Annotated in this window: 54 protein-coding genes (2 of these 54 running past the window's edge); 28 read left to right on the top strand and 26 right to left on the bottom strand. The window is 58.3% G+C overall.

The genetic code is table 11. The annotated features are described in order from the left end of the window. Positions 1–1,039 carry the 5' portion of a GMC family oxidoreductase gene (locus tag AC07U5_RS16025; RefSeq protein ID WP_494723614.1) on the bottom strand. The gene continues 650 nt to the left of window position 1, outside the view, so 1,039 of the gene's 1,689 nt are visible here — the first part of the coding sequence; the start codon lies at positions 1,037–1,039; its stop codon lies beyond the left edge, outside the window. 159 nt (positions 1,040–1,198) lie between these two features. Between AC07U5_RS16025 and AC07U5_RS16030 the strand changes: the two genes are divergently transcribed. Continuing rightward, on the top strand, positions 1,199–2,125 hold the full coding sequence (locus AC07U5_RS16030; RefSeq protein ID WP_443276693.1) for a LysR family transcriptional regulator: 927 nt from the start codon (positions 1,199–1,201) through the stop codon (positions 2,123–2,125). 578 nt (positions 2,126–2,703) lie between these two features. Continuing rightward, complete coding sequence (locus AC07U5_RS16035; protein WP_494723615.1) at positions 2,704–3,045, top strand: hypothetical protein; 342 nt, start codon at positions 2,704–2,706, stop codon at positions 3,043–3,045. Between the two features lie 75 nt (positions 3,046–3,120). Here the strand turns inward: AC07U5_RS16035 and AC07U5_RS16040 are convergent, their stop codons facing one another. Then, positions 3,121–4,032: a glycosyltransferase family 2 protein gene (locus AC07U5_RS16040; RefSeq protein ID WP_494723616.1), complete on the bottom strand. Its 912-nt coding sequence runs from the start codon at positions 4,030–4,032 to the stop codon at positions 3,121–3,123. A gap of 172 nt (positions 4,033–4,204) precedes the next feature. Further along, positions 4,205–4,924 (bottom strand): transglutaminase-like cysteine peptidase, encoded by a 720-nt coding sequence (locus AC07U5_RS16045; RefSeq protein WP_494723617.1) that lies wholly within the window; start codon positions 4,922–4,924, stop codon positions 4,205–4,207. 498 nt (positions 4,925–5,422) lie between these two features. Here AC07U5_RS16045 and AC07U5_RS16050 point away from each other — a divergent pair, with 498 nt between their 5' ends. Continuing rightward, entirely contained in the window at positions 5,423–6,202 is a 780-nt protein-coding gene (locus AC07U5_RS16050; protein WP_494723618.1) for a metallophosphoesterase, read from the top strand. Between the two features lie 1,221 nt (positions 6,203–7,423). Here the strand turns inward: AC07U5_RS16050 and AC07U5_RS16055 are convergent. The 3 genes from AC07U5_RS16055 to AC07U5_RS16065 form a co-directional block, all read right to left on the bottom strand. Beyond that, complete coding sequence (locus AC07U5_RS16055) at positions 7,424–8,377, bottom strand: acetyl-CoA carboxylase carboxyltransferase subunit alpha (RefSeq protein WP_112360675.1); 954 nt, start codon at positions 8,375–8,377, stop codon at positions 7,424–7,426. A gap of 63 nt (positions 8,378–8,440) precedes the next feature. Continuing rightward, positions 8,441–9,394: a site-specific tyrosine recombinase XerD gene (gene xerD, locus AC07U5_RS16060; protein ID WP_494723619.1), complete on the bottom strand. Its 954-nt coding sequence runs from the start codon at positions 9,392–9,394 to the stop codon at positions 8,441–8,443. 14 nt (positions 9,395–9,408) lie between these two features. Continuing rightward, positions 9,409–9,561 (bottom strand): hypothetical protein, encoded by a 153-nt coding sequence (locus AC07U5_RS16065; protein WP_111847411.1) that lies wholly within the window; start codon positions 9,559–9,561, stop codon positions 9,409–9,411. A 287-nt stretch (positions 9,562–9,848) separates the two neighbouring features. On the opposite strand from AC07U5_RS16065, the gene AC07U5_RS16070 reads away from it, so the two are divergent. After that, positions 9,849–10,430, top strand: coding sequence for a shikimate kinase (locus AC07U5_RS16070; RefSeq protein WP_113261501.1), 582 nt, complete (start codon positions 9,849–9,851; stop codon positions 10,428–10,430). A gap of 4 nt (positions 10,431–10,434) precedes the next feature. Continuing rightward, complete coding sequence (aroB, locus tag AC07U5_RS16075; RefSeq protein WP_494723620.1) at positions 10,435–11,565, top strand: 3-dehydroquinate synthase; 1,131 nt, start codon at positions 10,435–10,437, stop codon at positions 11,563–11,565. 31 nt (positions 11,566–11,596) lie between these two features. Here the strand turns inward: aroB and AC07U5_RS16080 are convergent, their stop codons facing one another. Beyond that, a complete protein-coding gene (locus tag AC07U5_RS16080; RefSeq protein ID WP_113180105.1) occupies positions 11,597–11,878 on the bottom strand; it encodes a BolA family protein in 282 nt (93 codons plus the stop codon). Positions 11,879–12,044: 166 nt separating this feature from the next. On the opposite strand from AC07U5_RS16080, the gene AC07U5_RS16085 reads away from it, so the two are divergent. The 4 genes from AC07U5_RS16085 to AC07U5_RS16100 all read left to right on the top strand — a co-directional run bounded on the left by AC07U5_RS16085 (position 12,045) and on the right by AC07U5_RS16100 (position 16,830). Then, a complete protein-coding gene (locus AC07U5_RS16085) occupies positions 12,045–12,671 on the top strand; it encodes a J domain-containing protein (RefSeq protein ID WP_062427625.1) in 627 nt (208 codons plus the stop codon). 63 nt (positions 12,672–12,734) lie between these two features. Next, positions 12,735–13,724 carry a cobaltochelatase subunit CobS gene (gene cobS, locus AC07U5_RS16090; RefSeq protein ID WP_494723621.1) on the top strand — a complete coding sequence of 330 codons (990 nt, stop codon included), beginning with the start codon at positions 12,735–12,737 and terminating at the stop codon, positions 13,722–13,724. 156 nt (positions 13,725–13,880) lie between these two features. Next, entirely contained in the window at positions 13,881–15,788 is a 1,908-nt protein-coding gene (gene cobT, locus AC07U5_RS16095; protein ID WP_062427623.1) for a cobaltochelatase subunit CobT, read from the top strand. Between the two features lie 58 nt (positions 15,789–15,846). After that, on the top strand, positions 15,847–16,830 hold the full coding sequence (locus AC07U5_RS16100) for an esterase-like activity of phytase family protein (RefSeq protein ID WP_494724262.1): 984 nt from the start codon (positions 15,847–15,849) through the stop codon (positions 16,828–16,830). Here AC07U5_RS16100 and AC07U5_RS16105 read toward each other — a convergent pair. From AC07U5_RS16105 to ftsE, 4 genes are all read right to left on the bottom strand, one after another. Further along, entirely contained in the window at positions 16,819–17,607 is a 789-nt protein-coding gene (locus AC07U5_RS16105; RefSeq protein WP_113225166.1) for a lysophospholipid acyltransferase family protein, read from the bottom strand. The two genes, AC07U5_RS16100 and AC07U5_RS16105, sit on opposite strands and share 12 nt — an antisense overlap. Positions 17,608–17,761: 154 nt before the next feature. Next, complete coding sequence (locus AC07U5_RS16110) at positions 17,762–18,448, bottom strand: YdcF family protein (protein ID WP_494723622.1); 687 nt, start codon at positions 18,446–18,448, stop codon at positions 17,762–17,764. Positions 18,449–18,516: 68 nt separating this feature from the next. Then, positions 18,517–19,518 (bottom strand): cell division protein FtsX, encoded by a 1,002-nt coding sequence (locus AC07U5_RS16115; protein WP_062427620.1) that lies wholly within the window; start codon positions 19,516–19,518, stop codon positions 18,517–18,519. Next, complete coding sequence (gene ftsE / locus AC07U5_RS16120) at positions 19,511–20,170, bottom strand: cell division ATP-binding protein FtsE (protein WP_062427619.1); 660 nt, start codon at positions 20,168–20,170, stop codon at positions 19,511–19,513. Before ftsE ends, AC07U5_RS16115 begins: the two co-directional genes overlap by 8 nt. 208 nt (positions 20,171–20,378) lie before the next feature. Between ftsE and AC07U5_RS16125 the strand changes: the two genes are divergently transcribed. Together AC07U5_RS16125 and hpt are read left to right on the top strand one after the other, a co-directional pair. Then, entirely contained in the window at positions 20,379–21,050 is a 672-nt protein-coding gene (locus tag AC07U5_RS16125) for an FxLYD domain-containing protein (RefSeq protein ID WP_494724263.1), read from the top strand. A gap of 73 nt (positions 21,051–21,123) precedes the next feature. Beyond that, entirely contained in the window at positions 21,124–21,669 is a 546-nt protein-coding gene (hpt, locus tag AC07U5_RS16130; RefSeq protein ID WP_062427617.1) for a hypoxanthine phosphoribosyltransferase, read from the top strand. A 64-nt stretch (positions 21,670–21,733) separates the two neighbouring features. On the opposite strand, the gene clpB is transcribed toward hpt, so the two are convergent. Both clpB and AC07U5_RS16140 read right to left on the bottom strand, forming a co-directional pair. Then, the gene (clpB, locus tag AC07U5_RS16135) at positions 21,734–24,352 is read right to left on the bottom strand and encodes an ATP-dependent chaperone ClpB (RefSeq protein ID WP_448746259.1); all 2,619 of its coding nucleotides are present in this window, start codon (positions 24,350–24,352) and stop codon (positions 21,734–21,736) included. Between the two features lie 301 nt (positions 24,353–24,653). Beyond that, entirely contained in the window at positions 24,654–25,013 is a 360-nt protein-coding gene (locus AC07U5_RS16140) for a response regulator (protein ID WP_062427616.1), read from the bottom strand. 148 nt (positions 25,014–25,161) lie between these two features. Here AC07U5_RS16140 and AC07U5_RS16145 point away from each other — a divergent pair, with 148 nt between their 5' ends. Together AC07U5_RS16145 and AC07U5_RS16150 are read left to right on the top strand one after the other, a co-directional pair. Next, positions 25,162–25,626, top strand: a complete 465-nt coding sequence (locus AC07U5_RS16145; protein ID WP_494723623.1) for a group III truncated hemoglobin — start codon at positions 25,162–25,164, stop codon at positions 25,624–25,626. A 146-nt stretch (positions 25,627–25,772) separates the two neighbouring features. Beyond that, complete coding sequence (locus tag AC07U5_RS16150) at positions 25,773–26,876, top strand: TRAP transporter substrate-binding protein (RefSeq protein ID WP_062427614.1); 1,104 nt, start codon at positions 25,773–25,775, stop codon at positions 26,874–26,876. A 120-nt stretch (positions 26,877–26,996) separates the two neighbouring features. Here the strand turns inward: AC07U5_RS16150 and katG are convergent, their stop codons facing one another. After that, positions 26,997–29,180, bottom strand: a complete 2,184-nt coding sequence (gene katG / locus AC07U5_RS16155) for a catalase/peroxidase HPI (protein WP_494723624.1) — start codon at positions 29,178–29,180, stop codon at positions 26,997–26,999. 389 nt (positions 29,181–29,569) lie between these two features. On the opposite strand from katG, the gene AC07U5_RS16160 reads away from it, so the two are divergent. From AC07U5_RS16160 to AC07U5_RS16185, 6 genes are all read left to right on the top strand, one after another. Beyond that, positions 29,570–30,355: an amino acid ABC transporter substrate-binding protein gene (locus AC07U5_RS16160; RefSeq protein WP_062427612.1), complete on the top strand. Its 786-nt coding sequence runs from the start codon at positions 29,570–29,572 to the stop codon at positions 30,353–30,355. A gap of 110 nt (positions 30,356–30,465) precedes the next feature. Beyond that, positions 30,466–31,146 (top strand): amino acid ABC transporter permease, encoded by a 681-nt coding sequence (locus tag AC07U5_RS16165; protein ID WP_062427611.1) that lies wholly within the window; start codon positions 30,466–30,468, stop codon positions 31,144–31,146. Beyond that, on the top strand, positions 31,143–31,901 hold the full coding sequence (locus AC07U5_RS16170) for an amino acid ABC transporter ATP-binding protein (RefSeq protein ID WP_494723625.1): 759 nt from the start codon (positions 31,143–31,145) through the stop codon (positions 31,899–31,901). The genes AC07U5_RS16165 and AC07U5_RS16170 overlap by 4 nt, the downstream gene beginning before the upstream one ends. Positions 31,902–32,195: 294 nt before the next feature. Further along, positions 32,196–32,753 carry a TetR/AcrR family transcriptional regulator gene (locus AC07U5_RS16175; RefSeq protein WP_494723626.1) on the top strand — a complete coding sequence of 186 codons (558 nt, stop codon included), beginning with the start codon at positions 32,196–32,198 and terminating at the stop codon, positions 32,751–32,753. 88 nt (positions 32,754–32,841) lie between these two features. Then, positions 32,842–33,975 (top strand): efflux RND transporter periplasmic adaptor subunit, encoded by a 1,134-nt coding sequence (locus tag AC07U5_RS16180; RefSeq protein WP_494724264.1) that lies wholly within the window; start codon positions 32,842–32,844, stop codon positions 33,973–33,975. A 9-nt stretch (positions 33,976–33,984) separates the two neighbouring features. Further along, entirely contained in the window at positions 33,985–37,140 is a 3,156-nt protein-coding gene (locus tag AC07U5_RS16185) for a multidrug efflux RND transporter permease subunit (RefSeq protein ID WP_494723627.1), read from the top strand. Between the two features lie 84 nt (positions 37,141–37,224). On the opposite strand, the gene AC07U5_RS16190 is transcribed toward AC07U5_RS16185, so the two are convergent. After that, positions 37,225–37,758 (bottom strand): gamma-glutamylcyclotransferase, encoded by a 534-nt coding sequence (locus AC07U5_RS16190; RefSeq protein WP_494723628.1) that lies wholly within the window; start codon positions 37,756–37,758, stop codon positions 37,225–37,227. A 48-nt stretch (positions 37,759–37,806) separates the two neighbouring features. On the opposite strand from AC07U5_RS16190, the gene AC07U5_RS16195 reads away from it, so the two are divergent. Further along, positions 37,807–38,808 (top strand): DUF2125 domain-containing protein, encoded by a 1,002-nt coding sequence (locus tag AC07U5_RS16195; RefSeq protein ID WP_062445331.1) that lies wholly within the window; start codon positions 37,807–37,809, stop codon positions 38,806–38,808. 89 nt (positions 38,809–38,897) lie between these two features. Beyond that, positions 38,898–40,202: a hypothetical protein gene (locus AC07U5_RS16200; protein WP_494723629.1), complete on the top strand. Its 1,305-nt coding sequence runs from the start codon at positions 38,898–38,900 to the stop codon at positions 40,200–40,202. Positions 40,203–40,224: 22 nt separating this feature from the next. On the opposite strand, the gene AC07U5_RS16205 is transcribed toward AC07U5_RS16200, so the two are convergent. The 6 genes from AC07U5_RS16205 to AC07U5_RS16230 all read right to left on the bottom strand — a co-directional run bounded on the left by AC07U5_RS16205 (position 40,225) and on the right by AC07U5_RS16230 (position 44,955). Next, the gene (locus tag AC07U5_RS16205; RefSeq protein WP_133178010.1) at positions 40,225–40,806 is read right to left on the bottom strand and encodes a hypothetical protein; all 582 of its coding nucleotides are present in this window, start codon (positions 40,804–40,806) and stop codon (positions 40,225–40,227) included. Continuing rightward, the gene (locus AC07U5_RS16210) at positions 40,793–41,356 is read right to left on the bottom strand and encodes a hypothetical protein (protein WP_494723630.1); all 564 of its coding nucleotides are present in this window, start codon (positions 41,354–41,356) and stop codon (positions 40,793–40,795) included. Before AC07U5_RS16210 ends, AC07U5_RS16205 begins: the two co-directional genes overlap by 14 nt. Beyond that, complete coding sequence (locus AC07U5_RS16215; protein WP_494723631.1) at positions 41,353–41,949, bottom strand: hypothetical protein; 597 nt, start codon at positions 41,947–41,949, stop codon at positions 41,353–41,355. Before AC07U5_RS16215 ends, AC07U5_RS16210 begins: the two co-directional genes overlap by 4 nt. Before the next feature lie 113 nt (positions 41,950–42,062). After that, positions 42,063–42,992, bottom strand: coding sequence for a prephenate/arogenate dehydrogenase family protein (locus AC07U5_RS16220; RefSeq protein ID WP_062445337.1), 930 nt, complete (start codon positions 42,990–42,992; stop codon positions 42,063–42,065). Continuing rightward, a complete protein-coding gene (gene hisC / locus AC07U5_RS16225) occupies positions 42,992–44,098 on the bottom strand; it encodes a histidinol-phosphate transaminase (RefSeq protein WP_494723632.1) in 1,107 nt (368 codons plus the stop codon). The genes AC07U5_RS16220 and hisC overlap by 1 nt, the downstream gene beginning before the upstream one ends. An 83-nt stretch (positions 44,099–44,181) precedes the next feature. Beyond that, positions 44,182–44,955 (bottom strand): class I SAM-dependent methyltransferase, encoded by a 774-nt coding sequence (locus AC07U5_RS16230; RefSeq protein WP_494723633.1) that lies wholly within the window; start codon positions 44,953–44,955, stop codon positions 44,182–44,184. Between the two features lie 105 nt (positions 44,956–45,060). On the opposite strand from AC07U5_RS16230, the gene gloB reads away from it, so the two are divergent. Continuing rightward, positions 45,061–45,831, top strand: a complete 771-nt coding sequence (gene gloB, locus AC07U5_RS16235) for a hydroxyacylglutathione hydrolase (protein ID WP_112360691.1) — start codon at positions 45,061–45,063, stop codon at positions 45,829–45,831. Further along, positions 45,831–46,262, top strand: a complete 432-nt coding sequence (locus tag AC07U5_RS16240) for a cupin domain-containing protein (RefSeq protein ID WP_153310775.1) — start codon at positions 45,831–45,833, stop codon at positions 46,260–46,262. Before gloB ends, AC07U5_RS16240 begins: the two co-directional genes overlap by 1 nt. Positions 46,263–46,273: 11 nt before the next feature. Here the strand turns inward: AC07U5_RS16240 and AC07U5_RS16245 are convergent, their stop codons facing one another. Beyond that, a complete protein-coding gene (locus AC07U5_RS16245) occupies positions 46,274–47,047 on the bottom strand; it encodes a DUF3108 domain-containing protein (protein WP_062427749.1) in 774 nt (257 codons plus the stop codon). Between the two features lie 250 nt (positions 47,048–47,297). On the opposite strand from AC07U5_RS16245, the gene rpmB reads away from it, so the two are divergent. Next, on the top strand, positions 47,298–47,588 hold the full coding sequence (gene rpmB, locus AC07U5_RS16250) for a 50S ribosomal protein L28 (RefSeq protein ID WP_062427600.1): 291 nt from the start codon (positions 47,298–47,300) through the stop codon (positions 47,586–47,588). Between the two features lie 191 nt (positions 47,589–47,779). Then, positions 47,780–48,415: a queuosine precursor transporter gene (locus AC07U5_RS16255; protein ID WP_113273975.1), complete on the top strand. Its 636-nt coding sequence runs from the start codon at positions 47,780–47,782 to the stop codon at positions 48,413–48,415. A gap of 103 nt (positions 48,416–48,518) precedes the next feature. Here the strand turns inward: AC07U5_RS16255 and AC07U5_RS16260 are convergent, their stop codons facing one another. Both AC07U5_RS16260 and aspS read right to left on the bottom strand, forming a co-directional pair. Beyond that, positions 48,519–48,962: an FUSC family protein gene (locus tag AC07U5_RS16260; RefSeq protein ID WP_494724265.1), complete on the bottom strand. Its 444-nt coding sequence runs from the start codon at positions 48,960–48,962 to the stop codon at positions 48,519–48,521. 135 nt (positions 48,963–49,097) lie between these two features. Then, positions 49,098–50,885 carry an aspartate--tRNA ligase gene (gene aspS / locus AC07U5_RS16265; protein ID WP_494723634.1) on the bottom strand — a complete coding sequence of 596 codons (1,788 nt, stop codon included), beginning with the start codon at positions 50,883–50,885 and terminating at the stop codon, positions 49,098–49,100. Between the two features lie 287 nt (positions 50,886–51,172). On the opposite strand from aspS, the gene rnd reads away from it, so the two are divergent. From rnd to AC07U5_RS16280, 3 genes are all read left to right on the top strand, one after another. Further along, a complete protein-coding gene (rnd, locus tag AC07U5_RS16270; protein ID WP_062600243.1) occupies positions 51,173–52,342 on the top strand; it encodes a ribonuclease D in 1,170 nt (389 codons plus the stop codon). A 176-nt stretch (positions 52,343–52,518) separates the two neighbouring features. Next, a complete protein-coding gene (locus AC07U5_RS16275; protein ID WP_062427594.1) occupies positions 52,519–53,541 on the top strand; it encodes an adenylate/guanylate cyclase domain-containing protein in 1,023 nt (340 codons plus the stop codon). Positions 53,542–53,743: 202 nt separating this feature from the next. Next, positions 53,744–55,105 carry an esterase-like activity of phytase family protein gene (locus AC07U5_RS16280; protein WP_494723635.1) on the top strand — a complete coding sequence of 454 codons (1,362 nt, stop codon included), beginning with the start codon at positions 53,744–53,746 and terminating at the stop codon, positions 55,103–55,105. Between the two features lie 95 nt (positions 55,106–55,200). Here AC07U5_RS16280 and ppx read toward each other — a convergent pair whose 3' ends face one another. Together ppx and AC07U5_RS16290 are read right to left on the bottom strand one after the other, a co-directional pair. Continuing rightward, the gene (ppx, locus tag AC07U5_RS16285) at positions 55,201–56,724 is read right to left on the bottom strand and encodes an exopolyphosphatase (protein WP_113179973.1); all 1,524 of its coding nucleotides are present in this window, start codon (positions 56,722–56,724) and stop codon (positions 55,201–55,203) included. Further along, positions 56,721–56,968, bottom strand: the final stretch of a protein-coding gene (locus AC07U5_RS16290; RefSeq protein WP_062445358.1) for an RNA degradosome polyphosphate kinase. 1,957 nt of this gene lie beyond the right edge of the window; 248 of the gene's 2,205 nt are visible here — the last part of the coding sequence; the start codon falls outside the window, past its right edge; the stop codon is at positions 56,721–56,723. The genes ppx and AC07U5_RS16290 overlap by 4 nt, the downstream gene beginning before the upstream one ends.

The raw sequence follows: 56,968 nt of genomic DNA on the forward strand, positions 1-56,968 counted from the left end.
CTTTCCCGACGGTGCTATTGGCAAGCGTATTTAACGTCCTTGCCTTCCCGACCTTGAACACCGCGCGGATTTGCAGATGATCCTGAAGGTTCTCTCCCACCCCTGGAAGGTCATGCGCCACCTCGATACCATGCTGTTTCAAAAAGCCTGCCGGGCCGATGCCGGACAATTGCAAGATTTGCGGTGAACCGATCGCACCGGCAGAGAGGATGACTTCCCGGCTGGCCCGCGCTTCGACGCGTTGACCCTGACGTTGCAGAAGGACACCAGTGCAACGCTTGGCACCTGAGGCATCGGTCTCAAGGACCAGCCGTTCGACATGGGACTCCGTCCAGATGGTCAGGTTTGGGCGATTTTTCACTGGTCGCAGGAAAGCCTTCGATGTGTTCCAACGCCAGCCAGACCTCTGATTGACCTCGAAATATCCGACCCCTTCATTGTCACCACTGTTGAAATCATTCGACCGCGGAACGCCAGCCTCGACAGCAGCCTCGGCAAAGGATTCAAGAATGTCCCATTTCAGCCGCTGTTTTTCGATGCGCCACTCCCCCCCATGGCCATGCATATCGGAAAACCGGCTATTGTCTCCGGTCTTTGGATCGGCCCCATTGTCGAGACGATAATGATCTTCATGCGCCATGAAGTCCGGCAAGCAATTTTCCCAGGACCAGGCATCATTGCCCGTCATCTTCGCCCAACCATCGAAATCCCGCGCCTGACCGCGCATATAGATCATGCCATTGATGGACGAGCAGCCGCCCAGAGTTTTTCCGCGTGGGTAGCGTAGCGACCGCCCGTTCAGGCCGGCATCCGGCTCGGTCTTATAAAGCCAGTCGGTCCGCGGGTTACCAATGCAATAGAGGTAGCCAACCGGGATATGGATCCAGGGATAGTCGTCCTTGCGCCCCGCCTCCAGCAGGAGGACGCGCATGGCGGGATTGCGGCTGAGACGGTTTGCAAGCAGGCAGCCCGCCGAACCGCCCCCGACGATGATGTAGTCGAACATGTTGCTGGAAGGGCGAGAAATAGAGCGCGTCATCGTGCGACCTCAAAGGTTCGGCCGCTCGCCTCATTGGCGCAAGACTTGATGATGGACACAACCATTTCGCTCCTCCCATATTTCTGCTTCTTGGAATAGCGGAGGCGGAGTGTGAAAATCCAATGACAAATTACATGGGGCATTATAAGTAAAATTAATATGCTTCACGCCACTGACCTCAAAACCTTAAGGGCATTCGTCGCTGTTGCGCGCGCTGGAAACGTCACGCGCGCCGCCGAGGAACTTTACGTGACACAGCCTGCGGTGACGCTGCAGTTGAAGCGGCTCGCCAACGACACCGGGCTCACCCTGTTCCGCCGCACGTCGACCGGACTTGAATTGACTCAAGAAGGGGCTCTGCTTGCGGCGAAGGCTGAGCAGGTCCTGGCAGCTCTCACAGACTTTGGGCAGACCGCTGGCCATTTGGCGTCGCGGGTACGCGGAAAGCTTCGGATCGGCACGATCATCGATCCAGAATTCACCCGTTTGGGGGCGTTCCTCAACGCGCTGATCGAAAGCGGCCCGGGCATCGAGACCACGTTGCGGCATGGCATGAGCGGAGACGTGGCAGAGGGCCTGCGGCGAAACGAGCTGGACGTCGGTTTCTATCTCGGGGATCCGAAAGACCATGATCCGTCCCAGGAGATTTCCTCAAGCGGCACACCATCGCTGTTTTACGCCTACGAACTTGCGCAACTGACCTATCGGGTCGTGGCTCCGCCCTCACTCGCGGCTCTCGTGCGGGAGGGCGACTGGTCTCTGGTCGCATCTCTCCCCTGGATTGGGACACCGCACGCTTCCGTCCACAACCGGTTGCTCACGCGCCTTTTCACCAACCTTGGCCTTCGGCAAAACATCGTTGCCGAAGTCGATCAGGAGGCGTCCATGGTGGCGATGGTGCGAACAGGAATAGGTTTGAGCCTCTGCCGCGAAACGATCGCTCTCCACGAACAACAATCTCACGGCCTCGTCATCGCCGATAAGCTCCAGATCTCCACAAAACTCAGCTTCATGTGCCTGGACGCGCGCGTGAGAGACCCAGCCATATCGATAGCCCTCGACGCCATCCGACGCGTCTGGGGCTGATAGGCGCTCGGCGAGTCACCGCCACGGGATGTTCTGATAACCGGACCAGAAGACACCTCATGCGGCACCTGCCGACCCAGCCCGCGGCGCCCCCAGTGCGGCAGTTAACTTGCCTCAATTTCTCTTTTGATTTCGCTCCGGCGGCTTGGGTTATGGGTCATCAATGAAAATTGTTTCGCATCGCCTGACGTGATTGCACTATCAATCTACTGGGGTGCCGCGGAACGATACTATCACGCGCGTTACCTCTGGCCGGATCGACATTCAGGGTTCCCAAATCACTCGATCGTTGATTCATAGGTTAAGCACTGAGGCTTTGATAGCGGTGAAGCAATATGAGTTGAACGAGGCGCAATGGTCTAGAATTGCGCCCTTGTTCCGGCGGATGATCTCAACCGGACCACAACTGACGAGCGGGACAATCAATATCTGATGACCGAAAGCACCATCGTGCGTGCGCATCAACAGGAGGTAAACGGAAAGGGGGACAAGGATCGGGCGCTGGGGTGTTCCGGAGGTGGACTGACCGCCAAAATCCATATGCTGTCTGATGCACTCGTCGACCTTCGCGCTTTATCGTGACCGCAGACCAGCGCGATAACATCACACAGGTTCCTGCGCTTCTGGATGGCCAGAAGGACAATGCTAGCCTGGCCGATAAAGCCTATGACAGCAACGCCTTGAGGGCAACGATCAAGGCCACGTGTACCGAAGCGGTCATCCCTTCGGACCGCATCCGCAAGATCGTCATCACGCACGATCGGATCGCCGCAGCGCAACCGTATCTAGCGGTGCTTCAATCGCCTCAAAAATTTCCGCCGCTTCGCAGCCCGCTACGAACCCAGAACCATTCACTTCACCGGATTAATCCGTCTCGCCACCACGATGACTTGGATCCGGTGAATGTCGATCGGCCCTAAAACATCCCACTCTAGAAGCGCAAATGCAGCCGCGCCCATATTCAGCAGGTGTTGGAGGGAAGCGTTTGGTATTTCTCAGCGTCTGCCGGAAAAGCTTGCGATGATGTTCTGTGTGCCCGGTGGTCGGATCAGGGGCAGACTGAATCGTCTAGCGAACTTCAATAGGCTTTTTAGATGCGTCTTCCCGGCAAAGCTGAGCGGGCTAGCGGCGCTTGAGCGCTGATGGTCATGTACAAGTTGCGCCTGGGGCAAGCACTGAACACGGTATCCCTCGCACCAAACTCTCGCGCAGAGATCAACATCTTCCATATAGAGAAAGTAGTCCACGTCCATGCCGCCAACCGCATCAAGGACGTCGCGTTGAATGATAAAGCCCGTGCCCATCACCCACTCTGCGTCGAATGGAAGATTCCTAGCGTAAGCATCCTGCATCAAGTGGCGTTCTATGCGCTTTGGCATGAGTGGCGAAAGGGCTTTACTGCGCCGCGCAAAAATATCAAGCGCAGAGTAAAAACGACGTGCGGAGTACTGACGAGTTCCGTCTGGATTGATAAGATCCAGTCCAACTATTCCGACGTCCTCGTTTTCTTCCATATGTGCGATAACGGTAGAGACGCTGTCGTACTCGAAATAGGTGTCTGGATTCAAAATGAGAAAATACTTCTCACTTAAACCACGGCAACCGAAATTGACACCTGCCCCAAATCCTCCGTTAGACGGGGACTGGATAATAGAAACCTCTGGAAGGGCAGCCGACAATTCCTCAAAAGAGGCGTCCCCAGAGCAGTTTTCGACAATAGTAATTCTAGATGGGGAGACAATGCCGTGCCGTAAAATCGATCTAACGCAACGGATTGTAAGAGCCGATGTTCTATAGTTAACAATAACAACGTGAAGTTGGTGTTTTAAGCACATTTGTTGCCCCATCAAATATGCATTCATCTTTGAGATGCGCACTTTATCGCACTGCGAAATATAATAATCCATATGACATGAGCGATGCGCTAAAGCAAGACATTACAATTATGACTTCCTACGGAAGCAACATTGCTTTAGCGTTTTATAATTTATTGACCTCGACTCGCGCAGCATATTTTCAATTTCAGGCTGCTAACAATCTTAATTTTGGGCATTTCTTTTCACGTCGCAACGCAAGAGGTTATTTTTTCGTATTGTAGATTCCGATGTCGCTGAAGACCTGCACAACAGGCACCGGCGGTTTGCGCGTCACTCTTGCTGGGCGCCGATCTCTTGCTCTGTCGGACACCAGAACAGGTCGAATCGGCCGAGATTGCATTGATACCCAGATTTCTGGATTTGACGACTGCATCTTCAACCAGAAGAGATCAGTCTTCGTCCAATCTTTGACCTGAGAAGTCCGATTGTCGAGAACGAGGTCGCCTTTGGAAGTCCGGACGACCAGAACAGCGTGCCCCTCGCCCGACGGCGTCGTAGCGACTGCCATACGCAACGCTCGCGATGGCCACCCGAGCTCTAGGAGGCGTTTGCGTTTTGTAAGAGCATAATCTTCGCAATCCCCAGTGGAGACATCGACGCTCCACACATCAGCGGTGGGAGAGTCATTCTTCGGTCTGATGCTGCCGTTAACCCTTGAATTTACTCCGAAGAGTTCTGCTTGGCGAGCATCCGTCAATTCGACGACGCCGCCTCCGGTATCTTTGCATTGATCCGCATTCTTCATGCAGAAGGCAACGCTTGCGAGGGGAGCAAGCGTGAACTCCCCATCAACGATTCTTTTGACGTCGGCTCCGAGATCACGGGCGTATCCACCCACGCCTGCGGCAAGCAAAGTGGAAGGTGCTAAAGTCAGAAGTCCGATGAATGCAGCGATATGAAGGGTTACGTTTCTTGTAGTCATTGGGTTATCCTCTTCAGATATCCCGACTATGAACGAGGTCATTCTACATCCCGTTCAAAGAATCGCTAAAATGCAATCGATGCTGCGTGTTCTTGCTTAGAATGACGATGCATTGGATTTTTCGCCAACCGCGACGGTTCGAAAGTGATCGCGGCGCATAGCGTGAGCCTTGGCAATTTGCCGCATCAGCACGCGCAGAGGCCAGCTCATTTTACCCATTCTCAATTTCGAGACATATTGGCTGAATCTCCAAATTATTGACCAGTTCACCAAGCCTTTCTCGATGTCGAATACAATCCCAATGATATTTGATCTGATCTCGGACCTCCAGTTTAATGACTTAGCAGAGTCTGATAAATATACTCCGCGCCAGTCTCGTGGGCGGTACATGCAGCGATGCCCGTTTCTTCGGGACTTCGAGGCCAAATGCGATAGCGGACGTGGGAGTTTTATGGAAAAGCAAAAACGCTTGCGCCACTGGCTAGGGGCGGTTGCCTTATGAAATGGATACACAGCACTTTCTTCAAGAAAAAGAAGGAAGTCGCAACGTTACGCAGACGGATAAATATCGGCGATCAAGAACCAAGCTACCCGATTTACGCGATTGGCGACGTACATGGCTGCATCGATCTTCTGCGTGATGCGGAAAACAGGATCGCCGATGATATGAGCAAATCGAAACGAACCGGGCTCGTTATTCTACTAGGAGATTATGTCGCTAAGGGGCCTGCTTCTCAGATGGTGCTCGACCATTTAATCCGGCCAAGCGCCCACGGTCTAAGACGAGTGGCTCTATGTGGCAACCATGATGATCTTTTCTACAAAGTTCTTCAGGATCCAGACGCTCACCCAAATTGGCTCAGTCAAGCAGGGAAGCAGACCTTGCTTTCTTACGGGATAGATCTCGATTATCTAAGATCCCAAAAAGGACTTGCTGCCAACGCGCTAGCTCAGGTTATGAAAGACAGTATCCCTGCTGAGCACATCGATTTTCTGGCGGGTCTGCCGGTCACCCTGAAGGTTGGAAGCCATCTCTTTGTCCATGCGGGTGTTAGACCTGGTGTGCCTCTTGATGCGCAGCGCGAGAGCGATCTCCTATGGATACGCGAGCCATTTATTTCTCAAGGCCCAAATCTCCCTCTGCTTGTCGTTCACGGTCACACGCCGCGAATCGAGGTCTCTTTCGGACCAGGTCGGATAGGGATTGACACCGGAGCCTTTCAAACCGGAAATCTGACCGTATTGAAACTAGACCGGGGCGATGTTGCGATTTTGTAGTTTCTGTTAAGTCTCGACGCCCGAAGTCGCAACCTCGTTGCGCTTTGCCTCGCGGAACATCCGCCCTCAACCTTCGTGCCCGGTCAAACATTTGCGGTTCTACAGAGATGCTGCGATAATAGACGCGACGTTCTAGGAGTTCTGCTTTTAGCAAGCTCGTAAAAGGAGTTTCCTATGCAGACGCTTCTCATCATTCTGACTTTGTTAACGATAGCCCCGTGCGCTTATGCCCAACAGGTTCGTAATTTGGAGGTCCAGCCCGATGGAACCGGTGGTTACATCGGAACTTATGGAAACCAGAATTTTCAAGTTCCTCCAAACAACGGCCCTTCTGTTAAGCCTAATGCCAGCCGCAGGCACGTTGGCCCGCCTCCGGTTGTTATTGTCCCCAACGGAAGTGTGAACGGTGACACCCACAAACGTTGTTACTTGGACGGCAATGGGCAAGCATCGTGTCACTAATTTTGGCGGCTGCTTGAACGAGATGCCTCCAATGAAGTTCCGCATTATGTACTGTTGAAGAAAGAGGAACGCGATTCGAATTTTCTGGCAACTAATGATCGGCGCAATCAAATTTCGGACTTCAGACTTATATTCGCTAGCAGTCGTTGCGTTAAATCGAAATACAAATTCTGAGAAATTGTGTTGGTCGCTGTAACGCGACATCCCCGCGTACCATCTGATTGCCTCAACTTCAAATTAATGCCTATAAAACAGCCAAAAGGCGACGAATTTACGATACTGCATCCGTGAAATAGAAGGATCTCAAGTATCTTCATCGCGGCTTCGATAGAAAGAAGCGCCGAAATTTACACTAGCTGCAACTTTTCTCCAACGAACGCGTTCATCTACTGATTATGGGGAGACAATTATGTTTAAAGCTAAAGCAACATTTACTATCAGCTTCGCAGTGTGTGGAGCACTTTTCGTTTTTGTTACCACCACTGCGCAAGCGGCCGATATGATTTCAGACTCGTATTATAAAGAACAAACTGTTCCTACACCCGGGGCTCAGCGCATCAATAGGACGGCTTACCGCGTTGGTGTTCAGCCCGTAAGAGACTGTAATTTACTACGCGTTTCCTACCGTCCTCCATACGTTCCAAGAACTGAAATCTTACAATTCTGCCACGAGCCCCTCGATCTACGGCCCGGACGCACCTAGCAGCGGTCGTCATGCCTCCCATCGGGAGGCCATGCGGCCTAACTTGAGCTAGCGAATTACAGGCTGCGGCCGATATCCAGGAACTTCTGACGACGTTCGGCGCGGAGTTGGCTGCCGGTTTGAGCCGTCAGTTCTTTCAACGCAGTCTCAATCGTTCTGCCGGTTGCGGCGATCACGCCTGAGGGGTCGCGGTGGGCGCCGCCGATGGGCTCCGGGATGATACCGTCGATGACGCCGAGCGCTTTCAGGTCGTCCGAAGTGATCTTCATGTTGGTCGCGGCTTCCTTGGCGCGGGTCGAATCGCGCCAGAGGATGGAGGCTGCGCCCTCGGGAGAGATCACCGAGTAGATTGCGTGTTCGAGCATGTAGACACGGTTGCCGGTGGCGATCGCGATGGCGCCGCCGGAGCCGCCTTCGCCGATGACGACGGACACGATCGGTACCTTGACGTTGAGGCACATTTCCGTCGAACGGGCGATGGCTTCCGCCTGGCCGCGTTCTTCGGCACCGACACCCGGGTAGGCGCCGGCGGTATCGATGAGCGTCACGACGGGTAGAGAGAAGCGGTCGGCCAGTTCCAGAACGCGGATCGCCTTGCGGTACCCTTCCGGACGCGGGCTACCAAAATTGTGCTTGAGCCGTGACTTCGTGTCGTTGCCCTTTTCCTGGCCGATGATGGCGACTGGCTGGCCGTTGAAACGGCCAAGGCCTGCCTGTATTGCGGCATCTTCGGCAAATTTGCGGTCACCCGCCAGCGGCGTGAAGTCGGTGAAGAGCGCGCTCGCATAGTCGATGAAGTGCGGGCGCTGCGGGTGGCGGGCAACCTGCGTCTTCTGCCAGGCATTCAGCTTGGAATAGATGTCCTGCATCGCGTCGTTGACGCGCGATTCCAGACGCGAAATTTCCTCGGACGTATCTATGCTCTCGTCTTCTGCGGCCAGTTTCTTCAGTTCAAGAATCTTGCCTTCCAGGTCCGAAATGGGTTTTTCGAAGTCGAGATAGCTGAGCATGAGATCCGTTTCCGATCGTTTTGCGCAAGGTTTGACCGGGCTCTCCCGGCGGTTCCGGTCGCTCTAATCAAGGTTTTTGCCCTGTTTGGCAAGAGGGTGGTGCGTTTGTACCAACTCTTGGAGGCGTTCTTCCAACACATGTGTGTATATTTGTGTCGTTGAAATGTCCGAATGGCCGAGCAGTTCCTGCACTGCGCGCAGATCCGCGCCGTTCTGCAGAAGATGGCTGGCAAAGGCGTGCCTCAGCACATGCGGCGAGACAGCCGACGGGGTGAGCCCGGCGCGGATGGCGATATCCTTCAAGTCGCGGGCAAACACCTGACGGGGCAGATGCCCCTCCTTGCCGGCGGAGGGAAAGAGCCAGGGGCTTTCTTCGTCTGACTTGCCCTTCGGCGCAAGCGCCTTGCGGGCTTCATCATATCTCTCCATCGCCTCTATCGCCGTTCGTGACAGCAAGACGACGCGATCCTTATTGCCCTTGCCGCGGATCATCAGGAAACGGCCTTCGTGACGCAGGACCTTGGCGGGCAAGGAGACGAGTTCGCTAACGCGCATGCCCGTTGCATAGAGCAGTTCCAGCAGAAGATGCATGCGGATGCGCCCAAGTTGCCCCGGCCCTTCCAGGCTCGCTTCTTCTGCGGCTCTGGCGAGAAGTGCTGTGACGCTGGCAACGCTCATGGTTTTCGGAAGAGATCGACCTTTGCGTGGCGCGTCCAGTATTCCGGTCGGATCGTCGGTGCGAACACCCTCCGAATAGAGAAACTTGTAAAACTGCCGGAGCGCAGAAAGGCGCCGTGCCTGCGAGGACGCGGCAAAGCCTTGGGTAGAGAGATGAGCGAGATAGGCCGAAAGGTCGGCTGTGGTTGCCTCGGTCAATGACGCCTGACGGGATGAGAGAAACGCCATCAGGTCGGTGAGATCGCGCTCATAGGAGGCAAGCGTGTTCATCGCCGCACCGCGCTCGGCGCTCATCATTTCCAGAAAGCCTTCCAGCCGTGCATGATCCTGGCGAGACATGGCTTGCCTGCTCCTCAAGGTGTCGGCGGGTTGAGGCGCTCGGACGGAATACGCACCGTGACTTCCCGCTCGCGCGGTTTGACCAGCGAAACAAGCGATACCATGCTCCCATAGATGATGCCGGCGATGGCCGCGAGGATGAAGATAAAACGGAAAAGGGTGGGCATGATCACTCCGCAGCACTTGGTCGCCTTGCCTGTGAGAACATCTTGGCAAGGGCATGGCGTGGCTGGCCTTCCCGCATAACAATCGGTGTCATCCGGCCAGGCTATTTCTATGGCCTAAAGCGCGCCGCGATCTTTCGGATTCGCGCTTTAGGCTTTAGGTTCTTGTTTCATCGCATGTCGTCATCGCAAAACCGCTGCACACTTCCGCGCGACATGCTTATAAGGCGCGATTTGGCTTGACGCTTGGTAAACATTTGAAGATACCGAAGCCAAATGGGCCATCATTCATGAGCGAAACCAACTTATCTCTTCCCCAGAGCCTGGGAGAAAAAGCGCGTGCCGCCCTAGGCAGGCGCAACATCGTTTTTGTTGGGCTCATGGGTGCGGGAAAATCCGCAATCGGCAGGTCGGTCGCGCAGCAGTTGAGGATCCCCTTCGTCGATACGGATGACGAGATCGAGCGCGTCTCGCGCATGACGATCTCGGAGCTCTTCGCTAGCTATGGCGAAGACGAATTTCGGGCACTGGAAACGCGCGTGATTAAGCGGCTTTTGCGTGGTGGACCCAAGGTCGTCTCCACCGGTGGTGGGGCCTTCATCAATGAGAATACCCGTAGACACATCAAGCGTGGCGGCGTTTCGCTCTGGCTGAAAGCCGATCTTGAAGTGCTGTGGGAACGCGTCAACAAACGGGATCATCGCCCCTTGCTGAAGACCGAGAACCCCAAGGCAACGCTGGCGGCACTGATGGAAAAGCGTTACCCCATCTATTGCGAAGCCGACATCACCATCGAATCCCGCGATGTTCGCAAGGACATCATCGCCACGGAAGTTCTAGAAGCCATCGCCAGCCTCACCAAGAAAGCCTGATGCCATGCCCTCTGCCATCCAGACCGACGAGCGCCTTGTTCATGTTCCGCTGGGTGAACGTGCCTATGATATCCTCATCGGACCTGGCCTGATCGGCCGCGCCGGTGGAGAAATTTCCTCACGGCTGAAAGGCAAGCGCGCCGCCATCATCACTGATGAGCATGTCGCGCCGCTTTATCTCGAAACCCTGATGGATGGTCTGCAGACCGACGGCATCGAGGCCGTATCGCTGACGCTACCGGCAGGCGAAAAGACCAAGAGCTTCGATCACCTCGTCACCGTCTGCGATGCCATCCTTGCTGCGCGGATTGAGCGGAACGATGCGGTCATCGCGCTCGGCGGCGGCGTCATCGGTGATTTGGCGGGCTTCGCAGCCGGCATCGTTCGCCGTGGTGTACGCTTCGTGCAAATTCCAACATCGCTTCTGGCGCAGGTGGATTCTTCCGTCGGCGGCAAGACCGGCATCAACAGCCGCCACGGCAAAAACCTCGTCGGCGTTTTCCATCAGCCGGATCTGGTGCTGGCCGACACCGCCGTTCTCGATACGCTGAGCCCGCGCGAGTTTCGTGCAGGCTATGCCGAAGTGGTTAAATACGGCCTGATCGACAAGCCGGATTTCTTCTCCTGGCTTGAGAAGAACTGGGTGGAAATCGAGAGAGGAGGCCCGGCTCGCATCGAGGCGATCGCCACGAGTTGCCAGGCGAAGTCGGACGTCGTTGTCGCGGATGAGAAGGAAAACGGTGTCCGCGCGCTGCTGAACCTCGGCCATACCTTCGGCCACGCTCTGGAAGCGGCAACCGAATACAACAGCGAACGGCTGGTTCACGGAGAAGGCGTTGCCATTGGCATGGTACTGGCGCACCAGTTCTCCGCCCGCATGAACCTTGCAAGCCCGGATGATGCAACCCGCGTCGAAGCGCATCTGAAAGCGGTGGGCCTGCCCACTTCGATGAAGGATATCCCCGGCACACTTCCGCCGGTCGAAACGTTGATGGCGGCGATCGCCCAGGACAAGAAGGTCAAGGGCGGCAAGCTGACCTTCATCCTGACCCACGGCATCGGCCAGTCTTTCGTGGCGGATGATGTTGCGGCATCGGAGGTGCAGAGCTTCCTGTCGGAAAAGCATCCGGGCTAAAGCTGCAACGGCTTACGGTCGCTGTAGACAATCAAAACCGCGTCGGTTCGCCCGGCGCCGCTGCTTCGATGGCCAGCGCATGCAGGCCGGCATCCAGTTCGGGCTTCAGCAGCCCATTAATGGCACGGTGGCGGTCCACGCGAGACTTGCCTGAGAACTGCTCAGACACTATCTGAACACGCATATGCGTCTCGCCTGTGCCGGTCATATCCGGCTGGTGTCCGGCATGCATGTGGCTTTCATCAATGACATTCAGGCGATCCGGCAAAAATGCTTCCCGAAGCTTGTTTTCCATGCGTTGGCGCAGGGACATGGCATCCATCTCCTGATGATCACGTTGGTTAGAGCCTGTCTGGCAATTCGGCGACGGAGAGCCGATCGGTTACCAAACAGGCCTAAAGGGGCTACCTAAAAGCCTGCAACATTCCGCTTTGTCAATTCTTGTTGTGCACCCTTTTGCGCACCATAATTGGGATATCATGAAACTGGATTCGAAATACTTCGACCGCATCCGCACGCGTCGCAAGAGAGACCAACCGCCGGAGGCTCAAGCCCCCGTGTGTCAGTGGGATGGATGCGACAAGCCTGGTAATCACCGCGCACCCGTCGGCCGCAATGCCGAGGGGCAGTTCTTCATGTTCTGTTTCGAGCATGTGAAGGAATACAACAAGGGCTACAATTATTTTTCGGGCCTCTCCGACAGCGAGATTGCCCGCTACCAGAAGGAAGCGATCACCGGCCACCGACCCACATGGACGGTGGGGGTGAACAAGACAGCGCGCGACAGCCCGCTTCATTCGACCTTGCGTTCGGGTGCTGCAAATGCGCGCATCCGGGATCCTTTTGGCTTCACCAATGGTTTTGGCGACGGAAGGGCGGGCGGCCAGCGCATCCAGCCGGACCGCAAACTGAAAACACTGGAAGCGAAAGCCTTCGACACGCTCGGTCTGGAGGCTGGCGCCAAGCAGGAAGACATTAAACGACGCTATAAGGAGCTTGTCAAAAAGCACCATCCTGATGCTAATGGTGGCGATCGCGGTTCGGAAGAGCGTTTTCGGGCTGTCATTCAAGCCTACCAATTGTTAAAGCAATCGGGTTTCTGCTAAGCCCCTTTGGTAATTGCCTTATGAAGATGTGGCCGGGTGGTTGCTACCCGCCTTGGAGACGTGATGAGCAAAATTGACCTTGATATTACCAACCTGCCGGATACGACTGTTTCTGTCCGTGAGGTCTTCGGTATCGATACGGATCTGCGTGTTCCGGCTTACAGCCAGGGCGACGCCTATGTGCCTGATCTGGATCCGGATTATCTTTTCGACCGCGATACGACACTGGCGATCCTTGCAGGCTTTGCTCACAACCGACGTGTCATGGTGTCCGGCTTCCATGGCACCGGTAAGTCCACCCATATCGAACAGGTCGCAGCACGCCTCAACTGGCCGTGCGTGCGCGTCAACCTCGACAGCCATGTCTCTCGTATCGACCTCGTCGGCAAGGACGCCATCGTTCTGAAGGATGGCAAGCAGGTCACCGAGTTCAAGGACGGCATCCTGCCCTGGGCTTACCAGCACAATGTCGCACTCGTCTTCGACGAGTATGATGCGGGCCGCCCGGACGTCATGTTCGTTATCCAGCGCGTTCTGGAATCGTCCGGTCGCCTGACGCTGCTCGACCAGAGCCGCGTGATCCGCCCTCACCCGGCCTTCCGCATTTTCGCAACCGCCAACACCGTTGGCCTTGGCGATACGACCGGTCTTTACCACGGCACGCAGCAGATCAATCAGGCGCAGATGGACCGCTGGTCGGTCGTTACGACGCTGAACTATCTGCCGCATGAGCAGGAAGTGAACATCATCGTTGCCAAGGTGAAGAGCCTCGACACCGAGAAGGGTCGCGAAATCGCATCGAAGATGGTTCGCGTTGCCGATCTTACCCGCTCAGCCTTCATCAATGGCGACCTCTCAACCGTGATGAGCCCGCGTACCGTCATCACCTGGGCAGAGAACGCAGAAATCTTTGGCGACCTCGCCTTTGCCTTCCGCGTTACCTTCCTTAACAAGTGCGATGAGCTGGAGCGGACGCTGGTGGCAGAGCAGTACCAGCGCGCTTTCGGCGTCGAGCTGAAGGAAAGCGCGGCAAACATCGTTCTCAGCGCCTGATACTTCCGGCGAAAGCCGGGAGATCACTAGAGCATTTCCAGCAAAAGTGGCATCGGTTTTGCGTGCGGAAATGCGCAGATTAAAGCGTGAAGACGAAGACGCTCCCGCGTAACTTTCAAAGTCTGCGCGGAGCGTTCAGAATCGACAGGAAAGACCATGGCAGCGCGCGGCGACAATGTGAGACCCAAATCCGGCACGGTGATCGATACCGAACCGCTGCGTCAGGCGATCACCGGCTGCGTGCGGTCTGTCGCGGGTAGTTCGGAAGTCGAAGTGGTTTTCGCCAATGAGCGTCCGGGCCTTGCCGGCGAGCGCATGCGGCTACCGGAAATCTCCAAGAAGCCGACGGCACAGGAAGTGGCGATCACCCGTGGACTTGGCGATTCCATGGCGCTTCGCCTTGCCTGCCACGATAGCGATGTTCATGCCACGATGTCGCCGCAAGGTGCCGATGCACGGCAAATCTTCGATGCTGTCGAACAGGCGCGTGTCGAATCCATCGGCGCGCTTCGCATGCCGGGCATGGCGAACAACATTCGTGCGATGAACACGGAGAAATACGCCAAGGCGAACTTTGGCGCGATCAACACCCAGGAAGATGCACCCATTGCTGAGGCTGTCGCGCTGCTGGTCCGCGAGAAGCTGACCGGGGAAAAGCCGCCGGAAAGTGCGGGCAAGATTCTCGACGTCTGGCGCCCGTTCATCGAAGACAAGGCGTCTGGTGATCTCAAGGATCTCTCCTCCGTCATCGAAGACCAGAAGGCGTTTTCCAAGCTCGTTCGCAAAATGCTGACCTCCATGCAGATGGCGGAAGATTTCGGCGACGAGAATGACGAGCCGGAATCGCAGGAAGCCGAATCCGACGAAGACCAGCCGCGCAGCAACGAGCAGCAGGAAGAACAGGTCGAGGAAGACGCGGGCTCCGATGCCGCCCCTGCGGAGGAGAGCGAAGCCTCTCAGGAGCAGATGGAAGATGGCGAGATGGATGGCGCCGAGATGTCGGAGGACGAAATGTCCGACGATCTCGATGAGGATTCCGAAACGCCCGGCGAAACCCGCCGCCCGAACAGCCCCTTCGACGATTTCAACGAGAAGGTCGACTACCGCATCTTCACCCAGGAATTCGACGAGGAAATTCATGCTGAGGAACTCTGCGACGAAGCGGAGCTCGATCGCCTGCGCGCCTTCCTCGACAAGCAGTTGGCGCATCTTCAAGGCGCCGTTGGACGCTTGGCAAACCGTCTGCAGCGCCGTCTGATGGCGCAGCAGAACCGCTCCTGGGATTTCGATCTGGAAGAGGGCTACCTCGATCCGGCACGTCTCGTGCGACTCATCATCGATCCAATGCAGCCGCTTTCCTTCAAGAAGGAACGCGATACGAAATTCCGCGACACGGTCGTTTCGCTGGTCATCGACAATTCGGGCTCCATGCGCGGTCGACCGATCACGGTTGCCGCCACATGCGCCGATATTCTGGCCCGCACGCTGGAACGCTCCGGCGTGAAGGTGGAAATCCTCGGCTTCACCACCAAGGCGTGGAAGGGTGGACAATCACGCGAGCAATGGCTTGCCAGCGGCAAGCCGCCGTCGCCCGGCCGTCTGAACGATCTGCGCCACATCATCTACAAGAGCGCGGACGCGCCATGGCGCCGCGCGCGGCGCAATCTCGGCCTGATGATGCGCGAGGGCCTGCTTAAGGAAAACATCGACGGCGAAGCACTGATGTGGGCGCATAACCGCCTGATCAATCGGCCGGAGCAGCGCAAGATCATGATGATGATCTCCGACGGCGCACCGGTGGACGACTCGACGCTGTCGGTCAATCCGGGCAACTATCTCGAACGGCATCTGCGTGCCGTCATCGAGCAGATCGAGACGCGTTCGCCTGTCGAACTTTTGGCGATTGGCATCGGCCACGACGTGACGCGCTACTATCGCCGTGCTGTGACCATTGTGGACGCGGACGAACTGGCGGGCGCCATGACCGAGCAACTTGCCGCTCTCTTCGAGGATACCAGCACAAGCTCCGGCAAGCCGTCCCGCAGGATGCGCCGTGCGGGATAAGACACGTCGCAGCGGGGGCGTTTTCCCCCGCCGATCGTTCGCAAGCCCCGTCGCTACGCTGGCTTTTGTTCTTGCCATTCTCAGCCCGGCCGCAATCGGCGCCTCCTCTCCTGAAGTTGCTGTGACCTCTTCACCAATCCGGGATTTTCTGACCGGATCGAGTGAGAGGCACTTCGGCAAGCTGGAATTTATCGGGGGACTGTCCATGCGCTCGTCCGACACCGATTTCGGGGCAATTTCGAGTGTGCGCTTTCGAGCGGACGGACGCAGCTTCGTTGCGGTTCTCGATACCGGCCACTGGATGACCGGCCAGATTGAGCGCGATAGCAAGACCGGGGCTCTTTCCGGCGTGTCGATGTTGCATATCGATCCGATGCTGAACGAGAATGGAACTGCCGCGCGCAGAAAGGTGGACATGGACGCCGAGGGCTTGGCAGTACGCGGCGATCGTCTTTATGTCAGCTATGAACAGTTCCACCGCATCGGCATTTATCCCGATAAGAATCTCGCCGGTGCCAAGCCACGCGGCAGGCTTCCCCATCTCATTCCCAACAACGCCCTGAAACGCAATGCCGGACTGGAGACACTTGTTGCCTCGCCGGAGAACTCGCCGCTCAAAGGCGCACTGGTTGCGGTGGCGGAAGACAGCGTTGATAGAAACGGCAATCTTTACGCCGCCATACTGGATGGGCCGCTCAAGGGGCTGTTTGCCGTCAAGAAACACGGTGATTTCGCCGCGACGGACGGCGCTTTCCTGCCCAATGGCGACCTACTGTTGCTGGAGCGCCGCTTCAATTTCAGCGAAGGCGCGGGCATGCGCATCCGCCGTATTGAGGGCCAGGATATTCGTCCAGGCGCTGTCGTCGATGGCGAGACGCTGATCGAGGCCGGCCCGTCCTATCAGATCGACAATATGGAAGGCATTGACGTCGTGCCTCAGCCGGATGGGTCCACCCATCTCATCCTTGTCTCGGACGACAACCACTCGTTCCTGCAGCGGAACCTGATGCTGGAATTCAAGCTGAATCAATCAGACTCTTGAGAAGCCTAGCTCGGCCAGCCGCTTCTGCGCGGTCGGCGGCATGGGCAGGTCGGGATTGTTGCGCGCCGTCTCGATGAGCAGTTCGTCGCTCGCCTTTTCCGTCACCTCGATCAACGTCTTGAAGAAGGTATCCGGATCGAGACCGGGCTGGATCGGCGGCAGAATGCGCACCTTGAAGTGCCCCGGATAGCGCATGGTGGACCGGCGTGGCCAGAAAAGGCCGGGATGCATGGCAACGGGGACCACCGGCACTTTCAGATCGCGGTAAAGACGCGCAATGCCGTAACGATATTCCGGATCCGCCCCCGGGGGACGGCGCGTGCCTTCCGGATAGATGATCAACTCGCGACCCTTCGCCATCTCCTCCTTGGCGCGGTCCATGACCTTCAGCATCGCCTTGCCGCGCGCAGCACGATTGACCGGGATCATGCGCTGCTTGGCGACGTACCAGCCAAAAAGCGGTATCCACATCAGTTCACGCTTCAGGATGTAGACCGGGTCTTTCAGGTCCGGCAGCAGCGCGTAGGTGTCCCAGAAGGACTGGTGCTTGGGCGCGAAGATGCAGCCGGTTTGCGGAATATTTTCCAGACCCTCGACCTCGAAAGTCGTTCCGACGATCGTCTTCATCAGCCAGTGGTTGGAACGTGCCCAGTTCTTCGGAATCTCATAGGCAAGCTTGCGCGGCACGATGAAGTAGATCGGCGTCAGCACGATCATGCGCAGGATGAGATTGAGATAGAAGAAGGTATTGAACAGAACCGAACGTAGTCTGAGCATGTGTCTGGCGTCTCCGGGCGCTTGAGCCGAAGACGGGTGCCTCTTCACGCCAGCGCAGATGGCCAACGCCTACACGAAACCGGGGCCATGCAGCAAGAGCTATCCAGCGAGAAGGTCGCGACCGAGACGGCACAACATTTTTCGGATCGACCGTTCAGTCTCTCAGGCCATTACCCTTGCCGATACCCGTCAGGTCGCGAAGCGCGGCGACGACGAATTTTGCGTATTCGGAGATCATGGTGCGCAACACGTTGGGATTGGCGAACCAGTTGGTGCGGCTCAAATCGGAATTGATGACCGGATAGGCGATGAATTCGGTATTGGGGCTTGCGCTTCTAAGCTCATGCAGGCTTCGATGCATATGGTAATTGTTGGTAACGACGACGATCGAGGTGTAGCCCTTGTCGCGTATCCACCCTGCAGCCTCATTGGCATTGCCAATCGTGTCGATCGCCTTGTAGCCCATGTCGACGCAGCAGGCGAAGAGATCGGGAGAACTCTGCGTCATCCTCCTGATTTGCGCGCGCGTCGTCGATGGGTTGACGCCTGAAATGAGTAGCCGCTTTCCGACCTTATCACGCAACAACCCGACCGCCTGGTCGATCCGCTGGTAACCGCCGGTCAGGACAATGATGGCATCGGCTCTTGCGCCTTCCGGCGGTCGCATGGTCGCAACGGAATCGGCAAACCACAAAAATCCGCCGAAAACGGCACCGGCAGTGACGACGAAAACGAGGATGGCGATACGGATGAAGCGGCGCAACGGCCCGCGTCGCGAGAACATTCGGTTCCGCGGCGAATCAGCCATATGATCATGCCGGTCTATGCGACTCATTGCCATGAGTTACCATAAGCAGGGACTATGGCAAGGAACAGGCGGTTGTGCCCGGCCCTCGACCATCAACGCCCCTATAAGCCATCGCTCTTCGACGGGTCGGAACGGATGCGGTCGATCTCATCGATCGTGCGGATGACCGTCATGCGCGCTGTAATCGTCGTCAGCAGCGAGATGATGATCATTGTCATAAGGATACCGAGATAACCGTCGATGCCGACCGAGAATGAGCCGAACAAGGCGGTCGCCTGATCGCTTTGCGGCGTTGCAAGCGATCGCGACTGCCAGAAGCCTGCCGCAAGGAAGACGAAAGCCGCGACAGCACTGCCGGCACCCGACCCCTTGAGGCTGATCTTCAGAAAGTGCTTCTGGAATTCGCGCGCGACAAAGCCGCTTTCGGCGCCGACGAAATGCAGCACCTCGACAATGTGCCGGTTGCCGGAGAGTGCGCCGCGCGTGGCAAAGATCACCGTCAGCACCATGGCGGTAAAGACCAGCACCAGCACGCCGACGCCGATCATCACCGTGGTATGGGCCATGGAGACCAGGCGATCTACCCAGGTGCGGTGATCATCCAGAAAGGCCTGCGGGATTTCGGTCTTCAGCATTGCCCGCATGGCTTCGAAATCCGGCGGGTTGTTTTCATCAATGGTGATGATCACGAGGCGCGGTACCGGCAGTTCGGACAGATCAAGCCCCGAGCCCAGCCAGGGCTCCAGGAGGCGGCTCGTCGCGGCGTCGTCCATGATCGTGCCTTCGCGCGTGCCGACGAAACCCAGCGCCAGATTGCGGGCCTTGTTGAGCGCCGCATTCATATCGAGCCCGTCTTCGGGCTTGATCTGAATGGTGATCTCCCGCGAAATCTGGCTCTGCCAGCTGGCGGCGGTGGCGCGTACCATGCTGACGGCACCGAGCGTCAGACAGGCGAGAAAGGCCATGATGGCGATGACCACGATCAGCGCGTTGCCCTGAATGTTGGATGGCGGCAGGATCGGCGCCATCGGGCGGATGCGCATCTGCGGTGCGCCTTGCTGCGGCGCTCTCGGTTTCAGCGTCTTGCGGTTCATCTCATTCATAGATGTCGAGCCGCCCTTCGGTCAGGATCATCCGGCGCGCATCGACCTGATCCATCAAGCCAAAATCGTGCGTGGCGATGACGACGGCGGTGCCCAGCCGGTTGAGTTCCAGAAAGAGATTGAGCAGCCGCTTGGCCATGGGCGGATCGACGTTTCCGGTCGGCTCATCGGCCAACAGGATCTCCGGCTGGTCCATCAGCGCGCGCGCGATCGCGGCGCGCTGCTTTTCCCCGCCCGAAAGAATGGCGGGAAGAACGTTGACGCGCTCTCCCAGACCGACCCACTTCAAAAGCTCGATGACATCGTTGCGATAGGCGCTTTCTTCCTTGCCGCGGACACGCAAAGGCAATGCGACATTCTCATAGGTCGTCAGATGATCAAGGAGGCGAAAATCCTGAAAGACGATGCCGACGCGCCGACGCAGCATCGGAAGCTCGCTTCTCGGGATGCGCGAAATATCGCGGTTGAACATGCGGATATGACCGCGGGTCGGCTGCAGCGACATGAGCAGCAGGCGCAGAAGCGTCGTCTTGCCCGCACCGGACGGCCCGGTCAGGAACTGAAAGGAACCCTTGGGAATATCGAAGGTCATGTCCCTGAGAATTTCCGGGCCCATGCCGTAACGCAGCCCGACATTTTCGAAATGGATCAACGCTTTTCCAGTCTCTTTCTTTTCCGATCCGCTTGAGCGTCTTCAAATCTCCGCCCTGCCGCTTTTTGCCCGCAAACTGCGGGAAACGCGGCTCGACGCAGTCGATCTTTGCGAAGCGTTAACCAATTAAATTTACGACTGGTCAAGATTCCTTTCAATGCCCGGGGTGAACTCGGGCTGAAAAACTGACCAAGGGAACTTCATGGCTATGTTCCGTCCATTTCGCAAACAATCGGCACATGATTACGACCTTTTGATGCCAGATGCGCCTGCTGCCCGGCCAAAGACAAGAGCCGTGACGCGACAGGAAACGATCGACGCCGACTTCGTGACCGTAAAGGAAACGGTCTTTCGTGACTACGGAAACGACAATCGACGCGCGGCTTATCAACAAGGCAAGCGCAGGACCGTCGGTGCGCTCGAGACATTTCAGGCGATGATCGCATGGATCGATCGCAAGCTTTCCTCGCTTTCGGTCGACGGCTATTCGGCTGTCGTTGCAGCTGCAGCCGTCGGCATGTTCTTCATGTCCGGTGGATTTTCCGTGCTTCCAACGGAAAGACCGGCCGTCGAGGCCCCGCCTGAACCGCTTGCCATCTCGCATATCAGCATTACCCCGCAGGATGCTGGCGGGATGGAAGTCCTGGTCATCAACGGCATTGTCGATAACAGAACCGACAACATTCAGGAGGTTCCTTCCATCCGCGCCGACCTCTTCGCTGCCAAGGGAGAGAAGGTGGCCAGCATGCTGATCGAGCCGCCCATCACCGAGATCGGACCCGGCCAGAGCCATGGCTTCTCGGCAAAACTGCGCCATCCCGGTGGAAAAACGCCGGAAATCAAGCTTTCCTTTATCGAAACGGATGCTTCCGCTCGCTGACTGTGCTACCGCAGCCCCTTCATTTCATCCGCCGGCAGCTTCTGTCTGGCTGCGAAGCAATGCAGGAGACACAATGCCCGTCGTTCGTGGAAAAAACATCGAGCCGCTTTACACCGCCGACCAGATCGCCGAGCGCAACCGCGATATGGCAAAGCACATCGCCCAGGGCCCGACAAAGGACCTGCTGGTCATTGCGGTGTTGAAGGGCTCCTTCATTTTCGCTGCCGACCTCATCCGCGCGCTGCACGATAGCGGCCTTGCCCCGGAAGTCGAATTCATCACGCTTTCCAGCTACGGCACCGGCACCGTTTCGCAAGGCGTCAAGATCGTCAAGGATATCGACAGCGACGTGAAGGACCGCGACGTTCTTCTGATCGACGATATTCTCGAATCCGGTCGCACGCTGCGTTTTGCCAAGGAATTGCTTTTCGAGCGTGGCGCCCGCAACGTCTCCATCGCCGTGCTTTTGGACAAGAAGGTCAAGCGCAAGGAAGATCTGGAGGCTGATTTCGTCGGCTTCGAATGCCCGGACTACTTCGTCGTCGGCTACGGCATGGATGTGGCCTATGCCTTCCGCGAATTGCCCTTCGTTGGCGTCGTCACTGGTGACGCAGAGTAAGTCTGTCTCTTCTCGATAAAACCGCAACAACGAAAAAGGGCTCCCGAAGGAGCCCTTAACCACATCACGCGGCGTCTGCCACGCCATCATGCGCAGATGGCTGCTTGACCTTGAACAGCAGCCTGTCGGTACCGGAGGTCACCTTGACGGTAGAACCATCCGGAACCTCGCCGCCCAGGATCATCTCGGCCAGCCTGTCCTGAACGGACTTCTGGATGACACGCTTTAGCGGGCGTGCACCATAGGCAGGGTCGTAACCCTTGTTGGCCAGCCAGATCCGGGCATCCTCATCCAGATCGAGCGTCACCTTGCGATCGCTGAGCAGCGAAACCAGGCGGCGAAGCTGGATATCGACAATCGCACCCATCTCATCGCGATGCAGGCGATGGAAGAGGATGATGTCGTCGATACGGTTGAGGAATTCGGGGCGGAAGTGACCGCGCACGCGCTCCATCACCATTTCGCGGACCGACTCCACCGTGTCGCTGTCGCCCATCTGCGTCAGGAACTCCGAACCGAGGTTCGAGGTCATGATGATGATGGTGTTCTTGAAATCGACGGTGCGGCCCTGGCCATCGGTCAGACGGCCGTCATCCAGCACCTGCAACAGGATGTTGAAGACGTCCGGATGCGCCTTTTCGATCTCATCGAACAGCACGACCTGGTACGGACGGCGGCGAACCGCTTCCGTCAGAGCCCCGCCTTCTTCATAGCCGACATAGCCGGGAGGCGCACCGATCAGCCGGGCAACGGAGTGCTTCTCCATATATTCCGACATGTCGAGGCGAACCATCGCGGTTTCGTCGTCGAAGAGGAAGCGCGCCAAGGCCTTGGTCAGCTCCGTCTTACCCACGCCCGTCGGGCCGAGGAAGATAAAGGAGCCGATCGGACGATTCGGGTCCTGAAGACCCGCACGCGCGCGGCGCACCGCCTTCGACACGGCCTGAACCGCTTCGCCCTGGCCGACCACGGACTTGCCGAGTTCGTCTTCCATGCGCAGCAGCTTCTCGCGCTGACCTTCCAGCATCCTGTCGACGGGAATGCCCGTCCAGCGGGAGACGACATGGGCAATATTGTCCGCCGTCACCACTTCCTGCACCATGGAGGCGGCACCGTTGCTGTCGCGCTCTTCCGCCGTCGCCAGTTCCTTTTCCAGGCCTGGAATGATGCCATAGGTCAACTCACCGGCGCGCTGGAACTGACCGTTGCGCTGGGCAATCGCCAATTCGTTACGTGCTTCGTCGAGCTGCTTCTTCAGGTCCGCAGCATGTCCGAGCTTCTGCTTTTCCGCCTGCCAACGGGCCGTCAGGGCATCCGCCTTTTCTTCCGTATCGGTCAGTTCATCCTCAAGCTTCTTCAGCCGGTCGGCCGAAGACGCATCCGTCTCCTGCTTCAAGGCTTCGCGCTCGATCTTGAGCTGGATGATGCGACGATCCAGTTCGTCCAGCTCTTCCGGCTTGGAGTCCACCTGCATGCGAAGACGCGATGCGGCTTCGTCCATCAGGTCGATGGCCTTGTCCGGCAGGAAGCGATCGGTGATGTAGCGGTTCGAAAGCGTCGCAGCCGCAACCAGGGCCGAATCCGAGATACGGACCTTGTGATGCTGCTCGTATTTCTCTTTCAGGCCACGCAGGATCGAAATCGTGTCCTCGACCGTTGGCTCGTCAACCAGAACCGGCTGGAAGCGACGGGCAAGTGCCGGATCTTTTTCCACATGCTTGCGATATTCATCGAGCGTGGTTGCACCGACGCAGTGAAGCTCGCCACGGGCAAGAGCAGGCTTCAGGAGGTTGGACGCATCCATCGCGCCATCCGCCTTGCCGGCTCCAACCAGCGTGTGCATCTCATCGATGAAGAGGATGATTCCACCTGCTTCTGCCTGAACCTCGTTCAGCACAGCCTTCAGACGTTCCTCGAACTCACCGCGATACTTCGCACCGGCAATCAGCGCGCCCATGTCGAGCGCCATCAGCTTCTTGTCTTTCAAGCTTTCCGGCACGTCGCCATTGATGATGCGCAACGCCAGGCCTTCGGCGATGGCCGTCTTACCGACGCCCGGTTCACCGATCAGCACGGGGTTGTTCTTGGTGCGGCGCGACAGAACCTGGATCGTGCGGCGAATTTCGTCATCGCGACCGATCACCGGATCGAGCTTGCCTTCGCGCGCTTCCTCCGTCAGATCACGGGCGAATTTCTTCAGCGCATCAAAGCCCTGTTCGGCATTGGCGCTATCCGCGGTGCGGCCCTTGCGGATATCATTGATCGCCTGATTGAGCGCCTGTGCCGTCACCCCTGCCTTTTTGAGCGAGGAGGAGGTGGATGCGGAGGTCTCGATCGCAAGCGCCTGAAGCAAACGCTCTACGGTCACGAAGCTGTCGCCTGCCTTTTTCGACACGTCTTCAGCGGTCGCAAAGACCTTCGCAAGCGGCGCTGTCAGCGAGAGGCCGCCATTGCCGCCCGAAACCTTGGGCAGTTTGGCGAGCGCCGCATCATTGGCAAGCCGCGCTTCCTTTGCATCGCCACCTGCGCGCTCGATCAGCGAGGACGCCATACCCTGGTCGTCATCGAGAAGCGCCTTGAGCACATGCTCGGCTGCAAACTGCTGGTGGTTTTGCGCCAGCGCATAGGTCTGGGCAGATTGAAGAAACCCGCGGACCCGCTCTGAGTATTTTTCAATGTTCATGTTCATAGCCTCCTTTGCCGGCCTGCCCGCTTTCGGCACAGATCGGAACGTTGGGATTGGAGCCCCCGTAAGCGGCAGACCCCTTTTCGGCATCTCACATCTTGGATTTGCAAGTGCCGCGAAGCCTTGGCGCATTTGATCGCCGCGGCTTGCTTAGCCAGAATATGGTGGGTGTTTTCATGCCTTTAAAGAGCATGCGGCAGTTGCGCGTGCAAAATACTGCGGCCTGCTTCAGGCAGACGGCGAAAGCCGCAGAAGCGACAGGTTCGCAAACCCATCGCGCAGTGTGTCCGCTGTCGGGTCAGGCCGCGAGAGCGCGGGCCACGGCAAGCCGGATATCCGGCAGTGCGAAGGGCTTGGGAACGACGTCGATGATCTTGGTAACGAGATCGTCCGCACGCTCACGCTGTTCGGCATATCCCGTCATCAGCAGGATTTTGAGGTTGGGATATTGCGTCGAGGCACGATGCGCCAGTTCGATCCCGTCCATCACCGGCATGCGGATATCGGACAAGAGAAGATCGAAATCCTGTTCGCTCAGTTTTTCGAACCCCTGCTCGCCATCGGCGGCCTCATGGGTTTCGTGTCCATCCAGGCGAAGTGCCCGGGCGACAAACGTACGCAGAGCGTCTTCGTCTTCGGTAATGAGAATTCTGGCCATCTTCCATTGCTCCTGGTATTCATTCCAGCGAGCCCAAACTCGGTCATTTCCCTTTGCAATAAGTAAATGACGGTGAGGCCACCGGTGGCATGGTTAACAACCCATGCCACAATGCGTTCCACCCCATCCAAGGCAGACCCGATAACTGATGAGTGAAGACATGGCAGCAAGAGCTGTGCACAGCGCGGCAATGCAGGAACGCGCCGAAAGGGATATGGCCCGCATGGGTGTCGATGCGGCATTTATTTCCAGACTGGTCGAGACCTTTTACGAGCGTGTCCGTGCGCATGACACGCTCGGACCTGTCTTCGACAACCGGCTTTCAGGCCGCTGGCCGGAGCACATGGAAAAGATGAAGAGCTTCTGGTCTTCCGTCGCATTCAAGACCGGGGCCTATGGCGGAAAGCCGGTCCAGGCGCATATGGGGGTCGGCGGCATGAGCGCCGATCTTTTTCCCCAATGGCTGACATTGTTTTCGCAGACGCTGGATGAGATCGCGCCAACGGGGCAAGCGCATGCATGGTTCATGCAGACCGCCGACCGCATCGCCAGAAGTCTGACACTCTCGCTCTTCTACAACCCCGCTTTCGACGATCCGGCACGCGGCACCTGACGAATTTGCAGATCTCAACTTGGGGTTACCCAAGGCTGGCCGAAATATCACCACTATTGTCTTGAAGGCTGCAATCGGACGTGGTTATTACATCGGCGGGAGGCGTACCAAGCGGTTCGCCGAAGCTTCAGTCAAGGCAATCAGTGATGGATCGCAGATCGTTTATTAGAAACGCGGGCGCCGCCGGCGCAGGCGTTACAGCAGCAGCCCTCGCAGCACCCGCTATTGCGCAGGAAAACCCGCAGATCACATGGCGCATGACATCCTCTTTCACCAAGGGGCTGGATATTCTCTTTGGCGCGGGGCAGCTGGTTGCCGATCATGTGAAAGAAGCCTCGGGCGGCAACTTCGTCATCCAACATTTTGCCGGGGGTGAAATTGTCCCGGCGCTCCAGGCTGCAGATGCAGTCAGCGCCGGAACGGTCGAGATGGCCCATACCTGCTCCTATTATTATGTCGGCAAAGACCCGACTTTCGCGCTCGGCACCGCCATTCCCTTCGGCCTCAATGCTCGCCAGACCAATGCCTGGTTCAATCAGGCCGGCGGCAACGATCTGCTGAACGCGTTCTTTGCCAAGCACAACATCTATTCCATCCTGCTCGGCAACACCGGCGCACAGATGGGCGGCTGGTTCCGCAAGGAAATCAACACCATCGATGACCTGAAGGGTCTGAAGATGCGTATCGCCGGACTTGCCGGCCAGGTCATGCAGAAGGTTGGCGTCACGCCGCAGCAGATCGCCGGCGGCGATGTCTATGCCGCCCTTGAAAAGGGCACGATCGACGCCACCGAATTTGTCGGCCCCTATGACGACCAGAAGCTCGGCTTCTACAAGGTCGCCAAATATTACTACTATCCCGCCTGGTGGGAAGGTGGCCCCGCGGTTCACGCCTTCATCAATCTGGAGAAGTACAACGGCCTGCCGGAAAACTACAAGCGCATCCTGAAAGACGCCTGCGCTGCGGGTAACGCCTACATGCTGGAGCGCTACGACGCGCAGAACCCGAAGGCGCTCAAGGAACTCGTGGCTCAAGGCGCGATCCTTCGCCCGTTCAGCCAGGAAATCCTCGATGTCTGCCACAAGGCAGCGGTCGAGACCTATGCAGGCATTTCCTCGGTGAACCCGGACTTCAAGACCATCTACGAGAGCCAGCAGGCCTTCAAGAAGGATGCCTATCTCTGGGCGCAGATCGCCGAATACACCTATGACACCTACATGATGATCCAGCAGCGCAACGGCACGCTCTAAGCGTTACGCAGGCAGGAATACGAAAGCCATCCGACGCGCGCGGATGGCTTTTTGTTCTTCAGGCCAAATTGAAAGGGGCACTACTTTCATCGCGCCCCTTTCTTGTTTTATTTGCAGAAATCAGACGAGATCGAAGCGGTCGGCGTTCATCACCTTGTTCCAAGCAGCAACGAAGTCCTTGGTGAACTTGCGGCCGGCATCGGCGGAGGCATAGACCTCGGCGAAGGCGCGCAGTTGCGAGTGCGAACCGAAGATCAGGTCGACACGCGTACCGGTCCACTTTACCTCGTTGGTGTTGCGGTCACGGGCCTCGTAGATGCCTTTCTCGCCAGCGACCGGAGCCCACTGGGTGCTCATGTCGAGAAGGTTGACGAAGAAGTCGTTCGTCAGAACTTCGGGACGATCGGTGAAGACGCCATGCTCTGGCTTGCCGACGTTGAGAACACGAAGACCACCCAAGAGCGCCGTCATTTCAGGACCGGTCAGGGTCAGCAGGTGCGCACGGTCGATCAGTGCTTCCTCTGCCTTCATGAACTGATGGCGCTTCTCGTTGACATAGTTGCGGAAGCCATCGATGCGTGGCTCGAGTGCGGCGAAGGAGGCAACATCGGTCTGCTCCTGCGAGGCATCGGCGCGGCCAGGCGTGAACGGTACGGTTACATCCTGTCCGCCGGCCTTCGCGGCCTTTTCGATTCCGGCAGCACCCGCCAGCACGATGAGATCGGCAAGCGAGATCTGCTTGCCGCCCGTCTGAGCCGCGTTGAAGTCACGCTGGACGCCTTCCAGAACCGAGAGAACCTTTGCCAACTGCTCAGGCTGGTTGGCTTCCCAGTTCTTCTGCGGCTCCAAGCGAATGCGTGCGCCATTGGCACCGCCACGCTTGTCCGAACCACGGAAGGACGAGGCAGACGCCCAGGCGGTGGACACCAGTTCCTGCACCGAAAGACCGGTCGCCAGAACCTTTGCCTTCAACTCGGCAATGTCCTGATCGTCGATCAGCGGATGGTTGACAGCCGGAACGACGTCCTGCCAGATCAGATCTTCGGCCGGAACTTCCGGACCAAGGTAGCGAACCTTCGGACCCATGTCGCGATGGGTCAGCTTGAACCATGCGCGGGCGAAAGCATCGGCAAACTGTTCCGGATGCTCCAGGAAGCGACGCGAAATCTTCTCATATTCCGGGTCGAAGCGCAGCGACAGGTCCGTCGTCAGCATGGTTGGCAGCTTCTTCTTCGACGGATCGAAGGCATCGGGAATGGACGGCTCTGCATTCTTCGCCACCCACTGCTTTGCACCAGCCGGGCTCGTGGTCAGTTCCCACTCGAAACCGAATAGGTTTTCGAAGAAGAAGTTGCTCCACTGGGTCGGCGTCTGCGTCCAGGTGACCTCCGGTCCACCGGTAATGGCATCCTTGCCGACGCCGGTGCCGAACTTGCTCTTCCAGCCGAGACCCTGGTCCTCAAGCGCGCCACCTTCCGGCTCTGCGCCGATCAGCGACGGGTCGCCGGCACCATGCGTCTTGCCGAAGGTGTGGCCGCCTGCAATGAGTGCCACCGTTTCTTCGTCGTTCATCGCCATGCGGGCAAAGGTTTCGCGGATATCGCGGGCTGCGGCAACCGGATCGGGATTGCCGTTCGGGCCTTCCGGGTTGACGTAGATGAGACCCATCTGCACCGCGCCGAGCGGTTCGGAGAGTTGGCGCTCGCCGCTGTAGCGCTCATCGCCAAGCCATGTGCCTTCCGGGCCCCAGTAGAGCTCTTCCGGTTCCCACACGTCTGCACGACCGCCGGCAAAACCGAAGGTCTTGAAGCCCATGGATTCGAGCGCGACATTGCCCGTCAGAATCATCAGGTCGGCCCAGGAAATCTTGTTGCCGTACTTCTGCTTGATCGGCCACAGGAGACGACGCGCCTTGTCGAGGTTGGCATTGTCCGGCCAGCTGTTGAGGGGCGCAAAACGCTGCTGGCCCATGCCGGCACCGCCGCGGCCATCTGTGATGCGATAGGTACCGGCGCTGTGCCAGGCCATACGAATGAAGAGACCGCCGTAATGGCCGAAGTCGGCTGGCCACCAGTCCTGGGAGTCCGTCATCAGCGCATGCAGATCGTTCTTGACGGCATCAAGGTCTAGCGACTTGAACGCTTCGGCATAATCGAAGTCCTTGCCCATCGGGTCGGACAGGCTGGAATGCTGGTGAAGCTTCTGGATATCCAGCTGATCGGGCCACCAGTCACGATTGCCTCTTCCACGCGGGGAAGAATGGGCGACGGGACACTTGCCCGCGGCTGCGTTGGGATTGTCCATGATGTTCTCCTGCTTTGCTCAATCAAGTCATCAAATTTAATGAAGCGCGGTTGCGGAAATAATATGAGCCGCTCGCTCGTCGCGCTATGATCCCATCTTCGAAGACGGAAGCAGCGCGGCGCTCCTCGCGGTTCATGTCTTAGCCAATAGATGTGATAGTTTTAAGTTGGATTTACCGATTGCATCGATAGGAAATGATTATCGACATCATCTTCCAGCGTGCTTAGGCGGCAATTGCGAGGGAGACCGGCAACAGCGGAAAAAAGCAGCAAAAATATTCTCCATCACCGCATCTTTTTGAACGTTTCTGCCGTTTAAGGCGTCACGCTTTGTGGGATGACACATCAACCGGAGCGATGTTATCCGGACATAGGGAAAAGGAAATACCAATGGGCTTGCTCAAGACAATCGTAACGACGGCCGCAACCACGATTGCGCTCCACGCCGTGCTGATCTCTCCTTCTGCCGCGGGAGAAAACCTCGATCAGATCAAGTCCGCCGGTGTCATCAAGATCGGCACCGAGGGTACCTACGCTCCTTTCACCTTTCATGATGCCAGCGGCAAGCTTGTCGGCTTCGATGTCGAAATCGGCCAGGCCGTTGCCGAGAAGCTTGGGGTGAAGCCGGAATTCATCGAGGGCAAGTGGGATGGCCTGATCGCTGGTCTTGATTCCAAGCGCTATGATGCCGTTATCAACCAGGTTGGCATCACGGAAGCCCGCAAGCAGAAATACGCCTTCTCCGAGCCCTATATTGCTTCGAAAGCCGTGCTGATCGTCAGCGACAAGAACACCGATATCAAGGGCTTTGAAGATCTGAAGGGCAAGAAGTCGGCGCAATCGCTGACCAGCAATTTCGGCAAGCTTGCGACCGAAGCGGGCGCCGAACTCGTCGGCACCGATGGTTTCGACCAGTCGATTCAGCTCGTCCTGACCGGCCGCGCCGATGCGACCGTCAATGACAGCCTATCCTTCCTGGACTTCAAGAAGAAGCAGCCGCAGGCACCGGTAAAGATCGTCGCCGAAAAGCCGGATGCGGACTATTCCGGCATCATCGTTCGCAAGGGCGATGACGCACTGGTCGCCGCCATCAACAAGGCGCTGGAAGAGATCAAGGCCGACGGTACTTACAAGAAGATTTCCGACACCTATTTCGGTCAGGACGTTTCCAAGTAAGCTCTTTCTAAATAGCGGATGCGCCGCATCTGCTATATCCTCTCTTATAGATCATTCGCAGACGAAGTCCGGCAACAGCCGGGCTTCCTTTTTGTTTTGAGGGTTTCTTCGTGCCGCACTGGCTGCAATTGATGATGGATTCGCTCCCCACGCTTCTGTGGGCCGGGGTGAAGTTCACGATACCGCTGACCCTGCTCTCCTTCGTCCTTGGCCTGGCACTCGGTCTGGCGACAGCGGTCGCGCGGCTGTTCGGTCCGGCGCCTGTTGTTCTCCTCGCCCGCTTCTATGTTTGGGTGATCCGGGGAACGCCGCTTCTCGTCCAACTCTTCGTCATCTTCTACGGACTGCCGAGCATCGGCATTCTTCTCGATGCTTTTCCCGCAGCACTCATCGGCTTCACGCTGAATGTCGGCGCCTATACGTCGGAGATCATTCGCGCCGCCATTTCGTCCGTGCCCAAGGGACAGTGGGAAGCTGCCTTCTCGACGGGAATGAACTGGCGTCAGGCCATGCAGCGCACGATCCTGCCCCAGGCAGGGCGCGTTGCCGTGCCGCCTCTGTCGAACACCTTCATCTCGCTGGTGAAAGATACCTCGCTTGCAGCGGCAATCACCGTGCCGGAACTCTTTCAATCGGCCCAGCGCATCGTTGCCACGACATACGAACCGTTGATCCTCTATATCGAAGCAGCTCTCATCTACCTTGCCCTGAGTTCCGTTCTATCGACCCTACAGGCGCGACTTGAAACCCGCTTTGCCCGATATGGCGGCATGATGGAGAGCAACCGATGATCGAACTCAACGCCATCGAAAAGCGCTTCGGCGATGCGGTGATCCTCAAGGACATCACGCTCGACTTTCCAGAAGGAAGCGTCACGGCTCTTGTGGGGCCTTCGGGCGGCGGCAAGAGCACGCTTCTGCGCTGCATCAACCTTCTTGAACTGCCAAGCGAAGGTACCGTGCGGATCGGTACCGATAGCGTCTCTTTCCATCACGGTCGAAGGGTCGCGTGGCCAGAAATTCAAAAAATTCGCCGCCAGACGGGTATGGTGTTCCAGAACTTCCAGCTCTTCCCGCACAAAACCGCGATCGAGAATGTCATGGAAGGCCTGCTCGTCGTGCAAAAATGGCCTATGGAAAAGGCCCGTGCGAGAGCGATGGAGCTTTTGACAAAGGTCGGCATGGCGCACAAGGCGGATGCCTGGCCTGCAAACCTGTCGGGCGGCCAGCAGCAGCGCGTCGCCATTGCCCGCGCGCTTGCACCCTCGCCCAAGGTGCTGCTCTGCGACGAACCCACCTCGGCGCTCGATCCGGAACTGTCGGCGGAAGTGGTGGAGGTCCTGGGCCAACTGGCGCGAGAAGGCACGACCATGGTCATGGCGACACATGATCTGCGCCTTGCGTCAAAGATCGCCGGCCTCGTCGTGTTTCTGGAAGCCGGCAAGGTGGTTGAGACAGGTAGCTCGGACGCGATTTTCCGCAATCCGCAGCAGGAGCGGACGCGTCGCTTCGTCTCATCCATCAATGCGGCTCAGACGTTGTCATAAGCCTCTTCGAGCTTTCAGCTTCGCTCGACACGTTCCAGGTAGCCGTTAGACGCTCGAGATAACGCTCGCCCAGCGACCGCCTTGCGAGTCCGTTCGCCGTGTCAAATCTGCGTGAGCAGGACGGGAAGACGGGTGCACAGGCTTCGGTCATATTGCGCGGCAGCATTTTATAAGTATTTATAAAAAAAAGCCTATTAGCCATCATTAAAATAATAAGGATCAAATCTGCGGCGCGAGAAACCGCTTGATTTTAAAAACGAACGTTCGTACTTAAATTTCCACAAAGGACGTTTCATGGCTAGAACCCGCAAGATCAGCACCGACGATATTCTCGACGCCGCCGAGCGCGTTGTCATGCGCGACGGGGCGGCGGGGCTTTCCATCGATGCGGTGGCGCAGGAAGCGGGCGTCAGCAAATCGCGCGTGGTCTATGACCACAAGTCGAAAAGTGCGCTTCTCGAAGCTCTGATCGATCGGCACATGTCCGCTGAGGAGGCCCGCATTCGCGAAGCCGTCGGCTCGCACAGCGAGGCTCCTCACCCCGAGCTTTTCGGCCGGATCAGTCTGGCGGAAGAGGCACCGGACGATATCGACCGCGCGGTTTGCTTCGCCATTTCAGCCGCCATGTCCAGCGAGGAAAATGTTCATGAGCGCATGCGGGCATGGACGAAGGCCGACCTCGAGGCGATGAAAGCCGGGCCGCGCCCGAAAGCAGCCCTTCTCACCTATCTTGCCCTCACGGGTCTTTGTTGCATGGAGCTCTTCGATTTCCACCGCTGGGAGACCAGCGAGCGACACGAGATTCTGGATGGCATTAAAGACATCTACGCTTCCTTACCCGATAAAAAATGACGATCGCTAGATAGCGATGAAGACAAGGATTGAAAAAATGCTGAGCAGAAAAGCTTTGCCCCGCCTTGCGAGCCTGTTCCTTGGTGGCATGATCGTGCTGTCGGGACCGCCGGTGCATGCGCAGGAAGGCGGCATGCAGATGCCCCCGCCCGCCGTTGGCGTTCTCGAGTTGAAGGCACGCGCCGTTCCTGTCGTCAACGAATTGCCAGGCCGCGTCGCCGCAACGCGCGTAGCGGAAGTGCGCGCCCGCGTTTCCGGCATTCTTCTGGAACGTGTCTTCCAGCAGGGCACCTTGGTGCAGAAGGACGACGTTCTCTACCGCATCGATCCGAAGCTCTTCAAGGTGCGGGTGGAGAGCGCCCAGGCCGCGCTGCAGCGCGCGCAGGCAACGCAGGCCAACGCCCGCCAGCAGCTGGAACGCCAGAAGAACCTGCGCGAACGCAATGTCGCGACCGGGATCGAATACGACACCGCCGCGGTAAACCTCGCACAGGCGGATGCCGATGTCGCGCTCCAGCAGGCAGCACTTGATGAAGCCAAGATCAACCTTGACTACACGGAAGTTCGCGCGCCCATTACCGGCATCATCGGTGCGGCACTGGTGACCGAAGGCGCGCTTGTGACAGCGGATGGCACTCAGAATCTCGCGCTGATCCAGCAGATCGACCCAATCTATGCGGATTTCACCCAATCGGCGCAGGACATGCTGGCGTTGAAGCGTGCGGTGGAGGATGGCAAGCTGGCAAGCCCCGCACCGGATCAGGCAAGTGTCCGTCTCGTCTTCGATGACGGCACTGTCTATGCCGATGCCGGCCGCCTGCTCTTTGCCAGCGCCAACGTCGATGCCACCACCGGTCAGGTGACGCTCCGTGCAGAATTCCCCAATCCGAAGCGCAACCTGTTGCCCGGCATGTATGTACGCGTGCGCATCGAACAGGCCGTGCGCCAGGACGCGATCACCATTCCTCAACGCGCCGTTCTTCGCAACGCCGAGGGCAAGCCGATGGTCTATATCGCCAAGGATGACGGTACCGCCGAAGCCCGCCCGATCGAACTCGGACAGGCTGTCGATACCGAATGGGTTGTCGATAAGGGTCTGTCGGCGGGCGAGAAGATCATCGTCGACGGCGCACAGAAAGTTCAGCCTGGCGGCAAGATCGCAGCAGAACCCTGGCAGCCGCAACAGCCTGCCGATGCCGCAGCGCAACCGCCGAAGCAGTAAGGTCACCTCATGGCACAGCTATTCATCAGACGGCCGATCCTTGCCTGGGTCTTCGCGCTGTTCATCTCGATTGCCGGCATCATCGCCATCCCCTTCCTGCCCATCGCGCAGTATCCAAAGGTGGCACCGCCGCAGTTGACGATTTCCACCAGCTATCCCGGCGCCTCGCCGCAGGAAATCTATCAGGGCGTGACCCGTCTCATCGAAGACGAGTTGAACGGTGTCGAAGGCCTGATGTATTTCGAATCCACTTCGGATACGGCAGGTCAGGTGTCTATCAACGCTACCTTCCAGGCCGGAACCAACATCAACCAGGCCTCGGTGGATGTGCAGAACGCCATCCGCCGCGTGGAAGCGCGCCTTCCTTCTGCCGTCGCCTCGCAAGGCGTAACCGTCGAAGAAGCCTCCTCCGGCTTCCTGATGTTCATTACCCTCACCTCCACCGATGGGACGATGGATGAGGTAGCGCTTGGCGACTATCTCAACCGAAACGTTCTTGGAGAATTGCGCCGTATCGATGGTGTTGGCCGCGCCCAGCTTTTCTCCGCCCAGCGTGCCATGCGCGTGTGGATTGATGCCGACAAACTGGTCGGCCTCAATCTGACGGCCGCCGATATCAACAGCGCGATCACCGCGCAGAACGCCCAGGTGGCCGCGGGCCAGATCGGTGCAGCACCCAATCCGGTCTCCCAGGATTTGACGGCAACCGTTCTCGTCAAGGGACAGCTGACCGACACGAAAGAGTTCGGCAACATCGTTCTGCGCGCCAACCCGGACGGCAGCTCCGTTCGCTTGAAGGACGTAGCCCGCATCGAACTTGGTGCAGAAACCTACAACTTCTCGAGCCGCCTGAACGGCCAGCCGAGTGCTGCCGTCGGTATTCAGCTTTCCTCCACCGGCAATGCGGTCGCCACCTCGAAAGCGGTGACGGCGAAGCTCGAAGAGCTGTCGCGCTTCTTCCCTTCGGGCGTCGCCTACAGCGTTCCCTATGATACCAGCCCCTTCGTCTCTGCATCCATCGAGAAGGTGATGCACACGCTGGTGGAAGCCATCATCCTCGTCTTCGTGGTGATGTTCGTCTTCCTGCAGAACTTCCGCTACACGGTCATCCCGACACTCGTGGTGCCGGTGGCGCTGCTCGGCACCTGCGCCATCATGTATGCGACGGGCTTCTCCATCAACGTGCTGACGATGTTTGCCATGGTGCTTGCCATCGGTATCCTCGTCGATGACGCCATCGTCGTGGTCGAGAATGTCGAGCGCATCATGGCCGAGGAAGGTCTGTCTCCCAAGGCCGCGACGCAGAAGGCGATGCGCCAGATCACCGGCGCCATCCTCGGCATTACGCTGGTTCTTTCCTGCGTCTTCATTCCCATGGCCTTCTTCCCCGGATCGACAGGCATCATCTACCGCCAGTTCAGCTTGACCATGGTGGTGTCGATCCTGTTCTCGGCCTTCCTCGCCCTGTCGCTGACGCCTGCGCTCTGCGCGACGTTCCTCAAGCCCATTCCAAAGGGACATCACGAAAAGCGTGGCATCGGCGGCTGGTTCAACCGCAAGTTCGACAGCCTGACAAACGGCTATACGAAGACGGCAACCGGCACGGCCAAGCGAGCAGGCCGGATGATGGTGATCTATCTGGCACTGGTCGCGGGTCTCGGCTATCTCTTCATCAACCTGCCAAGCGCCTTCGTACCGGATGAAGACCAGGGCTTCCTGATCGTGGACATCCAGGGCCCACCAGAGGCCAGTGCCAACCGCACGCTCGCGTCCATCAAGCAGATCGAGACGATCTTTAAGGCCGACCCCGCCGTGAAGGATATTGTCGCGATCCAGGGCTTCAGCTTCTCCGGCAACGGCGCCAATGCTGCCCTTGCCTTCGTAACGCTGAAGGATTGGAGCGAGCGTGGTGCCGGCAACTCGGCGCAGGATATCGCGAACCGTGCCAACATGAAGCTCTTCGGTTTGAAGGATGCGACGACCTTTGCCCTTTCGCCTCCACCGATCGAAGGCTTCGGTACGTCCGGCGGCTTCTCCTTCCGTCTGCAGGACCGTAACGGCATTGGCCAGGCTGCCCTCTCTGCCGCAGCCGCAGAACTGATGCAGAAGGCCAGCCAAAGCCCGATCCTGACAGGCATGCGTATCGAAGGTCTGCCGGATGCGGCCCAGGTCCTGCTGGTGATCGACCGTGAAAAGGCTAACACCTTTGGCGTGACCTTTGCGGATATCAATAACACCATCACCGCCAATCTCGGATCGTCCTATATCAACGACTTCCCGAATGCCGGCCGTATGCAGCGCGTCATCGTGCAGGCGCAGGACCGCGACCGCCTTCAGGTCGAAGACCTGCTGAAGCTCAACGTCCGCAACTCGAGCGGCGGCATGGTGCCTTTGAGCTCCTTTGCCATTGCTCAGTGGCAGAAGGGTTCTCCGCAGGTCGTCGGCTATAACGGCTATCCGACGATCCGTATCTCCGGCGCTCCAGCTCCCGGCAACTCCACGGGCGCGGCGATCACCGAAATGGAACGCATCGCTTCGGAACTTCCGGCGGGTGTTGGTTACGAGTGGACGGGCCAGGCGCTTGAGGAAATCAAGTCCGGCTCCCAGGCACCCTTCCTCTTCGGCCTCAGCATTCTCTTCGTGTTCCTGCTTCTGGCAGGCCTCTACGAAAGCTGGTCCATTCCGCTTGCGGTTATGCTGGTCGTTCCGCTCGGCATCATCGGCTCGGTCCTGGCGGTTATGGTGCGGGATATGCCGAACGACATCTACTTCAAGGTGGGTCTAATCGCGATCATCGGTCTCTCGGCCAAGAACGCGATCCTGATCGTCGAATTCGCCAAGGATTATTATGCGGAAGGCAAGTCGCTCCTGGATTCTGCGGTTCAGGCCGCACGCGTCCGCTTCCGCCCGATCATCATGACCTCGCTTGCCTTCACGCTCGGCGTGGTACCGCTGGCGATCGCGACAGGCCCAAGTGCGGCAAGTCAGAACGCCATCGGCACCGGTGTTCTGGGCGGCATGATCTCGGCCACCATCCTTGCGGTCTTCTTCGTGCCCGCCTTCTTCGTCTTCGTGCTGACGCTGATGCGCACCAAGCGGCCTGTCACGGAGCATGAGGAACAGCAGGAGACGACGCCGCCGGCCCCGCAAACCCACTCCTCCTGACGAAGATGGATTGAAACAAGAACGCCGCGGGTGAAACATCCGCGGCGTTTTCGTTTGTCAGACAGGATGAATTTCGATGGGGCGCTACTTTGCCCCGGCATCGTCCTCGACATGAGCGGCAATCTTTTCCAGCAGGACATCGCGAATGCCGATGGCCTTGAGATGCTCGACCGTGTTGAAGACATAATCCGAGTTGGGGCCCGAACTGCCCTCCGCATTCCGTATGATCGAGGCGGCATCATCCACCTTCAGACCACCGACATATTGCGGGTGGCAAGGGTCTGCCACATAGGTCAGCGCGTTCAGCCGTCGACCGTCCTCAAGGCTCACCATGATCAGGCGTTCCTTGTAGACATTCGTCACCAGTTCCCGCTCACGCAGATAATCGAGCACAGGCTTGCGGCCCGATGCCTTGACCCGAAATGCCACGCCAAGGCAGGACCCGCCGCGCTCAAGACCCAGCACCAGCCCCGGCCTTTCCTCCGTACCACGGTAATGGTTGGAGCGGATGCAAAGCGCCCGCCGGTAGCCGAATAAGCGCGCCCGTTGACGCTCCTCAAAAGGGAAGCCGGGGTTCCACATCAGCGAACCGTAGCCAAAGACCCAAAAATCGTCCATATCGCACGCCAAATCACTATTATACGCTGCGCAGCATTGGAGATCATCATGGCAACGTCAAGCCAATCCCGTACAGGCAGAAAATTCCTTTTTCTCGGGCTCGGCATCGTGCTTGTCATCGCCATCTACACGGCGGGTTGGTTTTACGCCGCCAACAGGCTGGAAGAAACGGTGATCAAGGCGATTGCGCCCGGCGGCACGTCCAGCATCAAGGGTGAATGCACCGACATGGCCTTCCGCGGCTATCCTTTCCGCATCGGCCTCTTCTGCTCCAAGGTGAATGTGGAAGATACCAAAACCGGGGTGACCACATCCTTCGGCGCTCTGCGCTCTGCAGCCCAGGTCTACGCACCGGGCCACATCGTCTGGGAGCTGGATTCGCCAGCTGAAATCCGCACACCGCATGGCCTCACGGTCTCGGCGCAATGGGCGAACCTGCAATCCAGCCTCGTCACGAAGCTCAAGGGCATCGATCGCACCTCGCTGGTCATCGACGGATTGAAGGCGCAAGCCGTCTCGTCTGTCACCAACCAGACCATCGACTTCGACGCCGCCAAAACCGAGGTCCATTTGCGCCAGAACGGCGCCGATCTCGATGGCGCAGTAACGCTGAACGACGCCGCCACAGTCGTTCAGGGCTGGCCGCAGATCCTGCCACGCCTCAACGCCATCGCCGACGTCACCCTTGCCGGCAAGGCCGGTATGATCGACGGCAGCGATACGACCGGCCTTTACGGCGCAAGCGGCGAATTGCGCCGGGTGATGCTCGACATTGGCGATGGTCGCATCATGCGCATCAGCGGCCCGTTTGCTTTTGATGATCAGGGCTATCTGTCGGGCAAGTTCAAGTTGGAGATCGAAAAGCTGGGTGACTGGGCCGACAATGCCAAACAGGCATTCCCGCAGCTTCAGTCCACCATCGACACCGCCCGCAAGCTTCTTGGCGCGCTCGCAGGTGGCGGTGATCATACGTCCGTCGATCTGGTGGTCGATCGCGGCCGCGCCACCGTCAGCGGCTTCATTCCACTCGGCAAAATTCCGCCGATCTGACAAACCAGCTGAGCACTACCGGCTCCCGTCATGCCGATTGATGGGCGCCGGTCAAAGTGTCCCGTTTTGAACCACACGCTGATAGGCAGATGCAGCAATCTCTAGAGTCGATGAAGCCGTCTGAAACCAACCCGCTGCGTGACTGCGCGGCGGCTCTACATCTCACGCTCGTGCTCTTCGCACGATTTTGGCCGCAACTCATGGCGCTGTGGTTAATCGGCTTCTCGGGAAGCCTCGCGCTGACTGATCTCGCCGCTTTTGCTGGTCGATGGAATGCACTGGCGGGCCTGTCTCTGTTATCGCTGGTCGTCCTCTTAAAGTTGGTCATCATCGTCGCGCTGTTCGAGACCGTCCGGCGCGGCCTTCCAACACTCCACGCCGCATCCGCTCAGAATGATCGGGGAGCGACAGAGCCGCGCGCGGCGACGAAGACGAACTTCGTCACCGCGCTGGCACTTACGCTCGTTCCCTTCTTCGCCTTCTATGCCGCCTGGGGTTTCCTCGCCGACACGCTGCGAGATTATGCGCGACTATCCTTTGACCTCTTGCTTTCAGGCGAAACCGCCAAGCTGCTGGAGGTCACGGGGGGTGCCTGGCTCGTCGTTTCCGTCGCAATTGCCTGGGCCATTCGCCGCTTTGCCAAACTCATGAGCAAGCGATCGATGTCGCCCTTATGGCCGATTGTCATCGTTATCTGCGAAGCGAACTGGGCATTCATCGGTATCTTTGTCATTTCCACTTGGCAGGACGATATTCGCAACTGGTTCACGCATCTGCCGGACGTCATCGGCAACCTCTTGACGACGCTAGACCCAGTGCCCAGCGCCATCGCGCAGGATCTCCCTGCGCCCACTGAGTTTGCCGACGCCTCCTTCAGCCAGCGTCTACAATCCGTCTTGCTCTATGCGCTCTATCCGGCTGTCTGGCTGACGCTCGCAGCACTGATCTATGGCTACGATATCAATGGCGAACATCCTCTGCCGGCACGCGGTCTTTCTGCCGCCATCTCCAGATGGCAGGCGCTCCCGAAGTTCTTGCAGGACTTCATCGCTCACTTCATCGCGGGCACGTTGAAGCGTTACCGAACCCTGGCGGAGGGCGTTGGGCTGGCGCTCAGCTCCGGTTTCGCTTTGACCCTTTGTGCCATTCTCTTCTATCGCCTGCTTGATTTCGGTTCGGCATGGGCATGGTTCGGGATCTCACGATGGATCGGTCCGCAGGAAACGGCACTCTGGCATGTCATCGCACAAGGGATCTCCTTGCTTTTCGGCACGCCCAGCGATCCCGGAGAGGGACTGCTGGTATCACCGTTGAAAATCTGCCTGCTTGCCGCCACACTCGAAATCGGCTTTGCGCGGGGCCGCGAATGGCGGGCACGCACAATGGACGTCTAGGCCTGCTTTCGTCTGAGCCTCCCTATTGCGCACCAAGACGAAGCGGAATGGAAAGTGCGGTGGGGCGGGACGGGGCGAAACTGATGCGCGCCGACAGCCGACCTGCAACGGGCGCGGGCACGAGGAATTTCTCCTCGATCAAGGTGTTTTCGCCTTTTGAAAGCGGTGTCAGCGAGGCGATGCCGCAGCCATTGATCGGTGTTGCCTTCGGATTGAGTTCGCGACTGACATTGTTAGAGAGTGTCACATCCAGCGGCAACCACCGGCGTCCTTCACCATCGACCAGACTGATCTGACACTGGGACCAATCTTCCCCGATGTCTTTCACCGCCGTTGCGCTCAGCCGAAGGATGACCAGCCGTCGTTCCCCAGGAAGCCGAAGCGGCGTATCGTTGCCATCGCCCAGCAGACGGGCCGCCTCAACCTGCCATAGCGCTCCGGCGTAGATGCGATCGCCGGCATTGCCGACGATCTCGATTTCAGTACGGCGTTGATATTCCTGAAAGCTGCGCCAGGCGTTCAGCGAGAAAGCCAACACCACCAGGGCAGGCAGGCTGATAAACGAAATCCACCACAATGTGCGTTCGCGATCAGCGCCCATCATTGCCGATCTCCAATACCGCTTGGGAGACAAGCTCGTCTGCATCGATCGAGATATCGAGCTGGTCGCTAAGTTGCGGAAAATATTGCCTGGCCAAGAGTAGCGACATTCGTGAGGTCTCCGCCTCCGGCAACTCGAAAACGAATATCCCCGACGTCGGCAAGCCGGGTTGTATGGTCTTGGTCGACAGGGCGCCCGGCACGCTGTCCACCCGGGTAGACTGTCTGTATGAGCGGCCGGATGCGCCGACGATCGTCGCTGCCTGTAGGGGCAAGGTCTCGGTCGATGCAGCAGCGTCCACTGTGACGACAAGCCAGACACCCGAGGTGCTGCGTTCCACCTTTCGTCCGAAGCTCTCATAGGAGAGCACCTTGGCCTTGCGAACCTGCGAAACTTTGCCGCTGAACGCGCGCCCGGAGACAGTCTCCCCCGCATGTCCGCGTGCGACGATCGGACCTGTCAGCATGGCGTAGGACGGCGTCGTTTCCTTCAGCGCTATCAGGGCGACCACCGAAAGCGCGACGAGAGCGGCGTAGACGACCGCGCGGATCATGGTGCTCCCCCGGCGGATGCGCCAACGGACAGGGGTAGAACGACTTTCGCGACGGGGCCCTTAGGGAACCAACCCGGTGCCGCATAGAGGTTATCCCGCGGACGAAAAGCCTCACCCTGAACCGATAGGTCGAGTGAGGATGGCACCGGAGCATTGGCGGGAAGTTCCCACACGGCTGTAATCGTCTCCGGCATCACCGGCTGCAAGTCGCCCAGCAGATCACGATCGCGGTCGAGAAAGAATGTCGGTCGCGGCGCATCCTTGATGTTGTCGACTTTGATAAGGTCGCCATAGATGTTGGAGCTTTCTGCAGACGCGTTCTCAAGGCGCATTTCGAGAGCAACAGCCCTTTTTCCAGGTGTGACTTTCAGCCCGTTCGGCATGAGCGCGATGATGCTGGCAGATTCCAGCGACACCTGCCAACGCCCGGCATTGATAGTCTCCCTAGCTTCCACCACCGGGACAAGCTCGCTCTCGCGCCGCTCATATATGGAATAGCCAAGCGACAGGCCGGCGGCAACAAGACCGCCCGCCCCTGCAATCAGTTTCCGCAGACGCCCTCTTCGAGACCGTGTTTCAGTGTTCGCTACCATTGCCGATCAGCGATAGCCGCCCTTATGAAGTCTACTCCAACGACCGCTGAAGACGCGGTACCCAAAGTCTTCAGCGCAATTTCGGCTCAAGAATGACGCCTAAAATCCAGATCCTATTTCTTCTGGTCCAGCGAATGGCGACCAAAGTCCGGCGCGTCGACATCCTGACCAGCCTGAATAATGGAGCGTCGGACCGCACGGGTGCGGGTGAAAAGCTCGAACAGCTTGTCGCCCTCGCCCCAGCGAATTGCGCGCTGCAGATAGGCAAGGTCTTCTGAAAACCGCGCCAGCATTTCAAGGATCGCATCCTTGTTGTGCAGGCAGATGTCGCGCCACATGGTCGGGTCGGACGCCGCCAGTCGGGTGAAATCGCGAAAGCCGGATGCGGAGTATTTGATGACTTCCGATTCCGTTACCGTCGAAAGATCGTCCGCGGTGCCGACGATGTTGTAGGCGATGATATGCGGAAGATGCGAGACGATCGCCAGCACCTTGTCGTGGTGCTCGGGGTCCATCTCGTCAACGCGCGAACCGAGCGCCAGCCAGAAACCTTTCAGGCGATCGAGAGCGGCAGCATCCGTGCCAGGCAGCGGCGTGAAGATGCACCAGCGGTCGCGGAAGAGACCTGCAAACCCGGCATCCGGGCCGGATTTTTCCGTCCCCGCCAAGGGGTGGCCCGGAATGAAATGCACATGCTGCGGCATATGCGGAGCCATCTGGGCAATCACGGATGCCTTAGTGGAACCGACATCGGTGACGATTGCACCCGCCTTCAGGTGCGGTGCGATCTGCTTTGCCACGTCCTCCGATGCGCCGACGGGAACCGAGACGATGACGAGATCGGCCTCCCTCACGGCATCGGCCACCGAAGTGGTGTAGGATGTCCCAAGCTCCAGTTCCTCGGCGCGCTTCAGCGTCTCTTCGCTGCGCGTCGAGACGACCACGTCGCGCGCAAGACCGAGTTCCTTGATATCGCGGGCAATGGACGAGCCGATCAGGCCGATGCCGATCAGCGCGATGCGTTCAAACAGAATGTCTGCCATCACGCCTGACCCATGAACTCTTTGAGGGCGGCGATAACGCCGAGATTGGCCTCTTCCGAGCCGACTGTCATGCGCAGCGCATTGGCAAAGCCGTAACCCCGTACGGCACGTAAGATATAGCCACGACGGCTCAGGAATTCGTCGGCATCGGCTGCACGCTTGCCGTCCTGATCCGGGAAATGGATGAGAACGAAGTTGGTGACGGACGGCGTGACCTTGAGGCCAAGCTCGGTGAAGACCGAGGTCAGCCGGTCGAGCCAGTGCAGATTATGTGCCACGGCCTGCTGCATGAAGGCCTGATCGCGGATGGCGGCAGCACCCGCAGCAATTGCCGGCGCATTCATGTTGAACGGTCCGCGCACGCGGTTCAGCGCATCGATGATGGCAGCCGGTGCATACATCCAGCCAACGCGCAGCGCCGCCAGACCATAGACCTTGGAGAAGGTACGGGTCATGACGACGTTGCCGTTGCCGGAAACGAGCTCAAGCCCCGCCTCGTAATCGTTCTTGCGCACGTATTCGGCGTAGGCCGCATCGAGAACCAGGATGACATTTTTCGGCAGCGTCGCCTGGAGGCGACGAATTTCGGACACGGGAATGTAGGTGCCTGTGGGATTGCCGGGATTGGCAATGAACACCATCTTCGTCCTCGGCGTAACCGCATCTAGGATCGCGTCTACATTGACCGTGCAATCGGTTTCCTTGACGGTGACCGGCGTGGCGCCTGCGCCCATGATCTGGATCTTGTAGACGAGAAAGCCGTGTTCGGTGATGATCGCCTCGTCGCCCGCGCCAAGATAGACGTGGCAGAGCAGGCCGAGCAGTTCATCCGAACCGTTGCCGCAGATAATATTGGCCGGGTTCAGGCCGTGAACATCGGCAATCGCCTGACGCAGCGCCACGGCCTGACCGTCCGGATAGATCTCCAGATTGGACGCAGCCGCCTTGAAGGCTTCGATGGCTTTGGGGCTTGGGCCGAGCGGCGTTTCATTGGAGGAGAGCTTATAGACCTTCGCCACACCGTCCACATGCTCCTTGCCCGGAACATAAGCGGCGATATCCAGGATGCCTGGACGTGGAACAGGTTGGTTAAGCTCTGCACTCATTTCATCGACCTTCGGAAAAGCACCGGGAAATCCGGCCTGACAATGCCGAAGGCATTAGACTGGAAGCAGCCCTTTGTCGAGTATCAGCGCGTCTTTTGCTGCTCGAGATCATGCCTCAATTTCACCCGAGTGCTTGGCACGCCCTGCGGCGCCAGCACCGGCACGAAGACACGGCGGGACGCGCGCTGCGTCACGGGTAGCCCCTGATAGAGACGCTTTTGGGCTTCTACAATGATCACACCGGAAAAGACCGGCCAGAGCCTTCGCCCCATCGTTTCGAGATAGCGACGGAACTTCAGCACGGAGCGGACCTTGGACGGCGGGAAGAACAGCGCTTCGGAAGAGGCGCCGGGGGTGAAGTTTGTCTCGCGCAAAAGCGCCGTCAACTGGCTGCGGGAATAGGGCCGGCCAGAACCAAAGGGCGTATGCTCAACACGCGCCCAGACGCCGCGCCGGTTCGGCACCACGATGACCAGACGCCCGCCAGGCGCCAGCACCCGCCAAAGCTCCTTCAGCGCCTCACGCGGATTTTCGACGAATTCCAGCGAGTGGATCATCAACACGCGGTCGATCGAGGAATCAGGCAGCGGCAGTTCTTCATCAAACACCAGCGCGGTGGAGGAAAGCTCACCCGCAGGCCAGTTCACCGCACCCTGCCCTGCAGGCATGAAGGCAAAGGTGCGCTCGGTATCGTGGCGAAACCGGTCGAGAAACGGCACAGCATAGCCGAGCCCCACCAGCCGCTCATCCGGCAGCGAAGGCCAGAGCGTCGAAAGCGCCATGGTGATCGCCTGTTCGGCAGAACGGCCAAGCGGGGAATGATAGAATTCGCGCAGATCGACGATATCGGTGTTCATGGCTGGAATGTAGCGGCTCGCGAAAGGACTTCAAGCTTGGACTTCAAGCACGCTTCACCTAAATAGAGGAGACTGGTTTTTTAATGCGAATAAAGGGAGCGAACCATGAAGCCGCTGGATATCGAGGTCTTTCCGTGCCGAAGCGACAATTTCGGCGTGCTGTTGCATGACAGCGAAAGCGGCACAACGATTTCCATCGACGCCCCCGAGGAAGCGCCGATTCTCGACGCGCTTAACCGCCGCGGCTGGCAGTTGACCCACATCTTCACCACCCACCACCACCAGGATCATGTGGAGGCCAATCTCGCTTTGAAAGAGCGTTTCCACTGCGAAATCCGTGGACCGCATGACGAGGCTATCGCTATTCCCGGTCTCGACAAGACCGCAGCCGACGGCGACGAATTCGAGATTGCCGGACGCCGCGTGCAGATCATCTCAACGCCCGGTCATACCGCAGGACATATCTGCTACTATCTTCCCGACGATGGCCTGCTCTTCGCCGCCGATACGCTGTTTGCCATGGGCTGCGGCCGCCTGTTCGAGCGCCCGGCCGCTGACATGTGGCACTCGTTCCAGAAGCTGATGGCGCTGCCGGACGAGACGCGGGTCTATTTCGGCCATGAATACACGCTTTCGAATGCGCGCTTCGCGGTCACCGTCGACCCGGAGAATGAGGCATTGACGCGCCGCCTGAGCGAAGTCGAAGCCTTGCGCAGCGAGGGCCGCTTCACCATTCCGACGACCATTGCACTCGAGAAACAAACCAACCCCTATATGCGCGTGGCTGACGCCAGCATTCGCGCCCATCTTGGTCTGGAAGGTGCGACAGACGAGGATGTCTTTGCCGAGATCAGAGCCCGCAAGGACAAGTTCTAATGGCAGTAGAACCGTCCGCCGCCGCCATTATCGCCGCGCTCAACCTCGAACCGCATCCCGAAGGCGGCTTTTATCGCCAGACCTTTCGCGATTCTAATGGAGAAAAGCGAGGCCACTCGACAGCGATCTATTATCTGCTCGAAAAAGGCCAGCGCTCCCACTGGCACAAGGTGATCGATGCCGTGGAAATCTGGCACTACTATGCCGGCGCCCCGCTATCGCTCCATTTGTCCGAAGACGGCAAGCGTGTGACGACCGCGCGGCTTGGGCCTGGGGTGCTCGACGGTGAGCAACCGCAGGCGATCGTTCCGGCAAACTGGTGGCAGGCCGCAGAAAGCCTTGGCGATTTCACGCTCGTCGGCTGCACGGTAGCGCCCGGCTTCGTGTTCGACAGTTTCGTCATGGCCGAACCCGGCTGGGAGCCAGGCTAATCCTTTCGACATCAGCCGCCATATTTCGTGGCGGTGATGTAAACCTGGCCGACCTTCGTCGGGATACGGGCATAGACCGGTGCGTAGAGGTCCATATTGTTGGCCTTGGCAAACCACACTTCCATGGAGATCGACTTCAGATATTCGATATCCTTGCGGCCCTTGCGGAAGCCGGATTTCGGCACATAACGCATATTGCAGACAACGGCGTCGCCTGAATACCCATTGGTCTTGAACGGCTTCGTTCCGCTGGAACTCAACACCAGATCAAGACGCGACTCGCCGTCATAGATCGGCAGGCGGCTCGGGCAGATGCGCCCGCCGACCGGGAAGATCAGGCCGGAAATCGGATCAAGCACGGAGCGCAGATCACGATCCTTCACATCCACCCAATTGTCTGGCCGGGATTTCGGCGCGGGATCGATGGTCGTGGAAGTCACGTTGCCGTTGCGATACTGCACATCATAGGTGCGGGTACGCTTGCCGTCCTTGTAGACCAGCGAATATTCATTGGCCTGCATACGATTGCCGCGCTTTGCGCCCGACACGGTGGTCTTGCCGGAAATATCCTTCAGCACGCTGGCAATACCTGCGGAACTGAATGAGCCGGAAATCGAATAGGTCGAGCCGTTCATCTTCGTCGAGAAGTTGGCGCGCGCGATCGGCAACACCCCAAGCGCGATGGAATATTCGCTGTCATGGCGCGATTCGGCAGCGAAGGATGGCGTGAGGCCGCAAAGCACCAGCGCTGCGGCGGCAAAAAGTCTTTGTGCATTGACGATCATGAAGATAAACCTCGGCGGCACCAAAAGCCGCGCACTTCCGGCGATCATATACGCGCACTTGTGGCAATAAAAAAGCGGAAGCCACAGCAAAACCGGTGAAATCGCGCACAAAACGGCGCGAGCGGCTTGACTGCACGGGCAGGCCTGACTATAGAACCGCAACTTTCCAATCATCGGCTGTTGGATTGCAAACCGGATTTTGCCGGAGAGCAGACTGATAGCCATACAGTGACAACGAATAGGTGTACCCATGTCCCGTGTATGCGAATTGACCGGCAAGGGCGTCCAGACGGGCAATAACGTCAGCCACGCCAATAACAGAACCAAGCGCCGGTTCCTCCCGAACCTTTGCCAGGTTACTCTGATTTCCGATTCTCTCGGCCAGCGTTTCCGTCTGCGCGTTTCCGCAGCGGCTCTGCGTTCCGTTGAACATCGTGGCGGCCTTGATGCCTTCCTTCTGAAGTCTGACGAAAACGATCTCTCGATGCGCGCCCGTCTGCTGCGTCGCCAGATCGCAAAGAAGACCGCTGAAGCCGCTTAATCGCAGCTCAGACGTCTATCCTTTTCAAAAGGCTTGAATGGCTCTGCCGCTCAAGCCTTTTGTCTATTTTGGGATTGGCTTTTGCCTCGGCATTCGGCTTGCCCACTTCTCACGCAATGCTGCAAGATCTCTGAGACGCTTGCCGCTTGCATATGTTCGCTCCAACTGGTGGCATCACCCAGGATAAAAAAATGCCTTACCTGCGCCAAACGCTTATCTATGTGATCCTGATGACGCTTGTAGTCGTCGCATCGAATATCCTCGTTCAGTATCCGCTCTCCGGCACGCTCTTTGGCATCAATCTTGGCGATCTGCTGACGTGGGGTGCCTTCACCTATCCTATCGCCTTTCTGGTGACCGATCTGACCAACCGTCAGTTCGGCCCCTCCATTGCGCGCCGTGTCGTGCTGGCAGGCTTTGTCGTCGGCGTCACGCTGTCCTTCTGGACCTCGCTGCCGCGGATCGCGATTGCGTCCGGTACCGCCTATCTGATCGGCCAGTTGCTGGATATTTCCGTCTTCAATCGCCTGCGTCGCCAAAGCTGGTGGCGTGCGCCGCTGGCGGGCTCCATGTTCGGCTCCGTGCTGGATACCGCTCTGTTCTTCTCGATCGCCTTTGCAGCGAGCTTCGCCTTCATCGGCCCGAACGATGGCTTCGCCATCGAGAGCGCGCCGATCCTTGGCATCTTCTCAGCTGAAGCGCCACGCTGGATCTCCTGGGCGCTCGGCGACCTATCGGTCAAGGTTCTTGTCGGACTCGTCCTCTTGCTGCCCTACGGCGCTCTGATGAACACGCTGAAGCCCATGCCGCCTGCACGCTCAGTCTAAACCGAGCGCCGCTCCATAAGGTCTGAGGTTGCGAAATGAAGCAGTGAAGGCTGATCGCCTCCGCTGCTTTTTGTGGTTTGCAGTCAGCAGCGCCAGAAATACTCTAAAACTTCAACCGCTCACGCAAGAACACGAGCGCGACAATGAGGCCTGTTGAGGCTCCAATCAGCACGTCGAGAAAACGGGCAAGGCCCGCGACCTGCGGCCCCATCAACAGCACCAGCATGGCCGACGCGCCCGCCTGTATCGGCACCACCGGGGCCACGCCGAAGGCGGCGGCGATCATCATGGCGACGAAGGTGGCTGACGCCATCCGGACCGCCGCAAGGTCTGCCGGAATCATCAGAGCAAGCTCGCCCACCAGAATGCCGACGGTAACGCCAACGATCAGGCCTAAACCCTGACGGATCTGGCTTGGGATGCCCAGTGCCAGGCATATCAGCGCGCTGATCGCAGCAAAAACCGGCTGCTGATGGCCGAGCATATGTCGAGAGGCCCAGAACGCAAAAGCGGCAGCTACAGCATCGGCCCGAAAATCATACTCGATTTTCGGAAAAGCACGATGCGTAGATTTTAAGAGATAGAGCGCCGTGCGTCCAACAGGACGCACGGCGCTCTATGGCTGCCGCAAATGCACGGGTGAAGCTGATTGGAGACGCTCGGCGATCTGCCTGAGCACTGCTTAGTCCTTCTTGGACGGAACGACGCGCAGAGCCAGTTCGCGAAGCTGTGTCGGCGTTGCCGGCGACGGCGCGTTCATCAGAAGGTCCTGTGCCTGCTGGTTCATCGGGAACAACGTGATTTCGCGCAGGTTCTTTGCACCGACCAGCAGCATGACCACACGGTCGATACCGAAAGCGCAACCGCCATGTGGAGGCGCGCCGTACTGGAATGCACGGTAGAGGCCGCCGAAGCGCTCTTCCACGTCTGCTTGGCTGAGACCAACCTTTTCGAACGCCTTGACCATCAGTTCAGGCGACTGGTTACGAATGGAGCCCGACGCAATTTCGAAGCCGTTGCAGACGGCGTCATACTGGTAGGCCTTGATCGACAGCGGGTCCTGGCCTTCAAGCGCTTCCATTCCGCCCTGCGGCATGGAGAAGGGGTTGTGGGCAAAGTCGATCTTCTTGTCTTCTTCGTTGTATTCGAAGAAGGGGAAATCGACGATCCAGCAGAGCTCGAAGCGGTCGCGATCGACGAGATTCAGTTCCTCGCCAGCACGGGTGCGGGCCTCTCCTGCAAACTTGTAGAACTTGGCAGGATCGCCAGCCACGAAGAAGCAGGCATCACCAGCTTCGAGACCAAGCTGCGTGCGCAGCGCCTCGGTGCGCTCCTCGCCGATGTTCTTGGCAAGCGGACCGGAGCCTGCGATCTTGCCGTCTTCTTCCTTCCAGAAGATGTAGCCGAGACCTGGCTGGCCCTGGCCCTGCGCCCAGGCATTCATGCGGTCGCAGAACGCGCGGCTGCCGCCGGTCTTGGCGGGAATGGCCCAGACTTCGACCTTCGGGTTCGACGCGATCATATTGGCAAAGACCTTGAAGCCGGAACCGGCGAAATGCTCGGTCACGGCCTGCATGACGATCGGGTTGCGCAGATCCGGCTTGTCGGAACCATATTTGCGCATCGCCTCGTCGTAAGGGATGCGCGGCCATTCTTTCGTCACCGGCTTGCCTTCGGCAAACTGCTCCAGAACCGAAGTCATCATCGGCTCCATGGTTGCCCAGACATCTTCCTGCGTCACGAAGCTCATTTCCACGTCGAGCTGGTAGAATTCGCCCGGCAGACGGTCAGCACGCGGGTCTTCATCGCGGAAGCACGGCGCGATCTGGAAGTAGCGGTCGAAACCGGCAACCATCAGAAGCTGCTTGTACTGCTGCGGGGCCTGCGGCAGGGCAAAGAACTTGCCCTCGTGGATACGGCTCGGCACGAGAAAGTCGCGCGCGCCCTCCGGAGAAGAGGCCGTCAGGATCGGCGTCGTATATTCGGCAAAGCCGGCCTCGGCCATGCCGTTGCGCATGGCGGAGATGATCTGCGTGCGCTTGACGATATTCTTGTGCAGCGTCTCGCGGCGAAGATCGAGAAAGCGATACTTCAGGCGAACGTCTTCCGGATAGTCCGGCTCGCCGAAGACTGGCAGCGGCAATTCCTTGGCAACGCCCAGCACTTCGATCTCTTGGGCGTAAAGCTCGATCTCACCGGTTGCCATCGCCTTGTTGACGGTGTCTTCCGAACGCGCCTTGACCTTGCCGTCGATGCGGATCACCCATTCGCCGCGCACGGTTTCAGCCGCCTTGAAAGCCGGGCTGTCCGGATCAGCAACCACCTGGGTAATGCCGTAATGATCGCGAAGGTCGATGAAGAGAACGCCGCCATGGTCTCGAACGCGATGCACCCAACCGGAAAGACGAACGGTCTCGCCGACATGAGACTTGCGAAGAGCGGCACAGGTGTGGCTGCGGTAGCGATGCATGATTGTATCCTGAAGAAGCGTGTCATGGCCTCTGGGGCCGACTTTCGAAATTTGGCGGAAAAGCGCATGGCTGAACCGATTTGTCAAGGAAAAGCGCCATGCGCGAGCCTTTGCCGTCTAGCCTGGAAATTCTCGCGAAACTCGAAAGGGAGCCGGATCAAGGAGAAAATGCTGAAGAAGATCGACAATTGCAGGGGCAAAGCGCTCAGTAAAGCGGCCTCTCATATTGACATGTGGCCCCCAAAGAGAAAGTAAGACGGAGTGTTTTCCAGGACTGGCCGAACGTAATGATTGAAACGACTGCAGCACTCGCCGACGCCTGCAAGGAGCTGGCGAAATCGGAATTCGTCACCATCGATACGGAGTTTCTCCGCGAAACAACCTTCTGGCCGCAGCTCTGTCTCGTCCAGATGGCAAGCCCCACGCTCGAAGTGCTGGTGGACCCGATGGCGAAGGGTATCGATCTGACGCCGCTCTTCGAACTGATGGCCGATGCGAATGTCGTAAAAGTCTTCCACGCTGCCCGTCAGGATATCGAAATCATCCATCACCTCGGCGGGCTCATCCCCCATCCGATCTTCGATACACAGGTTGCAGCCATGGTCTGCGGCTTCGGCGATTCGATCTCCTACGATCAGCTGGTGCAGAAGACCAAGAACGTCCAGATCGACAAGTCATCCCGCTTTACCGATTGGAGCCACCGTCCGCTCTCGGAAAAGCAGCTGGATTATGCGCTGGCAGATGTCACCCATCTTCGCGATGTCTATCTGGCGCTGAAGGCGCAGCTTGAGCGTGAAGGCCGTTCGTCGTGGCTCAAGGAAGAGATGGATATCCTTGAGGCGCGTGAGACCTATGACATGCATCCCGACGATGCATGGCTGCGATTGAAGTCGCGCCTTCGCAAACCGACCGAACTTGCCATCCTGAAATTCGTCGCCGCCTGGAGAGAGCGCGAGGCGCGCTCGCGCAACGTTCCGCGTTCGCGCGTGCTGAAGGACGACGCGATTTTCGAAATCGCTCAGCAGCAGCCGAAGGACGCGGAAGCGCTATCGCGCCTGCGCACCATCCCGAAAGGTTGGGAACGCTCCACCTCCGGCGCGGCGATCATCGAGACGGTCAATGCAGCGCTCGCCCTTCCCAAGGCCGACATGCCGCAGGCGCCCCGCCACAGCCATTCTCCCGAAGGCTCTGGTGCCGCGGTAGAGTTGTTGAAGGTGCTTTTGAAGTTGACGGCGGATAAGCACGGCGTCGCTGCCAAGGTAATCGCCAATAGCGACGACCTCGACAAGATCGCCTCTGAAGGCGAGAAGGCCGAGGTTCAGGCGCTTTCCGGCTGGCGGCGCGAACTCTTCGGTGAACCTGCTTTGAAGCTCATCCGTGGTGAAGTCGCGCTTCGCTTTGCAGGCAAGAAAGTCGAGGCCGTCGAAATGCCAGCCCAGGATCAGGCCACCGAATAAGTCATCGGTAAAAACCGGGGTCGTGCAAAACTGCCACAACTGCGCCTCTTCCTGAGTGATCGCTTAAACATCCCTTTTGGCGGCACCTGATCCGCATTATTATCCCGCACCGGGAGGAATCGACCTGCTCACTTGGGAGGAAGTGGCACCCCTATCCCCTCAATTAAGGGCAGACGATGAGAAAAATTCTGGCGATGCTGGACTATGTCGTGCTGTTTCTGGCGGTTGCCGGAAGCGGCGTGGTCTATGCATTCCTCGAATATGGCGGCGGTGCATTCATCGGGGCAACCTACGCCCTGTTTGCTTGCGCGCCGATCCTTGCCTTCGAGCGTGGCCATATCCTGCCTGGCCTGTCCAAGAAGATCAGCATGCTGCCAACGCCCGCCTACATCGCGGTCGGCATGGTCGTTTATGTCATTCTCGTCTTTTGCGGCTTCGGTCTCGGCGGCACCATCCTCTGGGCAACCGGCGTTCTTCCTACCAGCTGGGCGCGGGCAGTGCATGCGGAACTGCAGACCATGGTGTTTACGCTCGGCGTCTGCGCCATCATCGTCTTCATCATGCGCGTGCGTGAGCTTTTGGGACGCGATATCTTCATCGATCTCATCTTGGGTCGCTATCGCAGGCCAGTCAGCGAAGAGCGCGTGTTCCTCTTCATCGATCTCGTCGGCTCCACATCCTTTGCTGAAACCCATGGCGATCTCAAAGCCCAGGAATTTCTGGGCGCGCTCTTTTCCGCCTATGCCGCTCCGGTCAGAAAGCATGGCGGGATCATCGACGACTATATCGGCGATGCTGCCATCATCACCTGGCCCTATCATCTGGCAATCCGGCGTGCCGCCTGCATCAACTGCGTCTTCGACATTCTTTCGGAAATCGAAAGCAGCCGTGCCACCTGGATTGCCAGTTTCGGTACTGTCCCGAAGCTCCGCTTCGCCATTCACGGTGGCCCGGTGATCACGGCAGAAATCGGCGTCGATCATCACAAGATCACCTATTTCGGCGATACGGTAAACACGACGGCGCGGCTGGAATCGCTGAGCAAGATGCTCGGCCACCCTATTCTGATCTCGTCCGACCTCGCCCATCAACTTCTGCTGCCCAAGGGCATCAGGAGCCAATATCTCGGTGAACACGCCGTCAAGGGTCGCGGCCAGACGCTCGGCGTCTGCGCGCTCAGCCGCCAGCCGGCTTTGTAAAAGAACACCGTCATCAAAGCTTCAAAGCGGTTTTGCGCGAATGTCACAAAGCCCGCCTATCGGTCCGTTGCTCCTCTACAGCATCGGCCCGAAAATCGGAATCGATTTTCGGAAAGCACGATGCGTAGATTCAAAAAGTTAGAGCGTCCTTTGTGCGTCCTAAAGGACGCAAGCCGCTCTATGCAACAGACAGGTATGTTCCATGAAAAAAATCCTGCTTTCTTCCGCTGTTTTCCTCACGCTCGGCACCCTTCACGCGCTTGCCGCTGAGAAGGAGTTTCCGGCAAAGCTCGTCTCTCAAGCAGTTCTGCCAGCCAACACCATCATCCCCGCACCGGCCGATGCTCCAGACTTTTTGAAAAGCGCAGGTAAGTTCACCACAGCCGACCGCAAGCGTGCCGAAGGTATCGGCACCGTGCCCGGCAAGGATGGCGTCCGTCCCACCGGCCTCTCCATGCCGTTTAACGGCCAGGCAATGCAGGGCTTCTCCGGTATCAAGGCCATGGAAGACGGCACCTTCTGGAGCCTGTCCGACAACGGCTTCGGCTCGAAGCTGAACTCCAGCGACGCCATGTTGATGCTGCACCATCTGAAGTTCGACTGGGACGCCGGCAAGGTCAACGCGGTTGAGACGGTCTTCCTGTCCGATCCCGACAAGAAGGCCCCCTTCCCGATCGTCATGGAAGGCTCGGACAAGCGCTATCTGACCGGCGGGGACTTCGACGTGGAATCGATCCAGCCGGTTGCAGACGGCTTCTGGGTCGGCGAAGAATTCGGCCCCTACATTCTGAAGTTCAGCCGTGACGGCAAGCTGACGGATGTGATTGCGACCAAGGCTGGCGAGACCGAGGTCAAGTCTCCCGACAATCCCACGCTGACCCTTCCCGGCAATCCCATCCAGAAGCTGCCCGCCTTCAACCTGAAGCGCTCCGGTGGCTTTGAGGGCATGGCACTCTCCAAGGATGGCACAAAGCTCTACGGCCTGCTGGAAGGCCCGCTCTACACGGCAGATGGTCAGGTCGAAAAGACGGAAGACGGCGCGACGGGCCTGCGTATCATCGAACTCGACGTTGCCTCCAAGGCGTGGAGGGGCCGGACGTGGCTATACCCGCTGGCCGAAGGCGGCGAGGCGATCGGCGACTTCAACATGCTGGACGACAGCACTGCGCTGGTGATCGAACGCGACAATGGCGCCGGCACGGCAGACAAGGCCTGCGCCGACCCGAAGAAGCCGGAGGCCAACTGCTTTGCAGTCTCTGCCAAGGTGAAGCGCATCTACAAGATCGAGTTCAATGACGCGAATGTCGGCAAGGCTGCCCGCAAGATCGGCTATATCGACCTGATGAAGATCGCCGATCCCGACAAGAAGGCACGTCAGGGTTCTGAAAACGGCATCTACACGATGCCGTTCGTCACGATCGAAAATGTCGACCGTGTCGATGCCAGCCACATCATCGTCGGCAATGATAACAACCTGCCCTTCTCGGCCGGCCGTGCGCTGGACAAGGCAGACGACAACGAGTTCGTCATCCTCGATGTAAAAGATCTGCTGGACGCAAAGTGATGCAAAGGAGCGTCGCCGTCTCGGCGGCGCTCTTTCCACCACGGCTGGATGACGATCCGTAACTCAAACCGGTCACCCAGCCGGCGGTCTCAGACTTATTCGAAAATGAAAGCCAGCCGCTTGCCTGTGAGCTTCGCCAGTTGCTGCAGACGTCCCTCGAGACGTTCGCCGGCAAAATCGCAGTACTCATGCGGTACCACGAATTCCAGATCGAGATCGGGATTCTCCGACACTCGGAAGCGCAAGTGGTCAACGACGCCCGGCATGGAAGCCGAGAAAAGGTAGACGACGCGCAGCAGTCCGCCCAGCAGCTTGGCAAGCTCTAGCAGACGAGGCCCGGCCATGTCGGCCAGCGACTGGGTGGTGCCGTTATCGTTCAGGCCTTCGAAGCGGTAATAATTGGCAAGCGCGATGAAGGCGCGGCCTGGATGGGTGATCGAAACAAAGGATGAGTGGGCAATGACGTTCAGTGCCTGCAGCCCGCGGTAGTCCGGATGGGCGCGCCAGCTGATATCTGCCAGGAGACAAGCCGCCTGTCGGTACCGCCGCTCTTCTTCCGTTTCATCGATACCGAAGACAGGCACGGTTCTGCCGGTCCAATCCGCAAGCTCGCGCGCATGCTCGGGAGACCGGGCGCGCAGAACCGCCAGTTCATCGGCAGCGACCAGCAGTGGATCGGCGGCTTTGTCCGTCTCGGATAGAAGCGAATAGAGATAGCCCTCACGCACACCTTGGGCCGAAAAAGCAATCTTTGCCGGCTTCATCACCTCAAGCACTTCGCGCATGGCAATCGCGCCGAAAGGAAGAAGCGACCGGCGGTTCTTGGAGACAGCCTGCCACGCCGGGTCCTTGCTGTCCTTGGAGGCGATGACCTCGTTCAGGAAGTTCAGTATCTCCTGCAGAGGAAGCTCATAGCCCTGCATCATATGCAGGGGATAATGGGTGATCTCCATATGGAGCTTGGCGATGTTGCGCCATGTGCCGCCAACGGCATAGAAGGTCCGGCCTTCCCCGGCTGACAGCAAAGCGGCGCTCTTCTTGACCTGCTTTTTGGCAAAAGCCGTAGCCTTTTCGAGCGAACCGCCCGCCTGTTCTGACAGTCGAAGACCGCCGAGCGGAAGCGTGATGCCCTTGCCGCAGGCATTACCCTTGATATCGATCAGCTCAAGAGATCCGCCGCCCAAGTCGCCGGCAATGCCATCGGGGTCATGGAAACCGCCAATGACGCCATAGGCAGAGTAGAGTGCCTCGCGCTCGCCCGAGAGAACCTCGATCTCGCAACCGAGGATCGCCTCCGCGTCGCGGATGAAATCAGGACCGTTTTCCGCTTCTCGTGCGGCGGCGGTGGCCAACACATGCACCTGGGTGGCCTGTGCCTGATCGGACAGCGCGCGGAAACGGCGCAGCGTCATCAGTGCTCGCCGCACCCCTTCTTCGTCCATCCGCCCGGTCAGGGCCAGCCCTTTGCCAAGGCCGCAAAGAACCTTTTCGTTGAACAGCACCACAGGCGCGCGCGAGAGACCTTCATAGACGACAAGGCGAACCGAGTTCGAACCGATGTCGATGACGGAAACGGGGGCATGGCCGACGAGCCGCCCCTGTGCTTCTGATCGTGTCATTCAGCCTGTTTCTTGCGGGAAGAAATCAACCCGGCAATCAGTTTTGGCGCACTGGATTTCAAAGCTTCACCACGTCCGGACAGGCTGGGATTGGTCATGAAATAGTGCTGCGCGTTGAACGGTTCCTCGCCCTTGCGCACTTCGATACGCCTGGACGTTCCGTCGGGAAGTATCTCGTAGCTTTGCTGGTTGTCAATGAGATTGCCGAGCATGATCTGTGAAAGGACCTGCTCATGCACAGTCG

It is taken from the genome of Agrobacterium sp. GW821-FHT02D03 (genome assembly GCF_059421725.1).

Coding starts and splice junctions, on each gene's coding strand:
- AC07U5_RS16030 (WP_443276693.1), top strand. CDS start 1,199: ATGCTTCACGCCACTGACCTCAAAACCTTAAGGGCATTCGTCGCTGTT.
- hisC (WP_494723632.1), bottom strand. CDS start 44,098: ATGAGTGCAGAGCTTAACCAACCTGTTCCACGTCCAGGCATCCTGGAT.
- AC07U5_RS16230 (WP_494723633.1), bottom strand. CDS start 44,955: ATGAACACCGATATCGTCGATCTGCGCGAATTCTATCATTCCCCGCTT.
- rnd (WP_062600243.1), top strand. CDS start 51,173: ATGATTGAAACGACTGCAGCACTCGCCGACGCCTGCAAGGAGCTGGCG.
- AC07U5_RS16240 (WP_153310775.1), top strand. CDS start 45,831: ATGGCAGTAGAACCGTCCGCCGCCGCCATTATCGCCGCGCTCAACCTC.
- AC07U5_RS16150 (WP_062427614.1), top strand. CDS start 25,773: ATGGATCGCAGATCGTTTATTAGAAACGCGGGCGCCGCCGGCGCAGGC.
- AC07U5_RS16245 (WP_062427749.1), bottom strand. CDS start 47,047: ATGATCGTCAATGCACAAAGACTTTTTGCCGCCGCAGCGCTGGTGCTT.
- aroB (WP_494723620.1), top strand. CDS start 10,435: ATGCCCTCTGCCATCCAGACCGACGAGCGCCTTGTTCATGTTCCGCTG.
- cobT (WP_062427623.1), top strand. CDS start 13,881: ATGGCAGCGCGCGGCGACAATGTGAGACCCAAATCCGGCACGGTGATC.
- AC07U5_RS16205 (WP_133178010.1), bottom strand. CDS start 40,806: ATGATGGGCGCTGATCGCGAACGCACATTGTGGTGGATTTCGTTTATC.
- AC07U5_RS16275 (WP_062427594.1), top strand. CDS start 52,519: ATGAGAAAAATTCTGGCGATGCTGGACTATGTCGTGCTGTTTCTGGCG.
- AC07U5_RS16040 (WP_494723616.1), bottom strand. CDS start 4,032: ATGGATTATTATATTTCGCAGTGCGATAAAGTGCGCATCTCAAAGATG.
- AC07U5_RS16255 (WP_113273975.1), top strand. CDS start 47,780: ATGCCTTACCTGCGCCAAACGCTTATCTATGTGATCCTGATGACGCTT.
- xerD (WP_494723619.1), bottom strand. CDS start 9,394: ATGTCTCGCCAGGATCATGCACGGCTGGAAGGCTTTCTGGAAATGATG.
- AC07U5_RS16050 (WP_494723618.1), top strand. CDS start 5,423: ATGAAATGGATACACAGCACTTTCTTCAAGAAAAAGAAGGAAGTCGCA.
- hpt (WP_062427617.1), top strand. CDS start 21,124: ATGCCCGTCGTTCGTGGAAAAAACATCGAGCCGCTTTACACCGCCGAC.
- AC07U5_RS16080 (WP_113180105.1), bottom strand. CDS start 11,878: ATGTCCCTGCGCCAACGCATGGAAAACAAGCTTCGGGAAGCATTTTTG.
- AC07U5_RS16185 (WP_494723627.1), top strand. CDS start 33,985: ATGGCACAGCTATTCATCAGACGGCCGATCCTTGCCTGGGTCTTCGCG.
- AC07U5_RS16200 (WP_494723629.1), top strand. CDS start 38,898: ATGCAGCAATCTCTAGAGTCGATGAAGCCGTCTGAAACCAACCCGCTG.
- AC07U5_RS16210 (WP_494723630.1), bottom strand. CDS start 41,356: ATGATCCGCGCGGTCGTCTACGCCGCTCTCGTCGCGCTTTCGGTGGTC.
- AC07U5_RS16125 (WP_494724263.1), top strand. CDS start 20,379: ATGTTCCGTCCATTTCGCAAACAATCGGCACATGATTACGACCTTTTG.
- AC07U5_RS16175 (WP_494723626.1), top strand. CDS start 32,196: ATGGCTAGAACCCGCAAGATCAGCACCGACGATATTCTCGACGCCGCC.
- AC07U5_RS16220 (WP_062445337.1), bottom strand. CDS start 42,992: ATGGCAGACATTCTGTTTGAACGCATCGCGCTGATCGGCATCGGCCTG.
- AC07U5_RS16105 (WP_113225166.1), bottom strand. CDS start 17,607: ATGCTCAGACTACGTTCGGTTCTGTTCAATACCTTCTTCTATCTCAAT.
- AC07U5_RS16170 (WP_494723625.1), top strand. CDS start 31,143: ATGATCGAACTCAACGCCATCGAAAAGCGCTTCGGCGATGCGGTGATC.
- AC07U5_RS16145 (WP_494723623.1), top strand. CDS start 25,162: ATGAGTGAAGACATGGCAGCAAGAGCTGTGCACAGCGCGGCAATGCAG.
- AC07U5_RS16085 (WP_062427625.1), top strand. CDS start 12,045: ATGAAACTGGATTCGAAATACTTCGACCGCATCCGCACGCGTCGCAAG.
- clpB (WP_448746259.1), bottom strand. CDS start 24,352: ATGAACATTGAAAAATACTCAGAGCGGGTCCGCGGGTTTCTTCAATCT.
- AC07U5_RS16140 (WP_062427616.1), bottom strand. CDS start 25,013: ATGGCCAGAATTCTCATTACCGAAGACGAAGACGCTCTGCGTACGTTT.
- AC07U5_RS16055 (WP_112360675.1), bottom strand. CDS start 8,377: ATGCTCAGCTATCTCGACTTCGAAAAACCCATTTCGGACCTGGAAGGC.
- AC07U5_RS16070 (WP_113261501.1), top strand. CDS start 9,849: ATGAGCGAAACCAACTTATCTCTTCCCCAGAGCCTGGGAGAAAAAGCG.
- aspS (WP_494723634.1), bottom strand. CDS start 50,885: ATGCATCGCTACCGCAGCCACACCTGTGCCGCTCTTCGCAAGTCTCAT.
- AC07U5_RS16180 (WP_494724264.1), top strand. CDS start 32,842: ATGATCGTGCTGTCGGGACCGCCGGTGCATGCGCAGGAAGGCGGCATG.
- AC07U5_RS16110 (WP_494723622.1), bottom strand. CDS start 18,448: ATGGCAATGAGTCGCATAGACCGGCATGATCATATGGCTGATTCGCCG.
- rpmB (WP_062427600.1), top strand. CDS start 47,298: ATGTCCCGTGTATGCGAATTGACCGGCAAGGGCGTCCAGACGGGCAAT.
- AC07U5_RS16195 (WP_062445331.1), top strand. CDS start 37,807: ATGGCAACGTCAAGCCAATCCCGTACAGGCAGAAAATTCCTTTTTCTC.
- AC07U5_RS16280 (WP_494723635.1), top strand. CDS start 53,744: ATGAAAAAAATCCTGCTTTCTTCCGCTGTTTTCCTCACGCTCGGCACC.
- AC07U5_RS16215 (WP_494723631.1), bottom strand. CDS start 41,949: ATGGTAGCGAACACTGAAACACGGTCTCGAAGAGGGCGTCTGCGGAAA.
- AC07U5_RS16190 (WP_494723628.1), bottom strand. CDS start 37,758: ATGGACGATTTTTGGGTCTTTGGCTACGGTTCGCTGATGTGGAACCCC.
- gloB (WP_112360691.1), top strand. CDS start 45,061: ATGAAGCCGCTGGATATCGAGGTCTTTCCGTGCCGAAGCGACAATTTC.
- AC07U5_RS16065 (WP_111847411.1), bottom strand. CDS start 9,561: ATGCCCACCCTTTTCCGTTTTATCTTCATCCTCGCGGCCATCGCCGGC.
- AC07U5_RS16115 (WP_062427620.1), bottom strand. CDS start 19,518: ATGAATGAGATGAACCGCAAGACGCTGAAACCGAGAGCGCCGCAGCAA.
- katG (WP_494723624.1), bottom strand. CDS start 29,180: ATGGACAATCCCAACGCAGCCGCGGGCAAGTGTCCCGTCGCCCATTCT.
- AC07U5_RS16160 (WP_062427612.1), top strand. CDS start 29,570: ATGGGCTTGCTCAAGACAATCGTAACGACGGCCGCAACCACGATTGCG.
- AC07U5_RS16045 (WP_494723617.1), bottom strand. CDS start 4,924: ATGACTACAAGAAACGTAACCCTTCATATCGCTGCATTCATCGGACTT.
- cobS (WP_494723621.1), top strand. CDS start 12,735: ATGAGCAAAATTGACCTTGATATTACCAACCTGCCGGATACGACTGTT.
- ppx (WP_113179973.1), bottom strand. CDS start 56,724: ATGACACGATCAGAAGCACAGGGGCGGCTCGTCGGCCATGCCCCCGTT.